Genomic DNA, 55,695 nt, shown 5'->3' on the forward strand with positions numbered 1-55,695 from the left:
CGGCGGTAGAGGGTGCCGACCCCGACTCCGGCGGCGCGCGCGATCTCTTCCATCGGCACGTCCGGTCCCTGTACGGCGAACCATTGCTTGGCGGCAGCCACGATCTGATCGCGGTTGCGGCGTGCGTCGGCTCGCAGCCCGGTGACTTCCGCCGTCATGTGATCACCTCTCGCAGGTCGCCGGGATTGTTGCACAACGTCCGAATTTGATCGGCTCCTGCTCTCGTTAGGTGGACGAAGGACTTCCGCTTGCGTACGGTGAAGACGTAAGTGGAGGGAAGGCCTCCAGATGGTAGCCAGTCCGATATGGGGTACCGCCGTGACACAGGCCGTGGAGCAGAACGTTCCGAGCTTTCCGATGCAGCGCCAGTGCCCGTTCACGCCACCACCGGAGTACCGGAAGCTGCGTGAGGAGTCGCCGATCGCACGCGTCCTGCTGCCGACGGGCCGCCACGCGTGGTTGGTGACCAAGCACGAGGACGTGCGCTCGATCCTGATCGACACACGGTTCAGCTCTGACCGGAACCATCCCGATTTCCCCCGCTTGATCGAGCTGATGCCCAACAGACGGGTGTTCTCGCCGTCGATCATCTCGATGGACCCGCCCGAGCACGGTCCTGCCCGCCGCGCCGTGGTGGGCGACTTCACCGTGAAGCGCACGCGGGGGCTGCAGCCGCGGATCCAGGAGATCGTCGACGACGCCATCGACGCGATGCTCGCCGGACCTCAGCCTGCCGACCTCGTGCAGGCGCTCTCGCTGCCCGTGCCCTCGCTGGTGATCTGCGAGCTGCTCGGTGTGCCCTACGCGGACCACGAGTTCTTCCAGACCCGTTCGAAGCTCCTGATCGCACGTAGCACCAGCGGCGAGGTGCGGCAGCAGGCGGTGGAGGAACTGCAGCGCTACCTCGGCGACCTGGTGACGTCGAAGCAGCAGGAACCCACCGACGACCTGATCGGCCGGCAGGTGCTCAAGCAGCGCGAGAACGGCACGGAGGATCACGAGTCGCTGGTGTCGCTCGCGTTCCTCTTGCTGATCGCGGGGCACGAGACCACCGCCAACATGATCTCGCTCGGCACCATCGCCCTGCTCCAGAACCCGGGCCAGCTCGCGATCATCGCGAACGACCCGAGCAAGACCCCGGAGGCCGTCGAGGAGCTGCTGCGCTACTTCAGCATCGCCGACACCGCGACGGCCCGGGTGGCCACCGAGGACGTCGAGGTGGACGGGGTGCAGATCAAGGCGGGGGAGGGCGTTTTCGCGCTCAGCTACGCCGCCAACCGCGACCCGCAGGTGTTCCGGGACCCGGATGCGCTCGACCTCGAGCGCGGGGCACGGCACCACGTGGCGTTCGGGTTCGGTCCGCACCAGTGCCTCGGGCAGAACCTCGCCCGCGCCGAGCTGCAGATCGTCTTCGACACCCTCCTCCGGCGCGTTCCCGGCTTGAAGCTGGCCGCCCCGGTCGAGGACCTGTCGTACAAGGACGACGCCATCGTCTACGGCGTCCACGCACTGCCGGTGACCTGGTAGCCCTCACTCCGTCGACGAGGGCGCGCGGGTCTCGTCGTGGACCCAGCGCAGGTAGGCAGGGTGACCTGCGGTGATGGGGAGCGCGATCACGCAGGGAACGTCGTCGGCATGGTCGCGGTCGGCCCGGGCGACGATCTCGGGGACGAGCGAGGCGCGCGTGTGCAGGCCCACGCGCGCCTGCGCCTCGTCGTGGACCGTGCCCTCCCAGCGGTAGATCGCTCGGATGGGCGTGATGGTGTGTCCACATGCGACGAGGCGATCCTCGACGAGCGAGCGCGTGAACCCGGCGAGCCAGTCGGCGCTCTCGGCGGTGATCACGACCTCCGCGCAGTCGAGGTCGTGGTCGGTCGGCTCGGTCATCGGGCGCCCTTCTCGTCGTCACGCCTCCCGCGCGGGGGGCGTTCGTCGCGTCTGCCCGACTGCTGCCAGGCTCGCTTCCCGTGATCGATGACTTCGCGAAAGAGTACCTGCACGGCGACCTACGCGATGTGCGAGCGACGATGCTCTGGAAGATCGAGGGGCTCTCCGAGTACGACGCTCGTCGCCCGCTGACCTTCACAGGAACCAACCTCCTCGGCCTGATCAAACACCTGACGAACACCGAGGCCAGGTACTTCGGCGAGGTGTTCGGGCGCCCCTTCCCCGAACGACTGCCCTGGTGGGGCGAAGACGCCGACTACGGCGCCGACAAGTGGGCCACCGAGCACGAGTCGCGCGCCGAGGTCGTCGACCGCTACCGGCGCGCGTGGGAGCACTCGGACGCGACGATCGCCGCACTCGACATCGATTCGCCCGGCCACGTGCCCTGGTGGCCGCGTCCGGACGTGAAGCTGTTCAACGTCATGGTCCATGTGCTCACCGAGACCAACCGCCACGCCGGGCACGCCGACATCCTGCGTGAGCAGCTGGACGCCACCGTGGGAACGGACGCGGGGAACACGGGTCCACAGGAGCGAGGCACTGCCTTCTGGGACAACCACCGCGCAAAGATCGAGCAGGCAGCCAAGGCATTCGATGAGACTCAGGCCTGAGCGAGACGTGTTCGTACGTGTGTCGCCGTGACACGACTCGGCACGTAGCGCGGCTGGTGGTCGGGGCGGGCCGGCGCATCGGCCGGGTGATCGCCCATCCCTGACATCATCGAGCGGCCTGGTTGATCGTCCAGGCCGGCTCCGACGTCGTCGGGGTGGCGGGATGCACGGCCCCTCGCTCCCAAGCCACGGCAGGCAGTTCGAACTCAGTGGTGACGTGCGACCTTGCCTCCTGCGGGGGTGTGGCCGGGGTCGGTCGGGGGTGGGCTCGTTGCTACACGGCTGCTACATGGCGGGCCTGCGCTTGACCCCCAGGCACTCGCCGGGCCGCTTCGCGCTGGCCCTTCTCGGCCCGCGTGCAGGTCATCAGTCCGCGGTCGTCCAGGGTGGCCCACGCCGCGGCGCGCCGATTGTCACTCACCCTGGCCCCGGGTTGATCAACAGCGTCCCGTCTGGCTCGCCTGCCTCTGAACCAGAGACGCCGCACCCTGTTCGCCCACCTCGCCCGCTGCATCCCTCGCCCTGCCCGGCCGTCCCGGAGCCCGGCCCGCCCGGCGAGGACTCTCGCATTGTCACGCGCTATGGGTCAGCCCTTCGTCTCGCGGACGTCCGTTCCCTGCTCGGCGAACGCCTTGAAGTCCAGCATGTGCTGTCGGGACTGCTTGCGGAAGGCACCGCGCATGAATGGCCCCACCAGTCGCAGCGGCAAGCTGCTGAACCGGTACTCGTTCTCGCTCTCCCACAGCGTCTTCTCGGGACCGGCTTCGATCAGGCGTTCACGCGCGGCGTTCCACATGCCGTTGCCGACGATTTCGCGGTCGAAGTGAACGACGCTGGCTCTTGGGATCCCGTGCAGGTTCGTCGGTTCCAGGCGCGTGATGGTCTCGGTGCACTCCATCTTCTGCTGCCCCATCTGCATCACGACGCGCGACTTGGTACCGACCTGCCCATGCGTCCCATTCAGCGGTTCGTGCAGCACCAGGCCTCGCAGCCACTTCGGCATGTGTGCGGGGTCGGCGAGGAGTTGGGCGACCTTCTCCTGCGGCAGGGCGATCTCGATCGAGACGGTGTACTTCATGGCCGAGTGCTCCAGGTTCTCCTTGTGACGGGATGCGCACCAGCGCCAGCTTATATTAGCACGACCTTATATTTTTTCCGCCGCCAGCAGCGCGCATCTCGGCGGGCGACCTCGAACAACGCTGTCACCCGAAAAGGGCTCCTGTGCAGGAGCGGGCGGGACGTGTGGTCCCAGATGGGTCTCAGCGCGTCGACGCTCTGTCGTTCGCGCACGACCACGGACTCGTGTTCCCGACCTCCATCGGGACCACGATGGAGCCGCGCAGTCTGAACCGGCACTTCGACGGCATCCGCACGCGCGCCGGGCTTCCCTCCGTACGACTGAACGACTTCCGGCATACCGTCGGCATGCTGCTGCTGGAGCTGGATACCCCACCGCATGTCGTTCAGGCGATCGCCCGGCATGCGGACCTCGACGTCACGTTGGGCATCTACGCCCATACGAACCTCGACGCGATGCGCGAAGCGCTCGACAGGATCGACTGGGTGATGAAGTGAGCACCCGTTGCTACACGGCTGCTACATCCGCCGGGTACGAACGGCCTGGTAGATCGTTGGTCAAGCTGTTGACCTGGTCGGGGTGGCGGGATTTGAACCCACGGCCCCTCGCTCCCAAAGCGAGTGCGCTACCAAGCTGCGCCACACCCCGTCGAACGAAGTCTATGCGTTCGCCATGAGTCGTGGCGTGCCGCCTCCCCGGGCGAGTTCCGACACCCGTCCTGATCAGAACGGGTACCGGCTGTGACAAGGTCAAAAGCGGACCCGCGGGCGGGTGGTTCGGCCCGCGGTGATGGACTTCCGCGACCCCTGGCGTGTTCGAACCGTTCGATGCCTACGTGTCACGTGGCGCTTCGGCGCGGGGCTGAACCGATGACTCCCTCGCCATCGGCGGTGACAGGGTGAACATGTGAGGTGCGGGGAGGATGCGTGGGGGAGTCCGCTAGGCTGGGCTCGTTCCTCGGACAACGAGGGGCACGCGGGCGTAGCTCAATGGTAGAGCCCCAGTCTTCCAAACTGGCTACGCGGGTTCGATTCCCGTCGCCCGCTCCACCCGATCTACCAGCCATTACGGCGCCCACCCCCCCCGCCCTACGAACGGGCGCCGCATGGCTCTGTGCGATTAGCTGGCTTCGGCGCCGTCCTCGGGGGCCTCGTCCTCGCCCGCCGTTGGCAGGCGTTCACGCTCGACCATCGCGGCCATCTCCTGCGCAATCCGGCGGTCCCGCTCGGTGCTCGCGTGTTGGTAGATCAGCGCCGCGCGCATCGAGCCGTGGCCCATGCGATGCATGAGTTCACGGGTAGTGGCGCCGGGGTTGGCGGCGAGCTGGTTGCCGGTGTGTCGGAGGTCGTGGAAGTGGAAGCCGGCCGGGAGACCGGCCTTCACCACGGTCTCCGGCCACTTCGTCGCCCGGCCGAAGTTTCCGCGGCGGAGCATCGCGCCCCGCTCCCCTCGGAAGACCAGCCCTTCGGGGCCGGCGCCGGCATGGGGCTTGATGTGGGTGCGCAGTTCCTCGACGAGGAATGGGGGTAGAGCGATATTGCGTACGCCAGCCGCCGACTTGGGCGGCCCCGCTTGCATACCCCCTCTGCTGAGCTGAGCGAGCCGACGGCGGACGTGCAGGGTCCCCGACGCCAGGTTCACGTCGCAGCGACGCAGTCCGACGAGCTCCCCCCAGCGCAGCCCGGTGAATGCGGCCGCCAGAACGAGAACGCGGAACCGATCAGGCATTCGGTCCGCGACCGCGAAGACCTGCCGGACAGTCGCGGTCGGACGCTCGAGCAGTCCGGTGCTCCCCGGCTCCCTTGATCCGACATGGGTTTCGCTTGATCCGGCCATCATCTACCGCGGTATTCAGAATGGCTCGGACCAGGCAGTACGCCTTGGCGGTGCGGTCCTCGGATCGCCCCTTGCTGAGCAGGGTGGGCCTCCAGGTCCGAACGACTCCGGTCGACAGTTCGGCCAGTTCGATCGAGCCGAGGAAGGGCTCAACGTGGTGTCGCGACAGCGCCGGACAGCGGGGGAGTCTCCCTTGGCCGCCATTGTCGAGTCGACCATCGAGAACGCGATCCTGCGCCCAGCAGAGCTTACTTGCCGCACTGCGCCGCTCCGTTATCGAACTGTCCAAGATCGACACCCCACCGCTTGACGCAGGACGTCAGCGTATGACGCCGGTCGCCCAGCAGATTGGCCTCTCTGCTGGGGTAACCATCACGACCCGGCACCACGCTCACGGCTGCCGGTCTGCCGCTGAATCCGCCCGCAGCGCGGACTCTTGCCCCACCTCATCTCGGACTCGGGCCTGCGCCAGATTCGGGACCACGCCGTCCTCGACATCGAAACTGTGGATGGGGCGCAGAGTCGAGACGTGTACCTGTTCCCATCCTTGTGGTGCCCCCGGCAGGATTCGAACCTGCGCTCCGCCTCTGGAGGAAGGGCCTACGGGGCGATCGTCCGCGCGATCCCGTTACGTACAGTGTAGGAACAATGATCCCTCATCGTCCCTGATGCCGGCGTACTAACGAGCATTGGTCTGCGCACCCAAGGAGATCTGCCCCCGCGGAGCGGGGTGTCAGCGGTTGTTGGTGAACTGTTTCTGACTGGGCGGTATCAGCCTGCGGTGGAGCGAGTATCGCGGCGGGAAAGGTTTCGGGATGCACCGATGCGAGGCTGTCATGAGGATAAGCTTTACATTCAGCGGCGAGTTGAGGCCCAGGGTCGACACCGACCGTCCTGACCAGCGCGGTGCGTGCCGGAACCGCGGGCAGAGCGAGCCCGCACCTGCTACTGGAAGAAGGTCGGAGATGGTGGAGAATCCCGATTTGCGGGGTCGTGGATGATGTTTTCGGTTCGGCCGTCGGAGGAGGAAATTCAGCGGTACCGCGCATTGGGAGTGTGGCGCGCGGACACTGTGGTGGAGGACGTCTTTCGATGGGCCGAACAGACTCCCGATGCTCCGGCGGTCCTGGCGTTTCGGGACGGGCTGGTAACGCTGACCTACCGGGAGCTGGCCGGCTGGGTCGAGCGGTTCGCGGCCGCGCTGGCGGAGCTGGGCGTCGGTGCGGGTGACGTGGTGTCCACTCAGCTGCCCAACTGGTGGCAGGCGCTGGCGCTGGCACTGGCCTGCTGGCGTCGGAGCGCGGTGTTGGCATCGGTGATGACCACCGTTCGGGGCCGGGAGCTGGAGCGGATGCTAGCCAGGCTGGGGGCCGGCATGTTCATCACCATCGACCGCTGGGAGGGCTACGAGCACGCCGCCACGGTGGCCGAGATGGCGCCTCGGCTGCCAGCGCTGCGCCACCGGGTGGTGCTCGGCGACGTGGTCAACGACGACGAGATCGACTTCGTCCAGTTCTTCCAGGAGCAACCGCACCCTGACCTGGCCACCGGTGCGACGGATCCCGACGCGGTGGCGCTGGTGCTGTTCACCTCCGGCACCACCGGTGAACCCAAGGGGATACTGCACACCCTGAACACCCTGTACGCCGACATGGCGCCCAAGCTGCCCGGTGACCGTGCGAAGTTGCGTCGGTACACACCCCAGTCATTGATGCATGGGCTCGCACTGTGGTCCGCCTCGCTGTCGTTGACCACCGGTGGCGCCACATTGCTGGTCGAGCGCTGGGAGGCCCGCCGCGTCGTCAGGCTGCTGACCGAGACCGGCATCGAGCAGCTGGTACTGGTGCCCTCGTTCCTGAGCGAGCTGCTCGCCGCCGTGCGCGAGGACGGCATCCGGCTGCCTCAGCTGCGCGAGCTCACCGCGACGGGCGCCGCGATCTCGCCCGAGCTGGTGACGGAAACGGCCGAGGTGCTGGGCTTGCCGCTGCTGAATCAGTGGGGGATGACCGAGGGCGGACTCATCCTGACCGGTCCCGAGGACCCGCCGGACTGGGCTGCCCGCAGTATCGGCCGCCCCGGCGTCGGCACAGAGGCCGAGCTACGCCCGATGGTTGCGGACGGGCCGGTCAACGCGGAGAACCCAGGCCGGCTCATGATCCGGGGCGGCTCGGTGTGCCTGGGCACCGTGGGACGCGACAGCGGGACGCTGCGGGTGCTGGCCGAGCACGACGAGGGCTGGTACGACACCGGGGACCTGGCCGTCCCGGACGGCCGGAGCGGCTATCGGCTGGTTGGACGGGCCTCGGATCGGATCGGCGGCGCGTTCATGATCCCAGTTGCCGACGTGGAGGACGCGCTGCGCGCGCATCCCGACATCACCGACGTCGCGGTCGTCGGGCACCGGAACGACCTCGAAGGGTGCGCGGTGCTGGTGAGCACTGCGCCGGTCAGCCTGAGCGACGTGCGCTCCTACCTGTCCGGTCTCGGCATGACGGAGTGGTACTGGCCGACCCGGGTGGAGCGGGTCGAGGCGTTGCCGCGCAACCACATGGGAAAAGTGGAGAAGGCCCGGCTGCGTGCCTGTATCGCCGGCGAGGCCAGGTAGGTACGGCAGCGGGGGAAGTCATAGCCCTTGTCAGCATGCAGCTTCGCGGGCAGGCGCCGGGCTGTCCGCGGCGCCTGCAGGCCCTCACGCACCCGGGCGCATGCAGGGTGGGCGTTCAGCCCGGCCGCTCCCAGTTGAAAGTTTACGCGTGGTGTCTCGAGCCGGACGGCGTGCGATTAGCGTGCGATTAGCCTCGGTACGACACGGTCACTCAGGGGCAGCGCAGCCGGGCTCTGGTCCCGGGCGGACGGCCATACACACGATCGGGCACGGCCTTCCAAACTGGCTACGCGGGTTCGATTCCCGTCGCCCGCTCCACGCTGTCTACCAGCTACTACGGCGCCCACTCCCGATCATGAAAGTGGGCGCCGGATGGCTCTGTGCGATTAGCTGGCTTCGGTGCCTTCCTCGTGGACGTGGTCGTCGCCCTCCATCGTCCAGCGTTCACGCTCGACCATCGTGGCCATCTCCTGCGCGATACGGCGGTCCCGCTTGGTACTTGCGTGTTGGTAGATCAGGGCCGCTCGCATCGAGCCGTGGCCCATGCGGTGCACGAGTTCTCGGGTGGTGGCACCGGAGTTGGCGGCGAGCTGGTTGCCTGTGTGCCGGAGGTCATGGAAGTGGAAGCCGGCCGGGAGACCGGCCTTCACCACGGTCTCCGGCCACTTCGTCGCCCGGCCGAAGTTTCCGCGGCGCGGCATCGCGCCCCGCTCCCCCCGTCCAGACGGCGATCAAGCAGGATCGTCCCAGGGCCGCGCGAGTCTCGTCGGGCCAGCCTTCGCTTAGCTGTTCCTGTACCTCACGTTCGACGCGTAGGGAAGCAACGTCCTGTCGACGACGTACTGCGTGCCACGGTCAAGTTCCTCGGCGGTGGGTACGAACGCACGCAATGCCTTCCCCATGAGTGGGGTCATGGCAGAGATCGCCCTGTAGGCGTTCACGATTCCATCCCCATGTCGGTGCAGGTTGCCCATTACGCGCCGCGCAACCGGTGGCCGACCCGCACGCCGACCCCACTAACGATCATGCGCCGGACGCTCTTGATCCGAAAATGATGTCGGGGACGTGTGAGCGGGATCGTCGGTCGGGAGCAGGACGTCTACTACGCGCAGGTCGCAGCAGACTCGGCCCCGGGGTATCGCGATCTCGGGATTGCAGCTGCAGGAGTTCCAGCTGGCCGTTTCGTCACGCCGTGGCTTCCGATAGCAGAAGATCAGAGTGGGTCGACACTTGTTGTCGATAGGAGGCGTGGTGACCGCAACGGAAATCTGATCGAGATAGACAAGGTCGATTCCGACTACAATGCCCACACTTGGCCAAGTCTGACGTTTCTGCTGGACGCTGTTGCGGTTGCGCTGGAGGCCAACTCTATGGTCGCTGGTAGCAGGTACAAGCCGTCGATTCGAGCAGGCGAGCTGGCCTGGACCAGAGTAAAACGGCAATGAAGTGGGCGTAATTCTCCAGCTGCCCCGTCGTGGTGGGAGCGAACAGGTGATCCGGGCCATCGCACGACGACACGCCCTGACACTGCTCGGCAGTTCAGGGCGTTGCGGGACTCCTTCTACCTCCGGCCCGGTCGCGGCCGGCGTGGCCCGCTATCCGGCCACGCGACTGACCGGGCGACGCATGGACGCGCGTCCGTGAGTGTTCCGGTGCCACCGCAATGCCGACACCTGCCAGGCGAGGTCAGAGAGTGTGACGTTGCAGGTGATCGAGCTGAACGAACCTCGCCGACGGACTGGCCTCGGCGACCGCCGCGCGTAACTTCTCCAGGGCGCCGGTGTCCACAGCCGGTTTCTCCAGCGGCTGGTCGAAGTCGTCCCAGTGGGTAGCCAGCACGGTGGCCGGATGATCGAGCAGTTCGAGCAGGCGGGGCACGTAGTCCGGCACCGAGCCGCCGCCGACCGGGAGCAGCACGGCGTCGGGGCGCCGCCCCGCCAGCTCTCGATCCAGGTAGTTGGACCCACCCAGGGCCAACACCGTGCGACCACCCATGGTGATCTCGTAGGCCAGCGTGCCGCCCTCCACCAGGTCGGCGATCGTGCGCGGCCTCGGTGGCGCCGCACCCAGCCGGCTGCCGGGGAACGGCACCTGCGCCCGAGGGCCGACCATCGAGTGCAGCGAGGGCACCACGTCGATGCGGTATCCGGAGTAGTCGATCCGCTCGCCGCCGCGCACCTCGTTGAGCTGCGCGGCCGGTGCGCCCAGCGCGCGCAGCATGTTGCAGTGTGATTCGTTGCCGAACACCGTTGCACCGGTCCGGGCCGCGATGTGCGGCACGTCGGGCAGGTGATCGAAATGCCCATGCGTGACGACGACGGCGTCGGCCTTGGTGACGTATCTGTCCAGCAGCGCCGTGTCAACGGTGATGGGAGTCGTCGGGTCGGACCCGGCCTGCGTGTAGGTGCCGGTGTGGAACCGGGTGAGCCAAGGGTCGACCAGTACGACGATCTCGCCGGCGGTCAACTCCCACGAATTGTTGCCGAACCACCGCAACGTGAGGCCACTCCCGGGGATCGGCGGGGCTGGTCGAGCTACCGCACCGGGTTGCGCGCAGCCGGCGACTGCCACAGCGGCGGCGGCTCCCGCGGCGCTCGCGATCAGGCCGCGCCGAGAAAGTTGAGAACGTCCTGCCACAACACTCCTAGAGGTAGTGCCGACTCTGGTCTCCGCGGATCGCAAGCGTACCGAACCGTTCGGTTCGCTACGGTATGGGGGTGCAATACTGGTCGCGATGCCACGCGATGCTTCCGACACCCGGCGCCGCATCCTGGCGGCCGCCGTCGAGGAGTTCGCCAACTTCGGCATCGCCGGTGCTCGAGTCGAGCGGATCGCCAGTCGTGCCAGCGCCAACAAGCGCGCACTCTACGAACAGTTCGGCGACAAGACCACGCTTTTCACTATCGTCCTGGCGAGTGAGCTCGAGAAGCTCGCGAATGCGGTGGAACTGCGACCCGATAATGTAGCCGAATACGTCGGAGATCTTTTCGACTATTGTGCCGGCCACCCGTGGCTCGTCCGGTTGGTGCAGTGGGAAGCCCTCTGGTTCGCTCCCCGGCAGGCACCGAACTTCGCGCAGCGCGCCTCGGGTTACGCGAAGAAGGTCGAGGCTGTGGCCGCTGCCCAGCGGGCCGGCCATATCAACGACGAGTTACCCGCTGAACGAGTACTGATGCTGCTCATCGGCCTAGCCGAATGGACGATCTACGTTCCGCAACTCGCCGAGATGATCCTGGGTGACAATCCGGCAGCAGCCGAACAGCGCGCACGGCACCGTGCCTTCCTGGTGGCCGCAGCCCACCAGTTGCTCGCTGTCGAGCGACGGTAGATCCACAGCCTCGAGCCGGTAGGGCAGCAGTCGGGCGCACTACTTCCCGAGGCGTTCGGCGAGCGTCGGTTGACCGGCGCCGTTCAGCTCGGTCGCGATTCCGGGGCGTCCGGCGATAGCCATCAGCAGCGACTCCGCGGGTCCTTCGACAGCCGGGCCGTCACCAGCGGTCCAGTCGAGGTCGGTGGCGACCAGCGTGAGCCCGCGGATTCGCTTCGATGCACCGATGGTCGGTGCGGTACGCGCAAAGTCGAGGACTACACGTAGTCGATCTGGCGGGATCTCGCGTGGAAGACCGAGCGGGCGGCGGATGTCCTGATGGTGGATGGTGGCGTCGGTGAGCGCGATCTTGCCTCCGAAGCCGGCTGTGAGTCCTCGGGGTTGCCGGCATCTCGTGACCAGTGCGAGCAGCTCGTCAACGCTGTGCTCGGTATGGGCGGCGACTCCGACGGCATTGACTCTCGCTATGACGAATCCGCCGCGGACGAAGCGGCCGACGAGCCCCCCGAGGCTGAGTTCGTCGAAGCTGAACATGTGGGCCACGACATCGCGCACGCGCCATCCATCGCAGAGCGAGGGCGCATCCCACTGATCGGGGGTGAGTGTGGCGAGGAAGTCGGCCAGGTCCGCCCGTTCCGCACGGGCAAGGCTCATTGTGTCAGTGGATGCAGCCACGGGCGGGGACGGTAACGGGCATCGGCATCCCGACAACGCCTCGTCCTCGACGCCTCTGGCTCTGCCCGGACCTGTCAGTCGGTCGGCCTTGTCATCGGCGGGCCACTTGTCCATGAACCCCGCGCTGCGATCCCATTGCTCGCGGAGCGACTTCTCGAATGTGCTCTCCATGAGACCGCCGACGCCCAAGATAGTGGCCTCGACCTCGATGTCCGTGACGCGACGGACCTTGTCGATGCCGAGGGCCTCGGCACGCAGCATGCCCTCCTGTCGGAGCTTGTCGCTCGGCTGTCCGCGGGAGTGCACACGGCCTGGTCGCCCGTTTGCATTTCGGTCGATCACGGGAGCTCGAATCGCCGGCTTTGTCTCGGGCCGGTCGGAGGACGAGTACGAGCGGTCACGCGCTGGCGGGCAGGGAGCTCGTCGGACGATCTCCTTTGGCCGACGGTGCGGGCGAGGATGGCGTCTTGCCCCCGAAGGAACTCGGGGCCTCGGCTGTCGCCGGGTGAGCAGGCCCAGACTCAGTCGCTCCGGCTTGTCGGGTTGATCAAGTGGTCGGAACGTAGCGTGTTGCAGTAGCCGCCACGCGGCACAGATCGGACGGCCAAGGGGTAGATGGCCGAGCCGGATCCCTCGTGCGGCGCGCTCGCGCTCGGCCGCTGACCGGGCCGGTCGGTCGACCCGGCAACGCGTCGAAGGGGCCTCGACCGCGGTCGCACTCGTGATCCTTGGCGCAGGTCACGCAGAAGCTGCGGAAAGTAAGAATCGGCATCAGGGGGCCACCAGGACAGATTTCGTTACATCACAGTGCTGTAAACTAGCCCGAGGTAGGCGCGATCTGGGGTCCAGCCTTGTGTATCGAATCGGTTCGATCCCGCGACGTTGCAGCGCGGAGGTTCCGCGGCGCCGGATTGTGAGGCGAATCGGATCCGATATCCGACTTGTGCCGGTGGCGGAACGCGACACCGGAGGCGCCGGTGATCAAGGGGTTCCGTGTCGACGAAGGGTTGGTCCGGATTGGCGCCACTCACTTCGTGGCCGCGCCGACCTTCGTCCACGACATGATCGCGGCCGACGGTGAGATGCCCCCAGTTGCCCGCTTTCCGCGCGATGCGGGTGGGGGAGGTCGGCCTCGCCGCGAGTGAGAAGGCCTCGTTGAGAAAGGTTAGAAGTGGCAAAAATACTTACCTACCAGACACCCGCGATGGGTCACCTGTTCCCCACGAGCGTCCTGCTGGCAGAGCTTCGCGACCGGCGTCACGACATCGCACTGCGCACCCTTGCCGCCGGCGTGGAGATCGGCCGCGAGATGGGTTTCGCCACCGAGGCCGTCGATCCCCGCATCGAGGCCACGCCGTTGGACGACTGGAAGGCCACGAACCCCAAGGCCGCCCTCCGGCGGGCATTGGACGTGTTCGCTACGCGCGCCGAGTACGAAGTGGATGACCTGCGCAACGCGATCGCCAATGTGTCACCCGACGTCGTGATCGTCGACGCGAACTGCTGGGGTGCGGCCGCGGTGGCGGAAGCCAGTGGGCTGCCCTGGGTGACGTTCTATGCCTTTCTCCCGTACCTCCGATCACGAGGGGTGCCGCCGTGGGGGCCCGGGCTGCGGCCGCGGCCCGGCATGGTCGGCCGGATCAGGGACGCGGTTGTTCGAACGAGGGTGAGCGGCGCGTTCAACAAGGCGATGCTGGGTCCGCTCAACCGCATTTGCGCGCAGGCCGGGGTGCCGCGTGCCGGTTCGGTGGATGATTTCATGCTGCGGCCACCACTGAAGCTCGTCGCCACCGCACAGCCGTTCGACTATCCGCATCCGGATTGGGATGACTCGATACAGCTGATCGGCGCGTGCGCCTTCGACCCCGCGCCGAAGGCGGTGCCGGAATGGCTCGCCGCTATCGACCGGCCGATCGTGCTGGTGTCGACGTCCTCGGAGTTCCATGGCGACACGGATATGGCGCTCCTCGCGCTCAGCGCGCTGGCCGACGAGCCCGTCCACGTCGTGGCGACATTCCCGGCCGGGGTGCCGGCCGAGATCGCAGCGCCGGCGAACGCGACCGTCTGTGAGTTCGTGCCGCACAGCGTGGTGCTGGACCGCGCGGCGTGCGCCGTTACCCATGGCGGAATGGGCACGACGCAAAAGGCCTTGGCCCGGGGCGTTCCGGTATGTGTGGTGCCGCAGGGGCGCGATCAGTTCGAGGTCGCCCGGCGCGTGGAGGTGGCGGGATGCGGCACTCGGCTGCCGGCCAAGAACCTCACTGCGACCCGCCTACGTGACAAGGTTCGGCAGGCAATGGCGATGACCGACGGAGCCCGCCGCGTCGCTGCCGGGTTTGCGGCCACCGGCGGAGCGGAGCACGGGGCCAACATGATCGAACACCGGCTGCTCGGTCTGTCGCAGCCGACGTCCTGGGACACGTGGTAGCTCGTGTTCGTAGCTGAGGGTGTCGATGGTCCTGCGATGTAGCACATCGGCCGTGGTGCGGATGTGCTTCACAGAAACACGATCATCATCGACGCAGCGAGGAGCGGCCACCGAGGGCGCGAAGCCAGTCGGCGAGGTCGGTGGCGCCATGGCGGACGGCGGCGTCTAGTGGGGTGAGCTCGTTCCATCCGACCCAGTTGAGGTCTGCGCCGCGGGACAGCAGGTATTCGGCGGTGCCGCGATGGCCGCCATGACAGGCGCCCCAGAAGGCGCCCGTGATCTCCTCCGTGGTCGGCGCCGGGTACGTGCCGAAGCAGGCTTCGACGCGGTCCAGCAGGCCGAGTGCGGCAGATTCCCAGAGCCCGCTGTGCGCCCCGCGTTCGATCAGTCGCCGGGCGGCGCTCCACTGGCCGAAAGCGGTGGCGTCAGTCAGCGGCGTGCCGTCGGCGATGACCGCACCGTCGGCATCGATCTCGGCGCCGGCATCGAGGAGGGCATCAAGGACCTCCACGTCGTCACAGCTCGCGGCCCAATGCAACGGTGTCTCGGCGTCGGGGCCGACGAAGCGGGCGTTGACGTCCGCCCCGGCATCGACGAGAGCGGCAACGGTGGCGGCGCTGCCGGGGAAGTGGCCGGGCCAGTCGGTCAGCACATGCAGCAGAGAGCGCGCCTCGCGGTCGTCGCCCAGGCGTGCGGTGGCCAGGCCGGGGTTCTCGGCGAGAAGCTTGGTCAGCGTGTCGAGGGCTCCGGTGCGGATCGCGTCGACAGCGGCGACGGCGAGCGGGTGATCAGGGCTGAGTGTCGCAGACACGGCTACTCACAATCGCTGGCGGGGATTCGGTCATCGCGATACCGGACAAGATCCAGCATGCTGTAAGGGTTTCGGAGGTGGAATCCCCAGCGCAAGCCCCCGCACTCCGCGGCATCAGACCGTGGTTGCAAGCGTGTCGGGACTGTCCACCATGGTCACCCTTGCTACTTTCCGATTCCCCTGAATCGCCACCGGAGAGATTCGCGCCCGCAGGCGGACGAGAGGAAACGGATCATGGATGGCTTTTCGCGTCGCGGATTGCTCAAGGCGACGGCGGTTGCCGGCGCCGGTGCGGTGGTCGGCGCCGGTGCGGTCGTCGCCTCGGGCATCACGGTCGTCGAGTCGCCGGGCACGAGCGATGTGAGCAGGGAGTCTGAGAGCGTGACGTGCTCACCGGCGGAGCTGACCGGCCGCATCGTCCGTCGCAACGACCCCGACTACGCCGAGGCGAGCCTGGGCTGGGACGAACTGTTCGTTCACTACCCGCTGGTCATCGTCTACGCCCAGAACACCCAGGACGTGGTGAACGCCCTGACCTGGGCGCGGCAGCATGACGTCGCGCTGCGGGTGCGCAGCGGCGGCCACAGCCTTGAAGGCTGGTCGAACGTGGACAACGGCATCGTGATCGATGTCAGCGAGCTGAAGTCGGTGCACATCGACACCCTCGCTCGAACGGTGACGGTCGGCGCCGGGCTCAACCAGCTGGAAGCGGTGACCACTCTCGCCGAGAAGAACCTTGCGGTGACGACCGGCACGGAGGGCAGTGTGGGCCTGGCCGGAGCGACGCTCGGCGGCGGCTTCGGCTTCCTCACGAGGTACCTCGGTATGGCCTGCGATGGTCTGGTCGGGGCCGAGGTCGTCGTGGCGGAAGGCGCCGCCTGCGCCGGGGTGGTCAAGGCGGGCCTGGAGCAGAATTCCGACCTGTTGTGGGCTCTGCGTGGCGCGGGAAACGGCAACTTCGGCATCGTCACATCACTCACCTACGAGGTGGCTCCGCTCCAGAGCGTCGCCTACCTGCAAGCGACGTGGGACGGCATGGGGGACCTGCACCGGGTCTTCGACACCTGGCAGCGCACGGCGCCGGTAGCCGACAACCGCTTGGGTACCCAGCTCGAGATCCACCGGAACCAGACCCTGTTGTTCGCGGTCCTCGCGGAGGGGACGAAGGCGGAGGCGGAGAAGCTGCTGGCCCCGATCCTCTCGATCGGCAACCCCGATGTCTCGGTGAAGGTCGCCAACTGGGGTGAGGTGTATTCGGGATTTCAGATCCCGACCGAGAACGAACCCGCGAACTGGAAATTCTTCTCGCAGTTCACTCAGAAACCGTTCCCGGACGAGGCGATCACCATCATCGGCTCGTTCATGCGGGACGCGCCCACCGACGACAGCAACTTCTTCACCCAGGCCTTCGGCGGAGCGGTCAGGCAGAGCCCTCGTGGCGACACGTCGTTCCCCCACCGCGACGCTCTGTTCTACTCCGAGCCGGGCGCCGGTTGGGGCACCCGCGGCGTACCGGGCAGCGGCGACGCACTGACCCCGCAGGCCCAGGCATGGATCGCCGAATTCAGCCAGGCGCTGCGGCCCTACGTGAACGGCGCCTACGTCAACGTCCCGAACGTCGGAATGCAGGACTGGGCGACCGCATATTGGGGTGCCAACTTCGACCGGCTGCGCGAGATCAAGGCGAAGTACGATCCTCGGAACGTCTTCCAGTACGAGCAGAGCATCCCGCCCGCGTTCTGAGGACCGACCGCAACTGAGACCCTTGGCGCACCGTGGACTGCTGGTTCATTCTCAGCTGCTCCCACTCCAGTCAACACGTCCGGCAGATCCGCGGTGAGTAAGTGGCGCGCGCTCGCCGGCGCGGTGTTGCTCGACCTGGCCGTGAGCCCGCTGTTCGCCTGGGACGTCTTCACCGGGTCACTGCGTCGGGACCTCGGCGTCGGCGATGCCCAGTTGGCCAGTGTCTTCTCGGTCGGCTTGGCGGCCTTCATGGTCGGGGTCCTGGTCGGCGGGCGGGTGGCCGACTTGGTCTCGCCCCGGCGGCTGGCCCTGATCACCGCCCTCGGCACAGTTCTCGGCCTGCTGGGCAGCGCCGCCGCGACATCGCTACCGATACTGATTCTTGCCTTCGGCGTCCTGCTCGGCGCCGCGACCGGGCTCGGGTATGCCACCGCCGTCCGCGTTGCCGGCACCGTGCAATCCGGACGTGGCCTGGCGCTCGGCCTCGTGGTCAGCGCCTACGCGGTCGGCACGGCAGTCCTCGCTCCGGTGGCCGCCGTCCTGCTTGTCGCGGTCGGACACAGCGGGACCTTCGTCGTGCTGGCCGCGGTGCTCGGCGGCGTCCTCATCGCCGCTGCTGCTCTCGTCCCCGGCCGTGCGCCCAGCCCGCGGCAATCGCGGCGCCGGACCCGCATCACCCGCCTGAGCAGGCCTGTCGCTGTCCTCTGGCTGGTGTTCGCACTGAGTAGCGCACCTGCTCTTGCCGCTTTCGCGCAGGCCGGGAACCTGGCCGGGACACCGAGCGCAGTGGCGCTCGCGGTGACGCTGCTCAACGTCGGCAACTTCGTCGGTCGGCTCGTCGCGGGACCCCTGTCGGACCGGGTGGGACGGTCCACAGCGCTGCACGGCAACTCCGCCCTGCTCCTTCTCGCGTGTCTCCCCTTGGCGGTGGGCGTGAGTGGCCCGATCGCGCTCGTCGCCCTGTTCCTCCTGGGGACGCAGTACGGCGCGACCTCCACGCTCATCCCGGCCGCCACCGCGGACGTGGTCCCCAGCGAACAGTTCGGGAGTACCTACGGCGTGGTCTTCACCGGATGGGGCATCGCAGGCCTCCTGGCGCCCGTCGCCGCGGCCACGTTCGCCGCTCAGATCGGCTTCGACGGCGTGTACCGGTCCTTCATCGTCATTGCCGTGCTGGCCTGGGCGTGCGTGGCGACCTACGCCAGGCTCGTCCACGGCGCCGGCGGGCAGCCTGCCGGCCCCGGGGAGGGGACGACATGACGGTCGGGACGTGCCGCTAGACCGTCGGGTCCGGGACGAGCTCGGCCAGCAGGGCGCGGACTCTGGTGTCGATGTCGTCGCGGATGGGACGGATCTCGTCGGGGCTCTTGCCTGCGGGATCTGGGAGTTGCCAGTCGAGGTAGCGCTTGCCGGGGAAGATCGGGCAGGCGTCGCCGCAGCCCATGGAGATGACGACGTCGCAGGCCTGGACGGCGTCGCTGGTGAGGAGCTTGGGCTGCTCGCGGGACAGGTCGATGCCGATCTCGGCCATGACCTGGCGAACGGCCGGGTTGATGGTGTCGGCGGGTGCCGAGCCCGCCGAGCGGACGGTGACGCTGCCGCGAGCGTGATGGTGCAACAGGGCGGCGGCCATCTGGGAGCGGCCGGCGTTGTGCACGCAGACGAACAGCACTTCGGGAGTCACGTGCGCTCCTTCCAGCGGCGGCGGGCGGCGAGGGAGACGTAGACCAGGGCGACCAGGACCGGAACCTCGATCAGCGGGCCGACGACACCGGCGAGGGCTTGTCCAGAGGTGACACCGAAGGTGGCGATCGCAACCGCGATGGCAAGTTCGAAGTTGTTGCCTGCGGCCGTGAAGGCCAGCGTGGTGGTGCGCTCGTAGCCGAGCCCCGCGAGCCTGCCGACGGCGAAGGAGCCTGTCCACATGATCGCGAAGTAGGCCAGCAGGGGGAGGGCGATCCGGGCCACGTCCAGGGGCCGGGAGGTGATCGCGTCGCCTTGCAGGGCGAAGAGGATCACGATGGTGAACAGCAGCCCATAGAGGGCAAGGGGCCCGACGCGGGGCAGGAAGCGGGACTCGTACCAGTTCCGGCCGTGAGTGCGTTCGCCGAGGCGGCGTGACAGGTAGCCGGCGACCAGTGGAACGCCGAGGAAGACCAGTACGGATCCGGCGATATGCCAAGGCGACACCGTCAGGTCTGTCTGGGGCAGCCCGAGCCAGCCGGGTAGGCCGTCGAGGTAGAACCAGCCCAGGCCGGCGAACGCGACCACTTGGAACACCGAGTTCAGCGCGACCAGTACGGCGGCGGCTTCCCGGTCGCCGCAGGCGAGGTCGTTCCAGATGATGACCATGGCGATGCAGCGGGCGAGCCCGACGATGATCAGCCCGGTGCGGTACGCGGGCAGGTCCGGCAGCAGCACCCAGGCCAGCGTGAACATGAGCGCGGGGCCGAGGATCCAGTTGAGGAGGAGCGAGATGATCAGCAGTCGGCGGTCGCCGGTGACGGTGTCGAGGCGGTCGTAGCGCACCTTCGCCAGCACCGGGTACATCATCACGAGCAGCCCGAGTGCGATCGGCAGGGACACCCCGGCGACCGAAACGGAGTCGAGTGCCGGCCCGAGTACGGGGATCTCTCGCCCGGCGAGCAGGCCGACGGCCATCGCAACCAGGATCCAGACGGGCAGGAACCGGTCCAGTATCGAGAGCTGCGCGACGACCGGCGCCGAGCTCGTCCGAACACTCACGAACCGACCGCCGACTCGCTCGGGACGAGAACGGCGGAGAGCCGGCCCAGCGCTTCAGGATGCACGCGGTAGTAGACCCACGTCCCTCGCCGCTCGCCGGAGATCAGCCCGGCCTCGCGCAGGACCTTGAGGTGGTGGCTGATCGTCGGGCCGGAGAGGTCGAACACGTCGGTCAGCTCGCACACGCACGCTTCCCCGCCGTCGTGTGAGGCGATCAGTGAGAGCAGGCGGAGCCGGACCGGGTCGCCCATCGCCTTGAACAGACGCGCCAGTTCCGTCGATTGCGCGGCCGACAAGGGCTCGCGCACCAGCGGGGAGCAGCACCCCTCCACCTCAGCCGGCTCGCCGAGCGACAGCCCCTGTTTCGACATTCTTCTACCTTGACAGTCGTCGAGATAGCGCGCAACCTCTGTCTCGACAGACGTCGAAACAAGAAGGGCCGTGGTCATGTCTCGAGTTCAGCTCGCCCTGCGGGTGTCGGACCTCGAAGGATCCATCGCGTTCTACCGGTCGCTGTTCGGTGTCGAGCCCGCCAAGCGCCGTCCCGGCTACGCCAACTTCGCGATTGCCGAGCCGCCGCTGAAGCTCGTGCTCATCGAGGGTGAGCCCGGCCAGCCGACCGTCATGGACCACCTCGGCGTGGAGGTCGAGACCACCGACGAGGTCCGCGACGCCACCGGCCGGCTGTCCGACCTGGGGCTGTTCACCCAGGTCGAGGACGACACCACCTGTTGCTACGCGTTGCAGGACAAGGTGTGGGTGCACGGCCCCGGCAAGGAGCCGTGGGAGGTCTACACCGTCAAGGCCGACGCACCCGACGCCACGTCGATCCACCCCGTGGGCGTGTCAGCGGCGGCAGCCTGCGAGTGCGGGACCCCGAGCCGGAATGATGCCCAGGGGGATCAGACCGCCGACAGCAGCGCCTGCTGCTCTCCCGCGAACACCTGACCGATCGCCGCGGTACCCGGCGTCTGATGCCTGGAACTGCTCATCAAGCCGGCCGGCCGGGCATTCGTGCGGACCACGGAATGATGGTGGTCTCGCCATATTGCGATCTCGAGAGCAGGCGGCCAGGTTTCGCCGTTCCTCGCGCGAATTGGTGATCTCCCCCTCGCAGACGACGTGAAAGGTGCCGCCGACCGTAGCTGTGGGGAAGGCTTGACGGGCATGCGCGCGGTGGTGATCGGTGGCGGTATCGGCGGGGCGACCGCAGCGCTCGCCCTTGCCGAGGTCGGTGTCGAGGTCGAAGTCCATGAAGCGGGTGCACGGCCCGTCGAGGACCGGGGATGGGTCACGCTCGGGCCCGCTGCGATGACCGGACTCGATCAGGTGGGTGTCGCCGACAGCGTGCGGGCCGTCGGCTTCCCGGTCACGAAGGTGCGCAATGTCGACATCGCTACCGGCGCGGTGTCGGGGTTTGCTCGTTCAGAACCCACGCATCGGTACACGAGTACCCACGTGTGGCGGCAGGACTTGGTATCCATCCTGCGCAACCAGTTGGAAGAGCTGGGCGTCCCCTGTCATTACGACAGCGCCGCAACCGCAGCCGATCTCGATGGGGACGTGATCGTAGGTGCGGACGGAGCCCGTTCGGCGACCCGCCGTTCACTCGGCAACCTGGTCGACCCCGCCTACACCGGCGAGATCATCCGTTATGGCCACCACCCCAGCCCGGTAGCCGGACTACCGACCGGCGTGCTGCACTTCTGGCGACACCGCACGGGTGTTGCCGGCTACGTCGGAGACGCCCGCGACGGCTCGTTCTGGTTCTCGCGCCACCAGAGTGACAGCCCGACCTCGACGATCGACCTGCCGACGATGATCGCCCCGCTCCGAGACACGCCCGTGGCCACCGCGCTCGACAGCTCTTGGGTGAGCCGCCCGATCGCGCTCTACGACCTCGACCCCACCGACGTCTGGCACCGCGGCCACACGGTTGTCATCGGCGACGCCGCCCATGCGCTGTCTCCTGCGGCCGGTCGGGGTGCAACCTCATCCATCGAGGACGCCATCATCCTGGCCAAACACCTGCGGCAGCACCAGTTCGCGGTGTATCAGGCCCTCGAGTCCTTCACCAGCAACCGCCGCCCCATCGCGCTCGCCGCCTACCGCCCCACGCCTGGACAGCGCCCAGTCGCGGCCACCGCCGAGGAACTCGACTTGAGAGCGCAGCCTTCCGGTGAACGGTCCGCAGCCGGACCGGGAGTGCCACGAACGTGAGACGCGGGTCGACGTCGGCTCGGGCCGTGTTCAGGCGTAGAGCGACACTCACACAGTCGGGTGGGCGGAGGCGGTCGGACTGTGGAACGAGTGGCTTTTCGCCAGTTCAGAGCCCGCGTCGACGCCTATCGTTCCGGGTGTGACTCGTTACAGGGCCATCGCCGCCGAGATCGCCGCGCGCGTCCGTGACGGTCATCTGGAGCCTGGCACCGAGCTTCCGACGGTCCGAGAGGCTGCCAGGATTGCGGCCACGAATCCGGCGATGATCGCACGCGCGTATCAGTATCTCGCCCAGCACGGCGTGGTCGTGCAGGACGATCGGCGCCGGTCCCGCATCGCTTCCGATGCAGTGTCGGCCGCCCACCAGCTCCTCGACGACGGACGGGCGTTCCGGCTGGCCGGGAGCGACGACCCGGCGTTGCAGATCGTGGTCGCTCACCTCGACCCACAGATCCACATCGTCGGCACTCGGGGTAGCTTCCCGGCTCTGCGTGCCTTGGCCCGCGGTGAGGCCGATGGGGCAGCGATCCATCTCCGCCATCGAAGCGGCGCTTACAACACCCCGTTCGCTCGCTCGCTGCTGCGCGGCCGGTGCCCGCACGTGCTGCACCTGTGGCGCCGCGAGCAGGGCCTGATCGTGCCGCCGGGAAACCCGCTGGCCATCACCACCCCCGCGGACCTGCACGGGCGACGGGTCGCCCGCCGCGAACTCGGTGCGGGTACCCGGGTGCTGCTCGACCAGCTCCTGCACGATGCCGGTGCCGTACCCGACCCGACGCCCGCCGAGTTCCGCTCCCACCTGGAGATCGCTCTGGCCGTCGCGACCGGGGTGGCCGATGTCGGCCTGGGCGTGCGCGCGGTGGCGACCGCCCTCGACCTCGACTTCGTCTCCCTCACCTGGGAGAACTATGACGTGATCCTGGCTGAGGCGGCACTCGGCGCGGCCCATCCCCTTGTTGCCGCGCTGGGTGAGCACACCATCCGCAGCGCGATCACGGATCTGGGCGGATACGATCTCACCACTGCGGGGACGATCGAGCAGCTCGATGCGCCCGTCACCGTCCACGCTTCGCCCGGATCGACGTCGGCGGTGCTCTAGCGGATCCGCCGGCCGGTCTCGGCGCACGAGTACCCGCCGAGTTTCTCCACCTCGTTGTGGAAGTCGGTCTGCCTCAGCAGGGCCCACAGTGGCGCGAGCACCTCGTCGTCCAGCCCGGTGGCGCGCAGGACGAGGTCGTAGGGCTCGCGGGCAACCGGGATGAAATCCAGTCCGAACGCCCGAGCGGCGGCCTGGATGCCCAGGCCGGTGTCGGCGCGGCCTGCGGCAACAGCGGCGGCCACGCCGAGGTGGGTGTGTTCCTCGCGTGTGTAGCCGCTGATGGTGGACGGGTCGGCGCCCAGCTTGCCCAGTTCGTGGTCGAGCAGCACTCGGGTGCCTGCGCCGCGCTGACGGTTGACGTAGCGCAGGTCGGGACGGGTGAGGTCGGCGACGCCCGTGAGGCCCAGCGGGTTGCCGGGGGCGACCAGGAGGCCCTGGTCGCGGTGCACGAGGCGGACCACGGCCAGCTCGGCGTCCGGGCCGAAGATCCGGTCCAGGTAGGGCAGCGTGTATTCGCCGGTGGCCGGGTCGAGCAGGTGCGATCCGGCCAGGTGGCACAGCCCGTCGCGGAGCGCGACCAGCCCGCCGAGCGACCCGACGTTCGACGATGCCAGGGTGATCAGCGGGTCGGCCGCGCGCAGTGCCGACGCGGCGACGTCGAGGACCAGGTCGTGAGAGCCGATCGCGACGATTGTGCGCTCGACGTCGGCGAGCCCGCGCAACAGCTCGACCCGGACCTGCTCGCCGGCGTGGTGACCCTCCAGCCCTGCCGGCACAACCAGCAGACCGTCCGCGCGGACCAGCGAGGTCAGCACACCGGCCGCACGCGGCAGAGGTGTCGCGACGACATCGCCGCCGACACGGCCGAGCCGAACCCGCACCCAGTCGTCGGAGCCGATGGCAGAGGCCAGCTTGCGGGCCAGCCGGGCGGTGGTCGCCGGGCGCTCGCGCGGGGAGGCACCCTCGATCGCGGCCAGCATCGGCGCGGCGAAGATCTCGAACGTCAGTGCGGCCGAGACCGGATAGCCGGGGGCGCCGAGGATCGGGGTGGCCGGGTTGCCGGCGACCGTGCCCAGCACGACCGGGTGGCCGGGCCGCACCGCGACGCCGTGAACGGCGAGGGAACCGGCGGCCGCTACCACCCGTGCGGTGTAGTCGTCGCGTCCGGCGCTCGACCCGGCGATCAGGATCACCAGGTCCGCGTCTGCGGCGGCCTCCCGGACCGCAGCCGTGATCAGGTCGGGGTCGTCGACGACGATGTCGGTGGTTCGGGCATCGCAGCCGACCTCGGCGGCCTGCGCGGCCAGCATCATCGAGTTGGTGTCGGCTATCTCGCCGGGGGCCAACTCAGTGCCGACGGGGCGGATCTCGTCGCCGGTCGGGATGATCACTACTCGGGGCTTTCGGCGCACCATCAGCTCGACAACGCCGGCCGCGGCGCAAGCCGCGATGTCGACCGGGCGCAGCCGGTGGCCCTCTGGCAGTAGCAGCTCGGTGGCGCTGATGTCCTCGCCGATCGTGCGGACGTGCTGGTAGGGCGGCACGGCGGCCCGCAGCTCGGCGCGCCCGTCCGGAGTGTGGTGCACGTGCTCGCGCATCACGACGGCGTCGTATCCGGGCGGCAGCGGGTCGCCGGTGTCAACCATCGCGAAGTCGTCCAGCAGCAGCGGCGTGCTCTCGGTGGCGCCGACCGTCTCAGCGGCCCGCACGGCGATGCCGTCCATGGCCGCGGAGTCGAACGCCGGCGACGACCGCCTGGCCCACACCGACTCCGCGGTGACTCGCCCGACCGCCTCCCTGACCGGCAGTACCACCGCGTCGACCCGGGGCGGGCAGCCTGCGGCGGCGGACTCCTCGCTCCACACCCACCGGGCCTGGTCGGCGGGGATGTCGGACACGAATGGGCTCGTCATCGGTACAGGATGACCTCCACCTCAGTGCCACCGTCGAGGCCGGTTGCCGGCTCCGGGACGACCAGGTAGCCGTCCGCCCGGGCCAGTACGGACAGCAGAGCGGAGGGCCCGAACAGCGGCTCCGCGACGCCGTCTCGCAAGGCGATCTGCACGACGTCCAACCGGCCGGTCGCCGAAGCGAGGTCGCGACTCAGCCGGGCACGCACGGACGGCTGCGGCGGCGGTCGCTCGGCGCCCGCCAGCCGCCACACCAGCGGCACCCCGACCAGCTGGAACACCACGAGCGCGGACAGGGGGTTGCCGGGCAGCCCGATCAGTGGCACACCCGCACACTCGGCCAGCAACGTCGGCTTGCCCGGCTTGATGGCGAGCCCGTGGCACCAGATCTCGCCCAGCGCGGCCACCGCCCCCGCCGTCTCGTCGCGAGCGCCGACCGACGACCCGGCCGAGACGACCACCATGTCGGCGTCGCGGAGCGCAGACCGCAGCGTCGACTCCAGGGCGTCCCGATCGTCCAGCACGATTCCGGCCACCACCGGCTCCCCGCCGGCCTCGCGCACCAGCCCGGCGAGCGCTGACGCGGTGGCATCGCGGACCTGACCGGCCGCGAGCACGGCCGTCTCCGGCGGCACCACCTCGTCGCCGGTCGACACGATCGCGACCCGCGGGCGGGCGTGCACCGCCACAGTTGTCACGCCGGCCGCGGCCAGGAACCCGAGTTGCGGGGCGCGCAGCGGCTGGCCCGCGCTCACCAGCACGTCGCCTGCTGCGGCGTCCTCGTCGGCCCGGACCAACCCGGATCCCGGAGCGACCGGACGGGTCACCTCGATGGTCCCGGGCATGGTCTCCGCCGTGTACTCGACCATGACCACCGCGTCCGCCCCGTCCGGCAACACCGCGCCGGTCGGGATCGCCACGCACTTGCCGTGCGACACGACGACAGTGGGCGCGGCGCCCATCCGCACCGCTCCAGCCAGGTCGAGGTAGGAGGGCAGGCCCTCGGACGCACCGTAGGAGTCGGCGGCACGGATCGCGTAGCCGTCCACGGTGGAGCGAGCGAATCCCGGCATCGCCGAGGGCGCGCGTATGTCTGCGGCCGGCACCCGATGCAGCGCCTCGGCGAGCCCGACATCCTCGACGGCGGTGCGCCGGGCCGGGCGGAACCCGGCCAGCGCCTCGCCGACCGTCCGGGCAGTGAAGAACTCGCGGCTCACCGGTCCGGCTGATCCTCCGCGCCTTCGGGCCGGGGCTGCGGTCGGGCCGCGGCCCCGCCCTTGTTCAGTCCCAGGACACTCACCACGGGTCCGAGCGCGACCTGACCGAGCCCGCAGATGGAGGTCTTGCGCATGGCCTCCTCCAGCCGAAGGATGTGCGCCCGCTGGTCGTCGTCCAGTTCCGAGCCCGCCTCGACGACGTCGCGCAGGATCGCGTGCGCCTTGGTGGAGCCCACCCGGCACGGCACGCACTTCCCGCACGACTCGTTACGGAAGAACCGCAGCACGTTCGTCGACGCGGCGAGCATGTCGGAGCCCTCGGCGAGTACGACCATGGCGCCCGAGCCGAGCATCGTGCCGTGCTCCACCGCGGTGCCGAAGTCCAGCGGCATGTCCAGCTTGTCCGGGCCGATGAAGTTCGATGAGGCACCGCCCGGCTGCACCGCCCCGACCTGCCGGCCGCCGGTGACGCCGCCGGCCAGCTCGATCAGGTTGCGCACGGTGGTGCCCATCGGCACGCAGTAGACGTCGGGCTTCTCGACGTGGCCGGACACGGCGAAGAACTTCCAGCCCACCGAGTCGCCGGCGCCCTGGTCCTTCCACCACTGCGCCCCGCGCTGCACGATCACCGGCACGTCGGCGAACGTCTCCACCGAGTTGATGAGCGTGGGCCGGCCGTGGAGGCCGTAGTTGCCGGGGAACGGTGGCTTGTTCCGCGGCTCCCCGCGGTGGCCCTCCATGCACTCCAGCAGCGCTGTCTCCTCGCCGAGGATGTAGCCACCCGGCGAGACGAAGACGTCGACGTTCAGCCGTCGCCCGCTGCCGCACGCGTCGGGCCCGATCACGCCCGCGGCCCGTAGCGCGTCGATCTCCTCGCGGAGCACGTGCTCCTCGGGTCCGTACTCGTGCCGGATGAAGACCCAGCCCTCCTCGGCGCCGACCACGACCATGCCGAGCAGCAGGCCCTCCAGCACGAGGTGCGGCTGCTGGGCGAGGATCTGACGGTCCTTGAAAGTGCCGGGCTCGGACTCGTCGGCGTTCACGATGGCGTACTTCGTGGTGCCCGGCTCGGCGTCCCGGACCAAACTCCACTTCTGGCCGGTGGGGAAGCCCGCTCCACCCATCCCGCGCAGGCCGGAGTCCTTCAGCGTGGCGACGATGTCGTCGGCGTCCAGCTCGCCTGCGAGCAGTGCGCGCAGCGTGGTGTACCGCTCGGGGACCCCGGAGCCCGCAGGGTAGGGATCGTTCGGCCAGGGCTCGAGGCGGGTGGCCGCGGGCGCATCGCCCACACCCCCGTCGCGGGCCGCCCCGACGAGGTCGTCCGTGTCGGCCACCGGGGCGGGGCGCTCGTTCACCGCCACCGCCGGCGCGATGTCGCAGCGGCCGAGGCAGGACACCTCGACGATCTCGACATCGTCGTCCTCGCCGTAGCGCTCGCGCAGCTCTGCGATCCGCGCCTCGCCGTCGCGCAGCCAGCACGGCAGGTCGTGGCAGACGTGCAGCGCAACCTTCGTCGGCGGCTCCGTGCGGAAGTGCGGATAGAACGAGATCAGACCCTCGATCTCGTACCGCGGCCGGCGGGCTTCGCGGGCGAGCTCCTCCAGCTCCTCGCGCGGGAGCCAGCCGAGCCGGGCCTGGATCGCGTTGAGCGCCGGGATGAGCGACGGGCCGGGGAACTTCCCGGCACGCGCCTCCACCCCGGGCACACGGCGCGCCCGCACGTCGGCCATGCGGTCGGACAGCTCGGTCATGCACGAACTCCTGCAATCGATGTGGTCTCCGCATGCGCTGCACCGAGGGCCTCGACCTGCACCGCGCAGAACTTGAACTCAGGGATCTTGCCGACCGGGTCGACCTCGTCGATCGTCAGGAGGTTGGCCGCCGCCTCGCGGAAGTGGAACGGGATGAAGCAGTTGCCGAGCTGCTCCCGGTGCGAGATGCGGACCAGCAGCTCGATCGTGCCGCGCCGCGATCGCACGCGGACCATCTCCCCATGGGCGACCCCGCGATCGGCGGCGTCCTTCGGGTGCATGTAGACCTCGGCGACCGGCGAGATCGCGTCGAGGGCGTACGAGCGCCGGGTCATCGAGCCGGTGTGCCAGTGCTCGAGCAACCGGCCGGTGTTGAGCACCAGTGGGTAATCGGCGTCGGGCAGCTCCCGGGGCGGCAGCCACTGCGCGGGCACGAGGTGGGCGAGCCCGTCGTCGGTGTTGAACTTCTCGTCGAACATGACGATGGTGCCGTCGCTGTGCTCCGGGTCGTCGTTCGGGTAGAGCTTCCCGGACAGCCCCAGGTTGCCGTACGAGAGGTTCTTGTACGAGGGCATGAGCTCGACCATCTCGTCGAAGACCTCGCTCGGGCTCTCGTAGGTCCAGTTCAGCCCGATCCGGCGCGCGATGTCCTGCACGATCTCCCAGTCGGGCCGTGCCTGGCCGGGAGGGTCCATCACCTTGCGGCCGAGCTGCACCCGGCGGTCGGTGTTGGTGTACGTGCCGTTCTTCTCCAGGTAGGAGCTCGCGGGCAGGATCACGTCGGCGAACTCGGCGGTCTCGGTGAGGAAGATGTCCTGGACCACGAGGAAGTCCAGGGCCGACAACGCCTTGCGGACCTTGTTGATGTTGGGGTCGGACAGGAACGGGTTCTCCCCGAGCATGTACATCCCGCGCACGCCACCCGGCTGCAGCACCGACTTGATGATCTCGGTGACCGTCAGGCCGCGGTTGGGATCGAGGGTGGTGCCCCACGCCTCCTCGAAGTGCCGACGCGTGGCGTCGATGTCGACGCCCTGGTAGTCGGGGTAGAACATCGGGATCAGCCCCGCGTCGGACGCGCCCTGCACGTTGTTCTGCCCGCGCAGCGGGTGCAGCCCCGTGCCCGGACGCCCGACGTTGCCGGTGATCGAGCACAGCGCGATCAGGCAGCGGGCGTTGTCGGTGCCGGTGGTGTGCTGGGAGATCCCCATCCCCCAGTAGACGACGCCTGCCCCGGCCTCGCCCCAGAGCCTCGCGACCTCGCGGATCGTGTCGGCGTCCACACCGGTGATCTGCGCGGCGCGCTCCGGTGGGTAGTCGGCGACGGTGCGCGCGAGCTCGTCGTAGTTGGACGTGCGGCTCGCGATGAACTCGCGGTCGATCATCCCGAGGCGGATCACCTCGTGCATGATCGAGTTGTAGAACGCGACATCGGTGCCGGGCTTGAGCTGCACGAAGATGTCGGCGTGCTCCGCCACGGTGGACGCGCGCGGGTCGATGTAGATGATCTTCGTGCCGCGCCGGCGGGCCTGCTTGAAGAACGAGCTGGCCACCGGGTGGTTCGCCGTGGGGTTGGAGCCGGTGATGATCACGACGTCGGCGTTGGCGACATCGCCGTAGGTGGTGGACACCGCACCTGAGCCGACGCCCTCGAACAGCGCGGCCACCGAGGAGGCGTGGCAGAGCCGGGTGCAGTGGTCGATGTTGTTGGTGCCGAAGCCGGTGCGGATGAGCTTCTGGAAGAGGTAGGCCTCCTCGTTGGAGCACTTCGCCGAACCGAACCCGGCGATCGCGCCCGGGCCGCCTTCGGCGTGGATCTCCCTGAGGCGCCGGGCGATCAGGTCGAGCGCCTCCTCCCAGGTTGCCTCCCGGAAGTACGGCATGACCTCGTCGTAGTCGACCAGTCCGCCGGGCTTGTGCTTGCCGCCGCGCTTGTCGCCCGGCTTGCGCCCGCCGCCGCTGCGGTTGCCTCCGCTGCCCCCGCGGCCCCGGTCGTTGTCGCTGTCGCCTCGGACGTCGGCCGAGAGCGGGCCCTTCGGGTAGGCCGTGTCGATGCGGATCAACGGAGTGGTCAGCCGCTGCGGGGAGGCCGAGTAGTCCCAGCCGTAGCGGCCCTTGACGCAGAGCCGGCTCTGCGAGCCGGGCTGGTCGCGGCCCTCGGCGAAGGAGATCGCCCCACGCTCGCGGTCGACGTAGTAGGTCAGCGCGCAGCCGACACCGCAGTACGGGCAGACGCTGTCGACAGCGTCCAGCTCCTCGCGCGGGCGGATCGGGATCCCGCGGATGGGCTTGTTGGTCAGGGCTCCCGTGGGGCAGGCCTGCACGCACTCGCCGCAGGTGACACACGAACTGGCGCCCATCGGGTCGTTCAGGTCGAACGCGATCCGGGTCGAGTAGCCCTTGCCGGAGCGGCCGATGACGTCGTTGCCCTGGATGTCGTCGCAGGCCCGCACGCAGCGGTCGCACAGGATGCAGGCGTCGTGGTTGACGTCGATGACCGGGTTGGACGAGTCGGTGCCCCGGCCCGAGCCACAGGGCAGTTCGGTGGTCTCCCGGGCCACCCCGAAGCCGTCAGCCAGGTCGAGCAGCAGATTGTCGCGGGTCGTGGTGTCCTTCGGGTCCTCGGCGCGCGGCGGCTGGTCGGCCATCAGCAGCTCGGTCAGGGTGGCGCGGCTGCGCTCCAGCTCCGGGGTGGAGGTCTTGACCTCCATGTTGTCCTCGCACGGGCGCACACACGCGGCGGCGAACACCCGCCCGCCGGTGTCGACCACGCACATCCGGCACACCCCGACCGGGTCGTAGCGCTCGTCGTGGCACAGCACCGGGATGTCCACACCGACCTGTTTGGCGGCGTCGTAGATGGAGGTGCCCTCGGGAACGGTGACCGAGTGCCCATCGATCTCGGCGGTGACCGTCCGCACGGCGGTCGGCGGATCCTGCACGGATGTCATCTCGACTCCCAACCGGTAGTGCATACCGCATACAACATAGTCACCCTGTGCCCGGTTTGGCGATTCTCGTCCTTCATCCACCTAGCAGCAACGCGGCCTCCGCCTCCGGCGCAGGGCGGCCCTCCTCGTCCAGGCCGCGCTCGGAGTAGTACCCGGCGACCATGGCCTGCAGGCGCTCGGCGGTCAGCGCGGCCACCCGTCCGGAGCCCAGCTCCAGCGGCGTCTCCAGCATCCGAGGCGGCAGCGTGTCGTCCGCGGCCGTGGCTCCCTCACGCTGGTTGAACACCCGCTTGGCCAGCACGATCCGCCGCGCGGTGGCGCGCAGCTCGGCCGCGTCGACATCCCAGCCGGTGACCGAGCGCAGCAGTGCCGCCCACTCGGTGAAGGGGTCCTCGAAGACCCCGCGCAGGAACTTGCAGAGGATCATCGAATCCATCACCGCGGCCCGGTCCTCCGTGCCTACCGCCGCGGCGACATGGGCCGGACCGCCGTCCAGCCGGTCGAGCTCGCCGGACAGGTCGGCCTCGTACGCGCCGGAGCGGTTGTGGTCGGCGCCGCGGGCGTTGACCGCGAGGCCCAGGGCCATCGCCTGCAGCGTGCGGGGCTCGTACCCAGGCAGTTCCAGGCCCTTGACCTGCGGTGCGAACGCGATCGATCCGTTGCCGACGACCTCAGCCGCCCGTCGTGAGCCCTGCGCCAGCAGCTCGCCGAGGCCCTCCCGGGCGCCGATCAGGTCGAGCGCGCGCAACAGCGCCGCACCGTCGCCGAACTTGAGCCACGGCGCATCGATGAGGCCGCGCTCGACGCACTCCATCGCCCACGCGATCGTGCCTCCGGCGGAGATCGTGTCCAGGCCCAGCTCGTCGCAGCGGGCGCTGGCGGCGAACACGTCGTCCGGGTCGGAGACGCCACACAGCGGCCCGAGCGCGAACACGTTCTCGTATTCCATCCGCTGCTGGCCGCCGCCCTTGCGGGAGTAGATGTGCTCACAGCCGATCGCGCAGGACGCGCACGAGTTGCGTGCCACTCCGCGCAGCTCGTGCAGCTCCTCGGCAGCCAGCCGGGGCGCGTCGGCGAAGGTGGCCGCAGTGAAGTTGCGGGTCGGGAGCGTGGAAACGGCGTTGAAAGCGAGCAGGTTGGCCAGCGTGCCCAGCTCGCGGTACTTCGCCGTGGCCGGCCCGAAGCTGCGCGTCCGCAGGTCCTTCGCCGCGGCCAGCACCGCCGTCTGGTCGGCGATCTCCACCCGGGTTGCCGACCTGACCAGGATGGCCTTGACGTTCTTGGCCCCCAGGACCGCGCCCAGCCCGCCCCGGCCGGCATGGCGGCCGTCGTGGCTGATCGTGGCGTAGTGGACCAGCTGCTCCCCGGCCGGCCCGATGGCCGCGGTCTGCCAACCGCGCCCGAACCGCTCCCGCACGGCCGCTTCGGCCTGCGCCGCCGCCAGCCCGGCCAGCTCCGGCGCCGGCTCGAGGCGGGCGCCGTCGCCGTCGACGAGCAGCACCGACAGCTCCGCCGCCCTTCCGCGGACGACGATCGCGTCGTTCCCGGTCAGCTTGCCGGCGATGGCGAACCGGCTGGACGCCAGCGCGTCGGTGAGCAGCCCTGTCAGCGGCGACTTGGCCACCACCGCGAACTTCGCGCTGGTCGTCAGCGGGGTGCCGACCAGAGGGGAGAACACGAATGCGAGCGGCGCCTCCGGGGCGAGCGGGTCGACACCGGCCGGAGCCAGCCGGTGCATCAGCCAGGTGCCCAGGCCGACCCCACCCAGGTAGGCGCGCAGGACGGCGTCCTCGAGGGGGAGCGGCGCGCTCGTCACCTCGTGGTCCCCGACGTCCACGACCAGGGCCCGGCCGAAATACCCACCTGCTGACACAAGACCCAAGCGTAGGCCTGCTCAGCCCCCCGCGTCGGCCGACAGGAAGGCAACGTTGTCGCCGTGGACGAGCGGCAAGTGAGGGTCGCGGGTCATCTGGTCGCCGTTGATGGCGGCCACGACATGCCGATCGAGAGCGATCCCCACTTCAGCAGCGGCCGCACCGAGCGAAGCCGCACGGACCGTGCGCGGCCCGCGCTGCCCGCCGCTCGCGAGCGCCCCGAACCGTTCGACCACCACCTCCGGCTGCGGTCGAGCGAGGGCGGCAGCGTAATCATCGGGCTCGTTGACGTTGACCAGCGAGTCCAACCCCGGGTCGGCGCGTGCCAGCGCAGGATCGGCAAGCAGGGTGTCGTCGTCGAGCTGGGTGACCCGGCAGTGCTGGAACAGCATCCCCGGCCGCAGGTCCCCCTCGCCCAGCAGCTTTTCCACCAGCCCGGCCAGCGCCGTCCGGTAGCCGGCCGCCAGTGGCTGCCGGTAGCCGCGCGCCACCGGCAGTACGACATCGGCCTCCGGGTCGGCGAACCCGCGCAGCACCCGCTGGACCAGCGCAGGATGCAGGAAAGGCAGGTCGGTCGAGCACACGAAGGCCACCGGTGCACGCCCGTCGAGCGCGGCCAACCCCGTGGCCAGACCCCGCATGGGCCCCAGCCCATCGATCGGGTCGGCCACCACCTCGATCCCGGGCGGCAGCTCGGGCAGGTCCTGGCCAGGTGCGGCGACGACCAGTACCGGCCCGTCGACGACGCGAGCAAGCAGGGCGGTGGTCCTGTGCAGGAGCGTCGAGCCGTGCCACTCCAAGGCCGCCTTGGAGCGGCCCATCCGGGAGGACCGGCCGCCGGCGAGGACGACACCGGCGGCTTCTGCGGGCCCGATCACGGCTCGATACTAGTGGCGTCGGGGAGGGTTGGCCGGTATCCGGCAGTCTGCCGCGTTCGACGCACATGCCGGCCGGCCGACGCGAGTTCCCAGGTAGAGCGTCGGATTCATGTGCCGCCGTCCGGGGTCGGCACACCTGTACTCATCCCAGCGGCAGTTCAGCCACACTGCGCCAGGCCCCGGGCGCGGCCGAGCCCTGGAACAGGTGAGCCACGTGCACCGACGCTGTCACCGGCAGTCGCCTGGAGACTGCGTCGCCCGCGGCGGACAACGTGTCGAGGGCGGCATCGTCTCCGATGGTCAGGTGAGGCACCGGCGTGCCGAAGGCACCGCGGTATGGAGGGCACTCGGGGAACGCCGACCACACGGCGTCGATCAATGCGCGGAAGCCCTCGGCCGGATGTGGAGCAAGCCATACGACGGTGTCGGCGAACCAGCGCACCTCCGTGAAGGAGACCTCGAAGCGCGGCACAGATCGAACCGCATCGCGAAGCCGCCGCAGCTCGTCGGGGCCGAGACGGTCGGGAGCGAGGAACGGGTAGATGACGGTCACGTGCGCCGGCACGCCCCACCCCGCGGAGCGATCCAGCGAGGCGCGAAACGCGCCCACCACCGGCTCGGCCTCAGGCACCGGCACGATGACTGCACTCTCGCTCATGTCCACTCGACGATCATCCGATGGGCCCGGCAGGGCGGCCACCGCATTGCACCGCACTTCGGCGGGCGCCGCGTCGCCGCTTCCGCGGACCGCAAGGCGCGGCCTGGCTCAGATGTTGGCCCATGTCAGATGATCGAGACGTTTCCGCCCCACGGATCCTCGGTTGACACCTGCCCCGGGGCATCTCATGATCATGGTTGTCCGCAGTGGAACATCGGCCGTGACACAGCAAGATCGCCGAACGGTTTCGCCCTGATTTCTCGGGCACCCCGATTCCGGCCCCGAAGGACTGCCTCGCCGGATATCGGTCCGGGCACAAGGATGTGGAGGTGTTCGTATGGCGCTGATTCGTTCACGGGCGCTGCTGGCGGCAACCTGCTCCGCGGTTCTCTTCGCCCTTTCTGCATGCGCGGGCTGGTCGTCGCAAGCCCAGGAGCCGGAACCGCAGGCTGCCGCATCGTCCACCGCCGCGGGCAAGCTGGAGCGCGTCAAGGTGCACGGCAAGTCGCTCGAGGGCAACCTGATGGGCGAATCGGCCGACCCCGATGTGTCGATCTACCTGCCGGCGAGCTACTCCACCGATTCCGATCGCCGGTATCCGGTGGTCTACCTGCTGCACGGATACACCGGGACGGACCTGTCCTACTTCGGTCCCGGCGGCCGCCAGCTCGACCAGATCGCCGAACGCGTCTTCGCCAACGGCAGCGCGCAGGAGATGATCCTCGTGATGCCCAACTGCATGAACGCCTACGGCGGCTGCATGTACTCGAACTCGGTGACGGCGGGCGACTGGGAAACGTATGTCGCCGACGATCTCGTCAGCTATGTCGACCAGAACTACCGCACGATCGCGACGCGTGCGAGCCGTGGGCTCGCGGGCCATTCGATGGGCGGCTACGGGACGATCCGTATCGGCATGAAGCGCCCCGACGTGTTCAACGCGCTCTACGCGCTCAGTTCCTGCTGCCTGAACGAAGGGACGATCCGTCCGCCGGCCGGCGGTGTCACCCCGTTGGCCGAGTCGATCAAGAGCCCGGAAGAAGCACAGGGCAACCGCGATGTGATGGGCACACTGGCTCGGGCCGCTGCATGGGCACCGAACCCGAAGAACCCTCCGTTCTTCTTCGACCTGCCGACGAAGAACGGTGAGGTACAACCGGACATTGCCGAGAAGTGGGCGGCGAACTCGCCGGTCGCCATGCTCGACCAGTACGCCGGGAACCTCAAGAAATACAAGGCGATCGCGCTCGACATCGGGCTCCAGGACAGCCTGCTCGCCAGCGACGAGGTCTTCGTCGACCGCCTCAACCGGTTCGACGTGCCGCACACCTTCGAGACCTACGAGGGCGACCACACCAGCGGGGTCCCTCAGCGCCTCGAGGAGAAGGTCCTGCCGTTCTTCTCCCAGCAGCTGTCCTTCGGCTCGTAGCAGCCTCCCGGCGCACCTGCTGGATAGTGGCGCGGCGGATCCTGGATGCTGGACGGGTCCGGTCGGAGGTGCGGGGGATGAGTTTCCGGTTGGCGGCCTACGCCGTGTGCGTCGAGGACGGGCGTGTGCTCCTCGCCCGTCACGTACCACCGACGGGCGAGAGCAGCTGGACTCTTCCGGGCGGTCGGGTCGAGCACGGGGAGGATCCGTTCGATGCGGTGATCCGGGAGGTCGCCGAGGAGACCGGCTGCGACGCGGTGGTCGAACGCCTGCTGGGCGTGGACTCCAGAGTGATCCCCGCGGCCACCGCACGTGCGGGAGTCGAGCACCAGAACGTCGGCATCTTCTATCGGGTCCGCATCGCCGGCGGCCGGATGCGGCCCGAGCCGAACGGCGAGGTCGCGGAGTCCGTCTGGACCCCGATCCCCGAGGTCGCCTGCCTGCGCCGCTCATCGCTGGTCGACGTGGGCCTCGACCTGGCGCAGACCGTGCCGGCGACCGGTCACGTCGCTCCCGTTCCGGTCGGCGGCTTGATCCAGCACTGAGCTCTCGATGGCGCCCGCGCGGTCGTACCGCGAGATCGCGAATGATCAGCAGTGTCCGCCGCTCGGCCGCTGGTTCCAGGGCGCGGGTGAGGTCCCTGTTCCGGTCGAAGTCCCGCCGCTTCGCTTTTCGCCCATAGCAACCTTTCGGGCGCGATGTGAAGCGCATGGGAAATTGCTAACTTGCGATGGCGAAGTTACCTGGTTACGGTTGTCGTCATGACCGGACAGGCGAGGGTGATCGTCCCGGCACACACCGAGCCGCGCGGTCGGCCTCCTGGGCGCTGACCGCCCATTCTCCTTCCCCATGCGGGTCGGCACGGCAGCCGGTGAAGCATCGGAATGTCGTGTTCCTATCCGCCGGAAGCGACAGCCATCCGGTCGGCCACCATGTTGCGAGAGTGAGGAATGATGAAATTCGGCGTCACGTTGTTTGCGACCGACGAGGGAATCTGGCCCAGTGCTCTTGGGAAGGCGGTCGAAGAGCGTGGGTTCGACTCGATTTGGCTAGCCGAGCACTCGCACATTCCGGCGAGTCGAGAGACTCCTTTCCCGCTCGGCGGTGAGCTTCCTCGCGAGTACTACCGTGCCTATGACCCGTTCGTCGCCTTGGCGAGCATATCCTCCGTCACGGAAAGAATCCTGCTCGGCACGGCAATAACGCTGATCATTCAACGCGACCCGATCCACACCGCAAAGGCTGTCGCGACGCTCGACCAGGTATCGGGCGGTCGGGCGGTGCTCGGCGTCGGCGTCGGCTGGAACCTCGAGGAAATGCGCAACCACGGCACGGATCCAAGCGTCCGAGGACGGCTGGCCGACGAGCGGCTGGCGGCCATCCGGGAGATCTGGACCAAGGAGCAAGCTGAGTTCCATGGAACACTGGTCGACTTCGACCAGATTTATAGTTGGCCCAAACCGGTACGGCAACCTCATCCTCCGATATACGTCGGAGGCAACAGCGCCGCGGCTGTTGCGAGGGCCATCCGCCATGACGCAGGCTGGCTTCCCTTCGCGGTCCCCGAACCGCGGCTCGTCGATCAGCAATTGGCGATGGCCGAGCGTGCCGGAGGCGGTGACAGCACGCCGATCACCATCACAAGCTTCGATCCGAGTAAGCGGGCGGTGCTGTCCGCATATATGGAGAGCCGGGTCGAGCGGATCTTGTTCTTGCTTCCGGAAGGGCGGGAGAGTGAAACACTTCATCGCCCGGACGGACTGGCCGGCCTGATCGAGTCCATGCAGTGAGCGGCTGCTGGTTCCGGGCCCCGGGGACCGGAGGTCAGGCTCGGCAGTACCAGTCCTCCTGGCCGCCGAGCGACTCCTGGGCGGCGTCCGGAGCGGGGAACGGCGTGCCGAAGGTGAACGCCCACGCCGACGGTCCGTGCTCCCGCAGATGCGCAAGCCTCTCTTCCGCTTCCAGGACCGTCGGCCGATGGCCTACCGGTACCCACCACAGGACCTGATGAGCCTGCCCGAGCCGGCTGAACCCCTCACGCTTGCGCCGCAGCACCGCGAGATGCGCGGGGTTTCGGTAGACGAAGTCGCCCAAGGCTTCGAGCGAGTCCCACACCGTCATATTGACGATTATTCGATCGTCGCCGAACCCGCGAACGGCAGTGGCATCGCCATCCTCGGTCTTCATCCGCCAGCGGAAGCCCGGAGCCGCATCGGCAACGGCGTTGACCGGAACCAGCGCGTCCACGAACCACTTGAGCTCCGGCTCGGTGAGAGGTACCACCGGCAGCGCGATGTTGACCTGAGCGATCTCCCAGTTCGTCATGATCTCGGAAGCTAGACGTCGAGCTGACCGATCGCCAGCTTCCGGACGAACCGCGCCGGGCCCCGACCCGGGCTTGCCGCGTGTCAGGCGACAGTGGCGTGCAGCGAGATGTCGATGTTGCCCCGGGTGGACTTGGAGTACGGGCACACCTGGTGCGCGCCGGCCACCAGGTCGTCGGCGGTCTGCTGGTCGATCCCGCCGGCCTCGAGGCGCAACACCGCACTCAGACCGAACTCGTCAGCCTTGATGTCGTGGTGCAAGGTGACCTCCGCGATCACCGCGAGGTCCTTCAGCGCGATCTTCTTCCGGCTCGCGACCCGCCGGACCGCACCGACGAAGCACGACGCCCAGCCCGCTGCGAACAGCTGTTCCGGGTTGGTGCCTCCGCCCGCTCCGCCCAGCGCCTTCGGAACGGCGAGATGGACGTCGAGCGCACCGTCGTCGGAGGTGGCGCGGCCGCCGTTGCGTCCTTCCGCGGTGGAGGTGGCAACGGCCGTGTACGTGGTTTCAGCCACGAGAGATCCCTTCTCCTGTCTTGGCACGCGTGAAATCAGTGGTGATCGCCGGGCAGGGCAACCGTGCGCGGCTCACCAGCCGTCCCGCACGTCCGTGGGGACGGCGTTCGGTCTCGACGGATCGGCCGGGGACGCGCTCGGCACCGCACATCCCAGGGCGAAGACGGCGCTCGCCGCGGCGAGCACGACGTGCTGGGGCGACCAGCGCCGCTGCGCACGCGTGGAACGTGGCTTCGATGGAATATCGCGTAGCACGTAGTCACGCTAGGTGCGCATTGTCGGCCTCCGCGCCTGACATGTGACGCCGTCTCTGTACGTCACAGCCGCTGTACGTCACAGCGGAAACGACGGCTCTCATCCGTGTCGATCTGTGCGGTGATCCCCGATCTCGTCGGCGTGTGGCAGTTGTCGCGCTAGTTCGTCTTCGGCGTGAGGCGGTAGATGGCGCCGGACTTGTCGTCGCTGACGTAGAGCGCGCCGTCGGGTCCGATCACGTCGTCGACCGGGCGGCCCCAGCGCTCGCCGTTGGCGTCCTGGAAGCCACCGAGGATGGTCTGCGGCGCCCCGAGCGTCTTGTCGGCTGCGACCCACGGCATCCACACCACCGCGGGCGCGCGCGGCGGCTGCGCGTTCCAGGAGCCGTGCAGCGCGAGCACCGCGCCCTCGCCACGGCCGGCGCCCAGCGTGCCGGCGGGCAGGAAATGCAGCCCGAGCGGTGCGCTGTGGGCCGGGATCCCGCGCTCGATCGGCTTCAGATCCGTGCAGTTGCGGACCTTGCCGTCGGGGTTGTTCTGCGCGTCGGGCGTGAACGGCGGATCGGCCTCGTCCAGCGCGGTGCCCGCGACACCGGGATCGACGTCGGGATCCGGGTTGCAGGTCGGCCAGCCGAGATCGCGGCCCGGCGTCAGGCGCGCCACCTCCTCCGACGGGTGGTCGGTGACGTAGCCCGGGATGACCTTGCCGAACGCGTCGGGCTCGCCGCCGTAGGCACGGTGGAACGGGTAGGCGATGGTGTCGCGGTTGTTGACCGCGACCCAGAGCGTCCCGTCGGGAGCGAACGCCAGGCCTTCGCCGTTGCGGATCCCGCGCGCGAAGATGCGCAGCGTGCCGGTGTCGGGGTCGACGGTGGCCACGGTTCCGCGTGGCGGGTCCATCCGCTCGTCGGCGAGGCCGGCGTTCGTCGAGCTCGGCAGCGGGAAGTAGAGCGTGTGGTCGGGCCCGACGACGACCGACTTGAGACGGTGCACGTCGTCGCCGCCGGGCTGGAGGTCGGGCAGGTGGTCGACGACCGTGGTGCGGGGTCCCGGGCCTGTGGCCGACCACGGATAGCGGTCGAGGCGATCGGACTCGATCACGTACAGCACGCGCCGGCCGTGCCAGGTGTCGAAGGCCAGGCCCTGCGGCTGGGTCAGGCCTGCCAGCAGGACCCGTTGCTGCGGCACAGCGCTGGGATCGCTGCCCGGGCTCAAGAGAGACACGGTGCCGTTGCCGGGTTGGCTGACCAGCAGGTCGCCCTCCGGCGTCCACGCCTCGTAGCGCGCGTTGGCGACGCGTGCCCACACCGAAGCGTTCCACCCCGCAGGGACTCCGACGACGTGTGGCGTGTCGAACGGCGGCGTCGCGTTGGCCTGGGGCACCGAGAGCTCGACCGACGTCGTCGCCGGGTCGGCAGCCGGCGCCGGGTCGGCGGCGGCCACCGTGCCGGTCGTCTCCGAGCCGCCGACTCCGCAGCCGCTGACCACAGCGCCCAGCACCGCTGCAGTGGCCAGCGCCGATCGCAGCGCTCTCATCGTCGGCAGGGTAGTCCGCGAACCGGGCGTGAGCGGCGGTGAGCGCGCCGAGCGGTGTCGCCGCGGCGGACATCAGCCGGGACGCGGCCACCGGTCACCGAGCGCACCCCTTGCACGGCCTCGGCATCTCACCGAGGCTCGCTGTGTGGCGCCCGGGCCGAACGAGACCCGCGACCGGAGGACACGGGAGGAGACGCAATGGCCGATGAGGACTACGACGCGATCGTGATAGGGACCAGCCAGGGCGGCCGGTTTCTCCCCGCCGAGCTGGCGAAGGCGGGTCGGAAGGTGGCGCTCGTCGAGCGAGGCAGACTCGGCGGCGTCTGCGTCAACACGGGGTGCACCCCGACCAAGACGATGGTCGCCAGCGCGCGCCTCGCCCACCAGGCGCGCCGCGGCGCGGAGTACGGCGTGCGTATCGGTCCGGTATCGGTGGACCTGGCCGCGGTGCGCGAGCGCAAACGGGCCATGGTCGCCGGCGCGCGGCAGAACTATGCGAGTCGCCTGGCGCAGGACGGGCTCGACCTGATCGAGGGCGAGGCCCATTTCACGGGGCCGAAGACGGTCGAGATCGCCTTGACGGAAGGCGGGACACGGCAGATCAGCGCGCCGGTGGTGGTGATCGATGCGGGCACCCGGCCCAGGCCGCTGGCGATCACCGGCGCGGACGAGGTTCCCTTGCTCGATTCAACGTCGATCATGGAGCTGGACGAGGTCCCGGAGCACCTGATCGTCGTCGGCGGCGGCTACATCGGGCTGGAGTTCGGGCAGATGTTCCGCCGGTTCGGCAGCGAGGTCACCATCGTCCAAAGTGCCGCGCGCCTGATGACGATCGAGGACGAGGACGTCTCGGACGAGGTCGCCGCCATCATGCGCGATGACGGGATCGCGGTCCTGACCTCGTCGAGGCCGGTCAGGGTCGAACGGGGCGACGGCGGCCACCTGCGGCTGACGGTTCGCACGGAGGACGGTGAGCGACAACTCGAAGGCACGCACCTGCTGTCCGCCATCGGTCGCGTCCCGAATACGGAGGCGCTCACCCCCGAGGCGGCCGGCATACGTCTCGACGACCGCGGTTTCATCGAGGTCGACGAGTACCTGGAAACCAGTGTCCCCGGCGTCTACGCGATGGGGGACATCAAGGGTGGTCCGGCCTTCACCCACCTTTCCTACGACGATTACCGCATCCTGCACGCCAACCTCATCGAGCATGGGAAGGCGAGCACACGGGACCGGATCGTCCCGTACACGATGTTCATCGACCCGCCGCTCGGCCGCGCCGGCATGACCGAGCGCGAGGCCAGGGCCCAGGGACGCGCGATCCGGGTGGCGAAGCTCCCGATGAGCGCCGTGATCCGGGCCATCGAGACCGGGGAGACGCGCGGCTTCATGAAGGCCGTCGTCGACGCGGACAGCGGGCAGATCCTGGGCTGCGCGGTCCTCGGCAGTGAGGGCGGCGAGATCATGAGCATGATCCAGGTCGCCATGCTGGGAAAGCTCGCCCACACCGCCATGGCGGACGCGATCTTCGCGCACCCGCTGCTGGCGGAAGGCCTCAACTCTCTCTTCGCGATGTTCGACGACCATGAGGTTGTCTCAGAATGACGTATTCGCCTCCAGGCGAGTAGTGGCCCGGGCCGTCAGTGTCGAGAGGAATGTGTAAGAACGCTCGCCCGGGGACATCATCGAGGGGCTGCGCCCTTTCCATGGGGTCGTCCGCGCACCGCGCGCGGTGACCTCGCCGCCGACGTCCGCCTCGCTCGGCGGCGCCGCACTGCTGCGGTATATGCGCTTGGCGGTCGGCCCCTTCACACGTTGACCAAGACGATGCCGGCCGCGACCACCGCAGCGGCGGCGGCACGACCGACCCCGAAGCGCTCGCCGAGAAAGACCGTGCCGATGATGGCTCCGACAACGATGCTGGTCTCGCGCAGCGCCGCGATGGCCGCGGTCGCCCCGCTGGTCTGGGCTACGAGCACCAACCCGTAGGCCGCGAGCGACATCACCCCGCCGCCGAGGCCCGCGATCACTACCGGTCGGGCCTGGGTGAACAGGCCCTTCTTCCGGCGGACCAGCGCGATCGCCGGCATCACCGGGCCCTGGAGCAGGAACATCCATGCCGCGTAGACCAGCACCGGTGTTGTGCTGACCGCCGCGGCGTCGACGACGGTGTAGCCGGCGATGCAGACCCCCGTGGCCACCGCGGCGCCCAGCGCGGGCAACGACGAGCGTGAGAGACGGCCTCCGTCGAGCGCCAGGCTGATCAGCCCGATGGAGATCACCGCGATCCCGGCCAACTGGACCACAGGCGGGACGTGACCCAGCGCCATCTCGATCATCGCGACCACCCACGGCGCGGTCCCGCGCGCCACCGGGTAGACGTGGCTGAATTCGCCGAGCTGGTAACTCGCCCACAGCAGCAGGTTGTAGACCACGTGAATGACGGCCGAGGCCAGGATGAAGGGCCATGCCGCGGCGGGCGGCAGGCCCAGAATCAGCACGGCGACCCCGCAGATCACAACGTAGGCCGCTCCGATCAGCGCGAACCCCACGAGACGGTCGGGCGCGCCGTGGGCGACGGCATTCCACACCGCGTGCAGGACCGCGGCCAATAACGTGAGCGCGACGACTCCGGCGGACAGCCCGGGGCCACCGCCGAGGGCCAGCACAGCAGTCGAGAGGGGCAGGACAGGAACAACAGTGGCCACCGAAGAGGCTCCTTGGCGTCGGTGCCATCCGAAGATGGGCACGTCGAACACGGAGCCCTCGGGGTTTTTATCCCGTCAGGTGTCGACCGGCCCCGACCCGACAGTCGGGCGGCCGTGGCGCCGCTCGGTCCAGACCCTGACCACCCTGATTGTGGGCTGGTAGGCAGGCAGCAGGCGGAACCCTAGGCGCAACCACATGCTGCCCGTGACCTTACTCGGCGAATACGCCGCCCGCCGCCCGTTGGTCAGAAACGCCTCGGTTCCTGCGTGAGCGACCCTCAGCGGGGGTCGCGGCCGATGAAGGCGAGCATCTTGGTCTGCACGTCGGCGTCGTCGGGGACGTCGACCTTGGGCCCGTACTGCCCGCTCGAACGCAGCAGGTCGTCGAGGGGCTGCATCCCTTCCAACAGCATTGCGCAGCGCTCGGGGTCGAGGGTCTCGTCCTGACCGGTGGCCCGGGCGAGGTCCCAGCTGTGCATGAACACGTCGCTGGTGAAGAAGCGCGCGATCGCCGTGGGCAGCTCGACCTCGCCGATGTGGCGGTTGACCAGCTTCTTGTCCGCCGAGGCGGGGTCGTCGAGCACGACCTGGACGCCATCGCTCATGGTGCGCCATGCGGCCACCGGGTCCTCGTCGACGCTGGGCCCCTGCGGCAGGGTGACGTCCGCGCCGTCGGCCAGGAATCCGGGGAACCACTCGACGAGGTGCCTCACGACGTCGCGGGCGGTCCATTCGGGGACAGGGGACCGGCGGTTCCACGTCGCATCGTCGGGCACACCCTCGACGAGCTTGGTGAAGCGGTCGGAGATCTCGCGGTACTCGTCGGCGGGGGTCTGGTTCGCGATCACGACGTCGTCTCCCTTGAAGTGGGCCGATGGGTGCGACGGGCGACGCCCGTTCGCGTGCTGTCACAGAAACGACCACGGCGCCGTGCTCAACTCATCGGTCGGAGACGACGACGCCGGGTGACCCCCGATCCGGGCCCTTGTGAGGCCCCGTCGCCGCGAGCACGCTGGTCCGGCCACGCATCTCGTAGAGCCTGACGAGACGTGCGCAGCCGAACACTTCCGTTTCGCTCGGTCGGAGGGGGGACGAACAGAGAAGGGACACCGACATGTTCGCTCGATACACCACGCTGCGAGGCGATCGCGACAAGATCGAGGCCGCGATCGAGTACGTGGACGGCGAGGTCAGGGCCGCCGTCGAAGCGACACCGGGCAACGTTGGTTTCGGGGTAGCTGCCGATCCCGCCAGCGGCTTCCTGATCGGCGCGTCCTACTGGGACAGCCGCGAATCGATGACAACCGCGGAGTCCGCACTTGCCGAATCGCGGGAGCGTGCCGCCGACATGGCCGGCGCCGAGATGAGCATCGAGCGCTACGAGGTGGTGGCAGGCTTCCGGCATTCCATCCCGGCCAGGGGCGCCCTGTTACGGCTTTCACGATTCCTGGTGGAACCCGCCAGGGTCGACGAGGCGATCACGAACATGCGCGAGGGATCAGTGCCCCGGGTCAAGGGCGCCGATGGTCTGTGCAGCTTCCAGTTGCTGTTCAACCGCGACACCGGCCACGGAATGGTCGTCTCGAGCTGGGAGAACCTGACGGCTGCTGACGCTTTCTGGCCCGTCGCGGAACAGCTGCGGGCCCGAGCGACCGAACACGCCGGCGTCCAATTCCTCGACGTCGAGAACTGCACCGTGATCCGTACGTCGGTGCGGCTCGACTGAGACGAGCCCGAGACCCCTGCCGGCGGTCATGGGGCCGGTGGTTCGACGAGCCGGTGCCGGTATGCCAGGACCACCAATTGAGCGCGGTCGCGGGCGCTGAGCTTGGTCATGGCGCGGCTGACGTGGGTCTTGGCGGTGGCGTGGCTGATGGTGAGCGTCGTAGCGATCTCGGTGTTGCTCAGTCCCTGGGCGACCAGCCCGACGATCTGCCTTTCGCGGGTGGTGAGCTCGGCCATCGCGCGGGCATCGATTCGTGGGGTCCTGCTTCGGGCGGTGAGCTGGGCGATCAGCCTCCGGGTCAGCCCCGGGGAGAGGAGGGCTTCGCCGCCGGCGACCACACGGATGCCGCGCAGCAACTGGACCGGTTCGGTGTTCTTGATCAGGAAGCCTGCGGCGCCGGCGCTGAGCGCGTCGATGACGTACTCGTCGTGGTCGAAAGTGGTGAGGATGAGCACGTGGACGCCGGCGAGATCGGGGTCGGCAGCGATCTGATGGGTGGCGCTCAGCCCGTCGACGCCGGGCATCCTGATGTCCATCAGAACGACGTCGGGACGGGTCTGCCGGGTCAGCTCCACCGCGGTGGCTCCGTCGCCGGCTTCGCCGACCACGATCATGCCGGGCTCGGTCTCGATGAGTACCCGGAAGCCACCCCGCACGAGGGCCTCGTCGTCGGCGATGAGCACGCGAATGGGATCGGTCATCGGGTGGCTCGGGCGCACGACGACATCATCGCGGGTGCGGGATGGGTAACTCGGCGTGTACTTCGAAGCCGCCGTCGGGGTGGGGAGCGGCGGTGAGCCGGCCGGACAGCGCGCGGGCACGCTCGCGCATGCCGTCGATGCCGTGCCCGCCCGCGGTGTCCGTGCTGGTCGTGGGCCCGTCGTTGCGGATCCGGATGAGGAGCCGCGACGGTTCGTGCGTCAGCGCCAGCTCGACGGTGCGGGCCTCGGCGTGGCGGAGCACGTTGGTCAGCGCTTCCTGGATGATCCGGTAGGCGGCCAGATCGACGGGGGCGGGCAGCGGCCGCGGGTCGCCTTCGACGTTCAGCTCCACCCGAAGGTTCGCGGCCTCGGCGGTGTGGAGCAGGTCGGCGAGGCGGTCGAGCCCGCCCCGGGGCGCGCGCGGTTCCCCCTCCACCGCCGGGGTGTCGGTGCGCAGGATGCCGAGGATGGTCGTGACGTCGGTGAGGCCGTCGTCGCAGATCTTCTTGATCGCGGCGAGTGCCTCGCGGGCCTGCCCGGGGCGCTGTTCGATGACGTGCAGACCTACCCCGGCCTGCACACTGATCGTGGCCATGGCATGCCCGAAGACGTCGTGCAGCTCGCGTGCGATGCGCAGTCGTTCCTCGGCTGCGAGTCGGCGCGCCCGCTCCTCGTGTGTCTGGATCTCCCGGGCGAGCTGGGCGCGGGTGGCCGCGAGAACCGCCCGGTAGTACCCCGCGGCCGCGCCTGCGCTGCCCGCAGTGGCCGCCAGCAGCACCGCGAAGGGGACCACGCCGGCGGTCTCGGCGTCGCCGAGCACCACCCGGATCGCGACGATCTGGATCAAGGCGGTGAACGCGGCGCCCGCGAGGCCCCACCGCCACCCGCGATGAACCGCGAGGGTGTAGCAGCCGATCAGCGGGGCCAGGGTGATCAGACGCCCGGGATAGGCGCCGAGGAACCAGACGAGGGGGACCGCATTGAGCACGACCACCGACGCGATCGGGTAGCGGCGGCGCACCGCGACCGCCGCTGCGACCGTTGCGCCCAGTGCCACCGCTCCGGCGTCGAGCGGGCGGGTGTTCGCCACTAGCGGGTCGACCCCGGCGAACGCGGCGGCGAGGAATCCCACCGCCACACAAGCGCCGAGACTCGCGTCGGCCACCACCGGCAACCGCGTGTCGAGACGCACGGCCTCACGCATGGTGTTGACCATTCCCGCCCTCGATCCGCGCACCCGTCGCCCGGCCCCATGTTCTCGGGTGCCGCCGGGGTGCGCATCCACCGGGCGCGGTGTCTCGGTACTACCGCACCGGTTGAGAGCGTCTACTACCGGCGGCTGACCGTACCCCGCGGGCATCAGCCGGGAAAGACGACCGTCGCCCGATGCGCAGATGCCGTCCCCGCAATCACCATCGCTCTCACTCATGCATCATCGCGCCGACCGCGCGACCGATCAGGTGTAACCGCAAGAACGATTCCCGGTACCTACGCTGCCGCTCCTCGTTATTCGACCGAAGGGATTCTCGATGTCCGTCCGTCTATTGCTCGCCACACCGGCGGCCGTGCAGGTCTCCGTCGCCGCTGGTGGTTACGACATCGGCTCCGGGCGAACCGTGCCCACCGTGGCCGCCGTGCTGGGGCTGATCAGCGTGGTCGTCGGCGGACTGGCGCTGGCCCGCTCCGCCGGTCGCACCGGCGTCGGCAACGGGCGAAACGGTGCCATCGTGGCCCTGGTGCTGGGCCTGATCGGCGCGGTCGTCGGAGGGCTGCACATGGCCAACTCTGCCGGTGGTCTCGGCACCGGCAACGGGCTGGCCGGGGCCATCGTGGCCCTGGCGCTGGGGCTGATCGGCATGGTCATCGGCGGGCTGGCGCTGGCCCGCTCCCGCCGCACCGCCTGACCCGGCCATACGCGGCCGCTACGGGTAGCGCCGTGTCGACGTCGATGCTGCGAAAATGGCGCGAGTACAAATCCGCCGGATTGCCGGCGAGATATTCGGATTCAGGTAGGTACATTCCTGGGCCCGCCCGCCTAAGGCCACGGCGGCCGTCCGACCGGGTGGTCCCCGATCGATTCCGGCCGCCGCGGCCTGTCGCCTCAGGAGGCGAGGAACTCGTCGATCTGGTTGATCGCCCCGCTGGCACCCTCGATGACCCCCATCTCCAGCACCTTCTGCAGGTCTTCCGCGGTGGCGTACGTACCCGCGTAGGTCGCGCGCGTGCGGCCGTCGTGCTCGGTGAAGGTGTAGACGTTCGAGGCGACCGGTAGGTCGGGGTTCGGGTTGAACTCGAGGTCGGCGAACCCGTCCTCGAACGAGAAGCTCCGCGGCTCGTCGACGGCCGTGACCTTCCAGTACCCGGCGAACTTCTCACCCTCCGGGCTGGTCATGAAGTAGGTGACCCGGCCGCCGGGGGTGAGGTCGTGATCGACGAAGGTCGCCGGGTAGGTCGGCGGGCCCCACACCTTCTCCAGCTGGCGCGGGTCCGCGTAGATCTGCCAGACCCGCTCCACGGGGGCGTCGAACTCGGCGGTGATGGTCAGGGTGCGGCTGTCCAGGTCGTGCTTGACGTCGGTGACGGGCATTGTTCAGTCCTCCCGGTCGGTGGGGGTTGTGGTGTCGGATGCGATCAGCTCGTCGATGCGTGCGATGCGGCCACGCCAGACCTGCTCCAGCTCGGTGAGCATGGACGCCACGGACCGCACTGCCGACACGTCGCCGCTGGCCAGCTGCTCGCGACCGTTGCGCCGCTTGGTGAGCAGGCCGGCCTTCTCCAGGACGGCGACGTGCTTCTGCACCGCGGCGAAGCTCATCTCGTACTTCGCCGCGAGGGCTGAGACCGAGTGCTCACCGGCCAGCACCCTGCGCATGATGTCGCGCCTGGTCCGGTCGGCGAGTGCGTGGAACAGGGCGTCGGCCCGCTCCTCGTCGGTCTCGGTCACGAGGAAAATATACAACTAATCGGTTGTACGTTGTCAAGGGTCAAGGTCCCAGCGGTCGATCTGGTTGCGGCGGTTCGTCGCCCGCGGGAACGCTGTCGGCATGATCGATCGGCCGGCGGAACACGACGCAGCACGACACTGGGAACACGTCGCGAACGAGTGGACGGACTGGGCCCGCGCACCCGAGCACGACGCCTACTGGTACTACCGCGAGGCCTTCCGGGAGTTCCTGCCCGGACCGGGCGTCGCCACGCTGGAGATCGGCTGCGGTGAGGGCCGGATCGCCCGCGATCTCACCGCGCTGGGCCATCACGTCACCGCGACCGACATCTCGCCCAGCCTCGTCGCCGCGGCGGAAGCGGCAGGCTCCGAGCAGCGCTACATGGTCGCCGACGCGACCTCGCTCCCGTTCGAGGACCGCGCGTTCGACCGAGTCGTGGCCTACAACATGCTGATGGACGTGCCGGACATGCCGGCGGCGGTGGCCGAAGCCGCGCGCGTGCTCGCCGATGACGGCGTCCTGACGATCTCGATCGTCCACCCCTTCGTCGACCGCGGATCCTTCGCCGACGCCGAGCCCGACGCCCCTTTCGTGGTCCCCGGTACCTACTTCGGGCGTAGCCATTTCATCGGCACGGAATCACGAGCGGGGCGCACCATGCACTTCGCCGGGTGGTCGTACCCCCTGGAGGACTACGTCGCCGCCCTCCAGGCCGCGGGACTTGCCATCACATCACTGCGAGAGCCCCGCCCGGCTCATCTCAACGGGCGCGACCCGGCTCGGGCGCGATGGGAACGCATGCCGCTCTTTCTGTGGATCAACGCCGTCCCGCGAAGATAGGTCGAAGGCCGCGCCGGTGTGCACCTGGTGGCGTTGTCAGGCGAGTCCCTCGACCACGATCAAGCGGCCGACGGAGGCTCGCTCCCGGATCTTGAGCGCCTCCGCGTATTCGGCCGACCGGTACCAGCGACGTGCTGTGGCCGCGTCGGGGAACTCGAGGATGACGATCCTCCCTGGCGACGCGTCGCCCTCCAGCAGTTCGGTCTCGCCGCCCCGAGCGAGATACCGTCCGCCGTACAGCTCGATCGAGTTCGCCGCGATGGGTTTGTACTGCTCGTACAGCTCCGGGTCGTGCACCTGGATCTCCACCACGACATAAGCGGTCACGTCGCTCCTCGGCTCTCGATCGACTGCCTGCATCCCCAGTGTGGTCGCTGGTCGCGACTTCGTGCGAGGAGGAAGGCCTGGGGCGCGCCGTCGGCGCCTCGATCTCAGACGGCTTGCCTGCCCGTATCCACTTCAGGCACCTGGCCGCTCGGTGTCGATGCTGCCTGAGCGGTGGCGAGGCAGAACGGATGCCCTGCGGGGTCGATCAGCACTCGGAAGCGATCGCCGCCGGGCTGCGAATCTGCGCGGCGAGCGCCCATCGAGCACAGGTGCGCCTCGGCCTCATCAAGGTCGTCAACGACGAAGTCCAGGTGTAGCCGCCGAGTCGCGGCCGGGTCCGGCCACGGGATGGGCTCGGAGTTCTGCACCCGTTGGAAGTCCAGCCGCAATGCGCTGTCGGTTCCGCTGAGCACGACGAAGTCATCGTTGGACGATCGGAGGTCGCCGCCCACTATTTCTCGGTAGAAGCGGGCCAGCGCATGGGGATCAGGGCAATCGAGAGTCACGGCAAACAACCGGCTGCCAAGAATCACGCGGGACGGCCTCCTGGACCAGGGGCGGCCGCGCACGCCGCCACCACCTCGGCGAGGAGAAGGGCCGGGTCGTACAGCGGTTGCAGGCCATCGGTCACGACGGCGCGAGTGCCGGAGTCCACCGGGGTGAGTGCGGCCCATGTCGGGTGGGCGAAGCCGAACTCGACCTCCAGACCTGAGCCGAGTCGGACGCGCCGCTCGGTGAGGACACCCCACCGCTGCGTGCGTACGACATGAGGGCTCCCGAAGTCGTGCAGCCACTCCTCGTCGTCCACGTAGAGCTCGGGGGATTCGGTGAGAACGACGAGATCGACGTCCGACGACATTCGCTGGGTGTTCCGAGCCCACGAACCGCACAGCCCGACCGCTCTGACATCGGGTCGGTGCATCGCCCAGCGGGGTACCCCGGAGAGCACGCGGTGGACTTCGGCCCTCCGTTCGTCCGTGACGTGCATGTCGTGACCGTAGAGCGCGTGCGCGGCAGGGGCTCGACTCTCTCGTGGAGCCGTGATCACCACCAGTTGGAGTGAGGAGAAGTGATGTCGCATTCGATGCGCAGGCGCATCACCTCCGCGGCCGGGGCCGCGTTGTGCGTGCTGCTCGCTGCCTGCGTGAACACGGCCCCGCCCGCGACGGCGCCGCCGGTGATCGCCGACGACGTGTACACGCCGCTGGTTCCGTCGGTCCCGTCGCCGCCCCGCTGGTTCACCGGTGGAGATGGCACCTCCTTGCTCGTCTACGAACTCGAGCTGCTCAACGGGTTCCCGGTGCCCGTCACCGTGACGGGCGTGGACGTTCTGGCCACCGGTGCGGAGAGGCCGATCGCCGGCCTGTCCGGATCGGCCCTCACCGAGGCGACGTCGTTGCTGGCACCGACGACGCCTCCCACGACGACGATTCCGGCGTCGGCGATGGGTGTGGTCTGGATGGCGATTCCGGTGCCCGGGCCCGGTGCGATTCCGGCATCGATCCAGCACCGGATCACGGTCACCGTTCCGCCCGGTCTGCCGGTACCGGGCTCCATCACCTACACGAGCAGGCCGACGGAGGTCGACCGGCGGCCACCACTCGTCGTCGGGCCACCGCTGGTCGGACCGGGCTGGATCGCTGCAGGCAGCTGCTGCGACGGGCCGCACCGGCGCGCGTTGCAGCCGGTGGACGGTGAGCTCTCGCTGGCTCAGCGCTTCGCGATCGATTGGAACGGCTCCGACGTCCAGGGGCGACTCGTCGTGGGCGACCCCGACGTCAACACGAGCTGGGTGTTCTACGGCGCGCCGGTGATCGCCGTCGCCCCCGGCGCCGTCGTGCAGGCGGTGGACCGATTCCCCGACCAGGTTCCGAATCAGCCGAAGCCGGTCGGACTCGACGAGGCCGAGGGCAACCACGTGATCGTCGATCTCGGCGGCGGCCATTACGCCAGCTTCGACCATCTCAAAGCCGGCTCCGTCGCGGTGAGAGCCGGTGACCGGGTGTGCCGGGGGCAGAAACTGGGCGAGCTCGGCAACTCCGGCTCGTCCAGCGGGCCACACCTGCATTTCCACATCGCGGACGCGCCGACGCTGGCAGGCGACGGCCTGCCCTACGTCATCGATGAGTTCACGCTGTCGGGCAAGTTCCCGCCGCTCGACCAGGCCGAGAAGTTCATCGACGCCAGTCAGCCTGTACCGATCGACACCGCGGTGACCGGACCGCGCCACGACGAGCTGCCACTCGGTCTCGACGTCGTGTCCTTCCCGGGCACGGTGGGATGCCGCTGACCATCCTCGCGACGTCGCTGCGTCTTTCCCCCCGCCCGCCCGGGATCACTGCGAGGTGCGGAGCAGTAGGGGGCTCATGGCGGCGTCGAGGGAGTCCTCCAGCGGCGCCGGGTCACGTCTCAGGTGAGAGAGCATGATGCCGCCTTGCAACGCCGTGAGCAGGGAGAGAGCGGCCATGGAAGGGTCGGTGTCCGGATCGAGCCTGCCGGTGCGCTGCGCGCGTGCCACGAGCCGGGAGATCGCGTCCTGCCATCGTGCGAACAGGCCGGCAAGCGTGTCCTGGAGCATCTGGTCGCCGTCGGTCTGGCCGACGAAGGTGCCGAGAGGGCAGGGGCCGAGGCCGTTCGATCGGTGGGCGGCCAGCACCTCGTCGCGCCAGCGGCGGATGTCGTCGCATGTCTGGTCGCGCAGCGCCGGTTGCCCAGCCATCACGAGATCGAACTGATGGTGCAGCACGGCCACACGGAGGTCCTGCCGGCCGCCGAAGTAGTGATACAGCTGTGACTTCCCCGCGCCGCTCGCCGCCAGGACGTCGTCCATCGACGGCGCGGCAAGCCCTCGCTCGTACATGAGCTTCGCCGCCGCCGAGACGATCGCCATGCGGGTGCGACGTCCGCGTTCTGTTGTCGGCAGCGGCTTCATGTTTTTCCTCCTCAGGCAAAACTATCGCGGTAGCGGGGTCACGGCATGCCGTTGAACTCCTCGCCAAAGGGCGGGGAGAAACGACGCGAGATCATTTATCTCGGCGGCGCAGTGATGCGGCAGAGCGACGCGCAGCGCTTCCATGCCGGGTTCGGCCATAGGCGCGCGGTTTCCGGGAGGGGCAGCCACGGACAAAGGCCGCAGATCGAGGTGATCCGGGTGGCCGAGCAAGCCGTTGTCGGTGGGACGGACCTGGTGGACGACCCGGCCGAAGGTGACGGGCGCAATGCTGAGACGGTCTCAGACAAGGACCAGCACGTGCGATCTATGCGGGCTCGGCGCCGAAGGCGTGCAGGAAGGTGTTCACCGCCGCGCGCGTGACGGCCCACAGTTCGTCGTCAGGCACTCGCCGGGTGCCGCCGGACGACTCTGAGGTGTCGATCGGGCGACGCGCAGGTCAGGGTCACGGCGGCGGTGTGACGAAGGAGCGCCTGGTCAGCTCTGCGGCGCCGGTTCGGTGTCGGCATGCTCGTCGAGGTGTCTCGGCAGGTCGCGCATGCGCACGAGCGGGCTGAGCAACACCGGAAGGGCGCCGAGCGCCTGGCCTGCCACTCCGACCCAGAACGCGGTGAGCACTCCGTACTCGCTGCCGATGATCCCGCCGAGGAACGCCCCGACCGGCATCGTTCCCCAGACGACGAAGCGGACGGAGGCGTTCATCCGGCCCAGCAACCTCCGCGGGCACAGGCGCTGCCGGAACGACACCTGGGCGACGTTGTAGACCACGATGCCGACGCCGACCACGGCGGTCGACGCCGCGAGCATCGCGATCGCGACCGGACGGGAGTGGCCGGCGGCCAGCGGGACGAGTGCGAGCGCGGGCAGGCCGGGCAGGAGGGCGAGGGCGATCGTGCGGCCCTCGCCGACGAGCCTGATCAGAGGCCCGGCGAGGAGGGCGCCTGCGAGCCCGCCGATCGCGCCGACGCTCAGTGCGAGACCGAGGCCGGCTTCGCCCACGCCGAGGTCGCGGATCGCGTAGAGCACGAGCAGCGCGTTGCTGATGCCGCCGAAGAGGTTCGACGCGCCCGTGGTCGCGACGATGCGGCGCAGCAAGGGCTGCCGGAAGACGAACCCGAGCCCTTCGCCGATCTCCACGTGCAGGGCGCGGCGATCGTTTCCGGGCGCGCGCTCGTCCCGGTGCCGGATGCGCAGGACGAACACCGCCGAGGCGAGGAAGGAGACCGCGTCCACCAGGATCACCAGAGGTGCTCCGAGCGCACGGACGAGCACGCCGCCGAGCCCCGGCCCCGCCACCTGCGCCACGGAGTGCGAGACCTGCAGCTTCGCGTTGCCCTCGCTGATGCGCGACGACGGCACGAGCGAGGGCAGGTAGCTCTGGTAGGCGACGTCGAAGAACACCGTGGCGACGCCGATGACGGTCGCGACCGCGAGCACGAGCGGGAACGTGAGCACCCCGGCCAGCCATGCGAGTGGCAGCGACAGCAGTGCGACACCGCGCACGAGGTCGCCGGCGATCAGCACGTTGCGCTTGCGCATCCGGTCCACCCATGCGCCTGCGGGCAGACCGACGACCAGAAAGGCGAGGTGCTGGAACGTCGCGAGCAGACCCATCTCGAACTCGTCCGCACCGAGGACGGACACCGCCAGGAGTGGCAGCGCGATCGTGCCGATCTGCGTGCCGACCTGGCTGATCGTGTCGCCGATCCAGAGTTGCCGGAAGTCCCGGCCCGCGGGGTGGCCGACGAGGCTGGTGCGGTACCAGCGGGCGAGCCGCGACGGGGCGGCGGGTTCGGCCGGGATCACCCAAGTGATGTTCAGTAACCGATTGGGAAAAGTCAATCAGTTACCTTCGCAACGCTACCGTGGTCTTGTGGACCCTTCCGATCTCGGCCGCCGGCCCGCTACGGACGCCGAGGCCAAGGCGCTGGCCTCGTCATTGCGGTTGCGGATCCTTCGGATGTGTCTGGACGAACCGATGACCAACGCCCAGCTGGCCGAGCGGTTGGGTCGTCCTCCGGCGAGCGTCCTGCACCACGTCCGCACTCTCACGGCCACGGGCTTCCTCGAAGCGCTCCCGGTCCAGGAGGGTCCCCGCGGGTCGCGGCCGGTGCCGTACCGCGCCACGCGCAAGTCGTGGATGCTGGAGGACCACCGGTCGAGCCGGCCGATGATCGAGGCGTTCCTGGAGACCACGTCCGGTGTCGGCGAGGACGATCTATCCGTGTCGCGGCTCGGGCTCCGGCTCGACGCCGCGGGCCACGCCGACCTCCTGCGGCGCCTGGACGAGGTGCTGAACGAGTTCGCCGCGCGTTCCCCCGACCCGCACGGACGGCCGTGGTCGGTGTTCGTGGCCATCCATCCCGATCCCGACCGCGACTGACGCAATCGCGATTGATCACGCTCCGGGCGCGGCGCTACGTTGGCCCGCTGCCTATCGAGAGGTTGCACCGATGTCCCGCGAAGCACTCACCGATGACGTCCTCGGCTCCATGCTCGTGCATGGCCTGCGCCCGACCCGGGTCGTGATCGTCGACTACGACCCGCAGTGGCCCGTTCGATTCGCCGCCCGCGCGGCGGAGCTGCGTCACATCCTCGGTGACCGGGCCCGGCTCATCGAGCACGTCGGCTCCACCTCGGTGCCCGGTCTCGCGGCCAAGCCGATCATCGACATCGTCGTGGGCATCGACGATCCGGACGACGAGCAGGCCTTCATCCCCGATCTCGAGGCCGCGGGTTATGAACTGCGGGTCCGCGAGCACGGTCATCGGTGCCTGCGCATCGGTGATCCGGACGATCAGGTGAATCTGCACTGCTATCCCCCGGAGGACGACGAGGTCCGCAAGTACCTGATCTTTCGCGATCGGCTCCGTGCGAGTGATGCCGACCGCGATCTCTACGAGAGGACGAAGCGGAAGCTCGCCGAACGGGAGTGGCCCGACGTCAACTACTACGCCGAGGCGAAATGGCCCGTCATCCGCGAGATCCTCGTGCGTGGCGGATGGCAGGAGTAGGCACCGTCAGTACTTCCGAACGAACTCGATGACGGCCCTGGCAAGCACCGGCCCGGCGTC

General features: G+C 69.0%; 55 protein-coding genes, 2 tRNA genes and 1 pseudogene (2 of these 58 running past the window's edge). 23 read left to right on the forward strand and 35 right to left on the reverse strand.

The annotated features are described in order from the left end of the window. Positions 1 to 158, reverse strand: the beginning of a protein-coding gene (locus tag MMF94_RS33390) for a TetR/AcrR family transcriptional regulator (RefSeq protein ID WP_241041432.1). Its footprint begins 475 nt before the window's first position; the window shows 158 of its 633 coding nt (coding positions 1-158); the start codon lies at positions 156 to 158; the stop codon falls past the left edge of the window. Between the two features lie 199 nt (positions 159 to 357). Between MMF94_RS33390 and MMF94_RS33395 the strand changes: the two genes are divergently transcribed. Further along, on the forward strand, positions 358 to 1,527 hold the full coding sequence (locus tag MMF94_RS33395; RefSeq protein ID WP_241041502.1) for a cytochrome P450: 1,170 nt from the start codon (positions 358 to 360) through the stop codon (positions 1,525 to 1,527). Between the two features lie 3 nt (positions 1,528 to 1,530). On the opposite strand, the gene cutA is transcribed toward MMF94_RS33395, so the two are convergent. Beyond that, entirely contained in the window at positions 1,531 to 1,887 is a 357-nt protein-coding gene (gene cutA / locus MMF94_RS33400; protein WP_241041433.1) for a divalent-cation tolerance protein CutA, read from the reverse strand. An 80-nt stretch (positions 1,888 to 1,967) separates the two neighbouring features. Between cutA and MMF94_RS33405 the strand changes: the two genes are divergently transcribed. Next, a complete protein-coding gene (locus MMF94_RS33405; protein ID WP_241041434.1) occupies positions 1,968 to 2,558 on the forward strand; it encodes a DinB family protein in 591 nt (196 codons plus the stop codon). A 586-nt stretch (positions 2,559 to 3,144) separates the two neighbouring features. On the opposite strand, the gene MMF94_RS33410 is transcribed toward MMF94_RS33405, so the two are convergent. After that, entirely contained in the window at positions 3,145 to 3,636 is a 492-nt protein-coding gene (locus MMF94_RS33410) for an SRPBCC family protein (RefSeq protein ID WP_241041435.1), read from the reverse strand. 164 nt (positions 3,637 to 3,800) lie between these two features. On the opposite strand from MMF94_RS33410, the gene MMF94_RS33415 reads away from it, so the two are divergent. After that, a complete protein-coding gene (locus tag MMF94_RS33415; protein ID WP_277398877.1) occupies positions 3,801 to 4,133 on the forward strand; it encodes a tyrosine-type recombinase/integrase in 333 nt (110 codons plus the stop codon). Between the two features lie 74 nt (positions 4,134 to 4,207). Here the strand turns inward: MMF94_RS33415 and MMF94_RS33420 are convergent. Continuing rightward, positions 4,208 to 4,284: transfer RNA gene (locus MMF94_RS33420), tRNA-Pro, on the reverse strand. Positions 4,285 to 4,611: 327 nt separating this feature from the next. Between MMF94_RS33420 and MMF94_RS33425 the strand changes: the two genes are divergently transcribed. After that, positions 4,612 to 4,685, forward strand: a tRNA-Gly gene (locus MMF94_RS33425). A gap of 70 nt (positions 4,686 to 4,755) precedes the next feature. Here the strand turns inward: MMF94_RS33425 and MMF94_RS33430 are convergent. Next, the gene (locus MMF94_RS33430) at positions 4,756 to 5,364 is read right to left on the reverse strand and encodes a tyrosine-type recombinase/integrase (protein ID WP_241041437.1); all 609 of its coding nucleotides are present in this window, start codon (positions 5,362 to 5,364) and stop codon (positions 4,756 to 4,758) included. A 1,108-nt stretch (positions 5,365 to 6,472) separates the two neighbouring features. Here MMF94_RS33430 and MMF94_RS33435 point away from each other — a divergent pair. Further along, positions 6,473 to 8,077: an AMP-binding protein gene (locus MMF94_RS33435; RefSeq protein ID WP_379660611.1), complete on the forward strand. Its 1,605-nt coding sequence runs from the start codon at positions 6,473 to 6,475 to the stop codon at positions 8,075 to 8,077. On the opposite strand, the pseudogene MMF94_RS43855 reads toward MMF94_RS33435, so the two are convergent. Together MMF94_RS43855 and MMF94_RS33440 are read right to left on the reverse strand one after the other, a co-directional pair. Then, a pseudogene (locus MMF94_RS43855) lies at positions 8,047 to 8,136 on the reverse strand (IS5/IS1182 family transposase); the annotation flags it as partial. The gene MMF94_RS33435 and the pseudogene MMF94_RS43855 overlap by 31 nt on opposite strands. A 327-nt stretch (positions 8,137 to 8,463) precedes the next feature. After that, on the reverse strand, positions 8,464 to 8,778 hold the full coding sequence (locus tag MMF94_RS33440) for a tyrosine-type recombinase/integrase (protein ID WP_241041439.1): 315 nt from the start codon (positions 8,776 to 8,778) through the stop codon (positions 8,464 to 8,466). Positions 8,779 to 9,144: 366 nt separating this feature from the next. Between MMF94_RS33440 and MMF94_RS33445 the strand changes: the two genes are divergently transcribed. Then, positions 9,145 to 9,522 (forward strand): SMI1/KNR4 family protein, encoded by a 378-nt coding sequence (locus MMF94_RS33445; protein WP_241041440.1) that lies wholly within the window; start codon positions 9,145 to 9,147, stop codon positions 9,520 to 9,522. A 241-nt stretch (positions 9,523 to 9,763) separates the two neighbouring features. On the opposite strand, the gene MMF94_RS33450 is transcribed toward MMF94_RS33445, so the two are convergent. Further along, positions 9,764 to 10,714, reverse strand: a complete 951-nt coding sequence (locus MMF94_RS33450; protein ID WP_277398875.1) for an MBL fold metallo-hydrolase — start codon at positions 10,712 to 10,714, stop codon at positions 9,764 to 9,766. Positions 10,715 to 10,811: 97 nt separating this feature from the next. Between MMF94_RS33450 and MMF94_RS33455 the strand changes: the two genes are divergently transcribed. Continuing rightward, positions 10,812 to 11,405 (forward strand): TetR/AcrR family transcriptional regulator, encoded by a 594-nt coding sequence (locus tag MMF94_RS33455; RefSeq protein WP_241041442.1) that lies wholly within the window; start codon positions 10,812 to 10,814, stop codon positions 11,403 to 11,405. Between the two features lie 39 nt (positions 11,406 to 11,444). Here the strand turns inward: MMF94_RS33455 and MMF94_RS33460 are convergent, their stop codons facing one another. Further along, on the reverse strand, positions 11,445 to 12,341 hold the full coding sequence (locus tag MMF94_RS33460; protein WP_338104389.1) for a maleylpyruvate isomerase family mycothiol-dependent enzyme: 897 nt from the start codon (positions 12,339 to 12,341) through the stop codon (positions 11,445 to 11,447). A 943-nt stretch (positions 12,342 to 13,284) separates the two neighbouring features. Here MMF94_RS33460 and MMF94_RS33465 point away from each other — a divergent pair. After that, a complete protein-coding gene (locus tag MMF94_RS33465; protein ID WP_241041443.1) occupies positions 13,285 to 14,508 on the forward strand; it encodes a glycosyltransferase in 1,224 nt (407 codons plus the stop codon). A gap of 85 nt (positions 14,509 to 14,593) precedes the next feature. Here MMF94_RS33465 and MMF94_RS33470 read toward each other — a convergent pair whose 3' ends face one another. Then, complete coding sequence (locus tag MMF94_RS33470; RefSeq protein WP_241041444.1) at positions 14,594 to 15,319, reverse strand: ankyrin repeat domain-containing protein; 726 nt, start codon at positions 15,317 to 15,319, stop codon at positions 14,594 to 14,596. 234 nt (positions 15,320 to 15,553) lie between these two features. On the opposite strand from MMF94_RS33470, the gene MMF94_RS33475 reads away from it, so the two are divergent. Further along, entirely contained in the window at positions 15,554 to 17,062 is a 1,509-nt protein-coding gene (locus tag MMF94_RS33475; protein ID WP_241041445.1) for an FAD-binding oxidoreductase, read from the forward strand. 93 nt (positions 17,063 to 17,155) lie between these two features. Then, positions 17,156 to 18,322: an MFS transporter gene (locus MMF94_RS33480; RefSeq protein WP_241041446.1), complete on the forward strand. Its 1,167-nt coding sequence runs from the start codon at positions 17,156 to 17,158 to the stop codon at positions 18,320 to 18,322. A 16-nt stretch (positions 18,323 to 18,338) separates the two neighbouring features. Here MMF94_RS33480 and MMF94_RS33485 read toward each other — a convergent pair whose 3' ends face one another. The 3 genes from MMF94_RS33485 to MMF94_RS33495 are packed head-to-tail and all read right to left on the reverse strand — an operon-like array spanning position 18,339 to position 20,178. Next, the gene (locus MMF94_RS33485) at positions 18,339 to 18,695 is read right to left on the reverse strand and encodes an arsenate reductase ArsC (RefSeq protein ID WP_241041504.1); all 357 of its coding nucleotides are present in this window, start codon (positions 18,693 to 18,695) and stop codon (positions 18,339 to 18,341) included. A 47-nt stretch (positions 18,696 to 18,742) separates the two neighbouring features. Continuing rightward, positions 18,743 to 19,807: an ACR3 family arsenite efflux transporter gene (gene arsB, locus MMF94_RS33490; protein ID WP_241041447.1), complete on the reverse strand. Its 1,065-nt coding sequence runs from the start codon at positions 19,805 to 19,807 to the stop codon at positions 18,743 to 18,745. After that, positions 19,804 to 20,178 carry an ArsR/SmtB family transcription factor gene (locus MMF94_RS33495; protein ID WP_241041505.1) on the reverse strand — a complete coding sequence of 125 codons (375 nt, stop codon included), beginning with the start codon at positions 20,176 to 20,178 and terminating at the stop codon, positions 19,804 to 19,806. The genes arsB and MMF94_RS33495 overlap by 4 nt, the downstream gene beginning before the upstream one ends. Positions 20,179 to 20,254: 76 nt before the next feature. Between MMF94_RS33495 and MMF94_RS33500 the strand changes: the two genes are divergently transcribed. From MMF94_RS33500 to MMF94_RS33510, 3 genes are all read left to right on the forward strand, one after another. Continuing rightward, positions 20,255 to 20,755, forward strand: a complete 501-nt coding sequence (locus MMF94_RS33500) for an ArsI/CadI family heavy metal resistance metalloenzyme (RefSeq protein WP_241041448.1) — start codon at positions 20,255 to 20,257, stop codon at positions 20,753 to 20,755. 219 nt (positions 20,756 to 20,974) lie between these two features. Continuing rightward, the gene (locus MMF94_RS33505; RefSeq protein WP_241041449.1) at positions 20,975 to 22,027 is read left to right on the forward strand and encodes an FAD-dependent oxidoreductase; all 1,053 of its coding nucleotides are present in this window, start codon (positions 20,975 to 20,977) and stop codon (positions 22,025 to 22,027) included. A gap of 139 nt (positions 22,028 to 22,166) precedes the next feature. Then, positions 22,167 to 23,126: a substrate-binding domain-containing protein gene (locus MMF94_RS33510; protein ID WP_241041450.1), complete on the forward strand. Its 960-nt coding sequence runs from the start codon at positions 22,167 to 22,169 to the stop codon at positions 23,124 to 23,126. On the opposite strand, the gene MMF94_RS33515 is transcribed toward MMF94_RS33510, so the two are convergent. The 7 genes from MMF94_RS33515 to MMF94_RS33545 form a co-directional block, all read right to left on the reverse strand. Then, positions 23,123 to 25,039, reverse strand: a complete 1,917-nt coding sequence (locus tag MMF94_RS33515) for a molybdopterin biosynthesis protein (protein WP_241041451.1) — start codon at positions 25,037 to 25,039, stop codon at positions 23,123 to 23,125. The two genes, MMF94_RS33510 and MMF94_RS33515, sit on opposite strands and share 4 nt — an antisense overlap. Then, entirely contained in the window at positions 25,036 to 26,253 is a 1,218-nt protein-coding gene (locus tag MMF94_RS33520) for a molybdopterin molybdotransferase MoeA (RefSeq protein WP_241041452.1), read from the reverse strand. Before MMF94_RS33520 ends, MMF94_RS33515 begins: the two co-directional genes overlap by 4 nt. Beyond that, on the reverse strand, positions 26,250 to 28,004 hold the full coding sequence (locus MMF94_RS33525) for an NAD(P)H-dependent oxidoreductase subunit E (protein ID WP_241041453.1): 1,755 nt from the start codon (positions 28,002 to 28,004) through the stop codon (positions 26,250 to 26,252). The genes MMF94_RS33520 and MMF94_RS33525 overlap by 4 nt, the downstream gene beginning before the upstream one ends. Continuing rightward, the gene (gene fdhF, locus MMF94_RS33530; protein ID WP_241041454.1) at positions 28,001 to 30,955 is read right to left on the reverse strand and encodes a formate dehydrogenase subunit alpha; all 2,955 of its coding nucleotides are present in this window, start codon (positions 30,953 to 30,955) and stop codon (positions 28,001 to 28,003) included. The genes MMF94_RS33525 and fdhF overlap by 4 nt, the downstream gene beginning before the upstream one ends. Positions 30,956 to 31,028: 73 nt before the next feature. Then, on the reverse strand, positions 31,029 to 32,828 hold the full coding sequence (locus MMF94_RS33535) for an aldehyde ferredoxin oxidoreductase family protein (RefSeq protein ID WP_241041455.1): 1,800 nt from the start codon (positions 32,826 to 32,828) through the stop codon (positions 31,029 to 31,031). Between the two features lie 21 nt (positions 32,829 to 32,849). After that, a complete protein-coding gene (gene mobA / locus MMF94_RS33540) occupies positions 32,850 to 33,707 on the reverse strand; it encodes a molybdenum cofactor guanylyltransferase (RefSeq protein ID WP_241041456.1) in 858 nt (285 codons plus the stop codon). A gap of 142 nt (positions 33,708 to 33,849) precedes the next feature. Next, positions 33,850 to 34,365: a 2'-5' RNA ligase family protein gene (locus tag MMF94_RS33545; protein ID WP_241041457.1), complete on the reverse strand. Its 516-nt coding sequence runs from the start codon at positions 34,363 to 34,365 to the stop codon at positions 33,850 to 33,852. Between the two features lie 337 nt (positions 34,366 to 34,702). Here MMF94_RS33545 and MMF94_RS33550 point away from each other — a divergent pair, with 337 nt between their 5' ends. The 3 genes from MMF94_RS33550 (at position 34,703) to MMF94_RS33560 (ending at position 37,584) form a co-directional block, all read left to right on the forward strand. After that, the gene (locus MMF94_RS33550) at positions 34,703 to 35,794 is read left to right on the forward strand and encodes an alpha/beta hydrolase (protein ID WP_241041458.1); all 1,092 of its coding nucleotides are present in this window, start codon (positions 34,703 to 34,705) and stop codon (positions 35,792 to 35,794) included. A 77-nt stretch (positions 35,795 to 35,871) separates the two neighbouring features. Continuing rightward, positions 35,872 to 36,339: an NUDIX hydrolase gene (locus MMF94_RS33555; protein ID WP_241041459.1), complete on the forward strand. Its 468-nt coding sequence runs from the start codon at positions 35,872 to 35,874 to the stop codon at positions 36,337 to 36,339. A gap of 408 nt (positions 36,340 to 36,747) precedes the next feature. Next, on the forward strand, positions 36,748 to 37,584 hold the full coding sequence (locus MMF94_RS33560) for an LLM class F420-dependent oxidoreductase (protein WP_241041460.1): 837 nt from the start codon (positions 36,748 to 36,750) through the stop codon (positions 37,582 to 37,584). Between the two features lie 34 nt (positions 37,585 to 37,618). On the opposite strand, the gene MMF94_RS33565 is transcribed toward MMF94_RS33560, so the two are convergent. The 3 genes from MMF94_RS33565 to MMF94_RS33575 all read right to left on the reverse strand — a co-directional run bounded on the left by MMF94_RS33565 (position 37,619) and on the right by MMF94_RS33575 (position 40,424). After that, entirely contained in the window at positions 37,619 to 38,119 is a 501-nt protein-coding gene (locus MMF94_RS33565) for a DUF3291 domain-containing protein (protein WP_241041461.1), read from the reverse strand. Between the two features lie 83 nt (positions 38,120 to 38,202). Then, positions 38,203 to 38,634, reverse strand: a complete 432-nt coding sequence (locus MMF94_RS33570; RefSeq protein WP_241041462.1) for an Ohr family peroxiredoxin — start codon at positions 38,632 to 38,634, stop codon at positions 38,203 to 38,205. 413 nt (positions 38,635 to 39,047) lie between these two features. Beyond that, positions 39,048 to 40,424, reverse strand: a complete 1,377-nt coding sequence (locus MMF94_RS33575; RefSeq protein WP_241041463.1) for a PQQ-dependent sugar dehydrogenase — start codon at positions 40,422 to 40,424, stop codon at positions 39,048 to 39,050. Positions 40,425 to 40,622: 198 nt separating this feature from the next. Between MMF94_RS33575 and MMF94_RS33580 the strand changes: the two genes are divergently transcribed. Then, positions 40,623 to 42,029, forward strand: a complete 1,407-nt coding sequence (locus tag MMF94_RS33580; RefSeq protein ID WP_241041464.1) for a mercuric reductase — start codon at positions 40,623 to 40,625, stop codon at positions 42,027 to 42,029. Between the two features lie 203 nt (positions 42,030 to 42,232). Here MMF94_RS33580 and MMF94_RS33585 read toward each other — a convergent pair whose 3' ends face one another. Next, a complete protein-coding gene (locus MMF94_RS33585; protein WP_241041465.1) occupies positions 42,233 to 43,132 on the reverse strand; it encodes an EamA family transporter in 900 nt (299 codons plus the stop codon). 278 nt (positions 43,133 to 43,410) lie between these two features. Further along, complete coding sequence (locus MMF94_RS33590; protein ID WP_241041466.1) at positions 43,411 to 43,980, reverse strand: TIGR03086 family metal-binding protein; 570 nt, start codon at positions 43,978 to 43,980, stop codon at positions 43,411 to 43,413. 266 nt (positions 43,981 to 44,246) lie between these two features. On the opposite strand from MMF94_RS33590, the gene MMF94_RS33595 reads away from it, so the two are divergent. Further along, entirely contained in the window at positions 44,247 to 44,858 is a 612-nt protein-coding gene (locus tag MMF94_RS33595; protein WP_241041467.1) for an antibiotic biosynthesis monooxygenase family protein, read from the forward strand. Between the two features lie 26 nt (positions 44,859 to 44,884). Here MMF94_RS33595 and MMF94_RS33600 read toward each other — a convergent pair whose 3' ends face one another. Further along, entirely contained in the window at positions 44,885 to 45,559 is a 675-nt protein-coding gene (locus MMF94_RS33600; protein WP_241041468.1) for a response regulator, read from the reverse strand. A gap of 25 nt (positions 45,560 to 45,584) precedes the next feature. After that, the gene (locus MMF94_RS33605) at positions 45,585 to 46,763 is read right to left on the reverse strand and encodes a sensor histidine kinase (protein ID WP_241041469.1); all 1,179 of its coding nucleotides are present in this window, start codon (positions 46,761 to 46,763) and stop codon (positions 45,585 to 45,587) included. Between the two features lie 325 nt (positions 46,764 to 47,088). On the opposite strand from MMF94_RS33605, the gene MMF94_RS33610 reads away from it, so the two are divergent. Beyond that, positions 47,089 to 47,463, forward strand: coding sequence for a DUF6223 family protein (locus MMF94_RS33610; protein WP_241041470.1), 375 nt, complete (start codon positions 47,089 to 47,091; stop codon positions 47,461 to 47,463). Positions 47,464 to 47,660: 197 nt separating this feature from the next. Here the strand turns inward: MMF94_RS33610 and MMF94_RS33615 are convergent, their stop codons facing one another. Continuing rightward, the gene (locus MMF94_RS33615; protein WP_241041471.1) at positions 47,661 to 48,146 is read right to left on the reverse strand and encodes an SRPBCC family protein; all 486 of its coding nucleotides are present in this window, start codon (positions 48,144 to 48,146) and stop codon (positions 47,661 to 47,663) included. Between the two features lie 3 nt (positions 48,147 to 48,149). Continuing rightward, positions 48,150 to 48,503, reverse strand: a complete 354-nt coding sequence (locus MMF94_RS33620) for an ArsR/SmtB family transcription factor (RefSeq protein WP_241041472.1) — start codon at positions 48,501 to 48,503, stop codon at positions 48,150 to 48,152. Between the two features lie 100 nt (positions 48,504 to 48,603). Here MMF94_RS33620 and MMF94_RS33625 point away from each other — a divergent pair, with 100 nt between their 5' ends. Continuing rightward, positions 48,604 to 49,344 (forward strand): class I SAM-dependent methyltransferase, encoded by a 741-nt coding sequence (locus MMF94_RS33625; RefSeq protein ID WP_241041473.1) that lies wholly within the window; start codon positions 48,604 to 48,606, stop codon positions 49,342 to 49,344. A 36-nt stretch (positions 49,345 to 49,380) separates the two neighbouring features. Here the strand turns inward: MMF94_RS33625 and MMF94_RS33630 are convergent, their stop codons facing one another. The 3 genes from MMF94_RS33630 to MMF94_RS33640 all read right to left on the reverse strand — a co-directional run bounded on the left by MMF94_RS33630 (position 49,381) and on the right by MMF94_RS33640 (position 50,659). Beyond that, positions 49,381 to 49,671 carry a DUF1330 domain-containing protein gene (locus MMF94_RS33630; protein ID WP_241041474.1) on the reverse strand — a complete coding sequence of 97 codons (291 nt, stop codon included), beginning with the start codon at positions 49,669 to 49,671 and terminating at the stop codon, positions 49,381 to 49,383. Between the two features lie 104 nt (positions 49,672 to 49,775). Continuing rightward, positions 49,776 to 50,204 carry a VOC family protein gene (locus MMF94_RS33635; RefSeq protein ID WP_241041475.1) on the reverse strand — a complete coding sequence of 143 codons (429 nt, stop codon included), beginning with the start codon at positions 50,202 to 50,204 and terminating at the stop codon, positions 49,776 to 49,778. After that, a complete protein-coding gene (locus MMF94_RS33640; protein WP_241041476.1) occupies positions 50,201 to 50,659 on the reverse strand; it encodes a nucleotidyltransferase domain-containing protein in 459 nt (152 codons plus the stop codon). Before MMF94_RS33640 ends, MMF94_RS33635 begins: the two co-directional genes overlap by 4 nt. A gap of 84 nt (positions 50,660 to 50,743) precedes the next feature. Between MMF94_RS33640 and MMF94_RS33645 the strand changes: the two genes are divergently transcribed. Then, positions 50,744 to 51,961, forward strand: a complete 1,218-nt coding sequence (locus MMF94_RS33645; RefSeq protein ID WP_241041477.1) for a M23 family metallopeptidase — start codon at positions 50,744 to 50,746, stop codon at positions 51,959 to 51,961. Between the two features lie 45 nt (positions 51,962 to 52,006). Here MMF94_RS33645 and MMF94_RS33650 read toward each other — a convergent pair whose 3' ends face one another. Further along, a complete protein-coding gene (locus MMF94_RS33650) occupies positions 52,007 to 52,603 on the reverse strand; it encodes a TetR/AcrR family transcriptional regulator (RefSeq protein ID WP_241041478.1) in 597 nt (198 codons plus the stop codon). 495 nt (positions 52,604 to 53,098) lie between these two features. Next, the gene (locus tag MMF94_RS33655) at positions 53,099 to 54,427 is read right to left on the reverse strand and encodes an MFS transporter (RefSeq protein ID WP_241041479.1); all 1,329 of its coding nucleotides are present in this window, start codon (positions 54,425 to 54,427) and stop codon (positions 53,099 to 53,101) included. A gap of 67 nt (positions 54,428 to 54,494) precedes the next feature. Between MMF94_RS33655 and MMF94_RS33660 the strand changes: the two genes are divergently transcribed. Beyond that, positions 54,495 to 55,004 carry a helix-turn-helix domain-containing protein gene (locus tag MMF94_RS33660; RefSeq protein WP_241041480.1) on the forward strand — a complete coding sequence of 170 codons (510 nt, stop codon included), beginning with the start codon at positions 54,495 to 54,497 and terminating at the stop codon, positions 55,002 to 55,004. Between the two features lie 70 nt (positions 55,005 to 55,074). Further along, a complete protein-coding gene (locus MMF94_RS33665) occupies positions 55,075 to 55,635 on the forward strand; it encodes a GrpB family protein (protein WP_241041481.1) in 561 nt (186 codons plus the stop codon). A 6-nt stretch (positions 55,636 to 55,641) separates the two neighbouring features. On the opposite strand, the gene MMF94_RS33670 is transcribed toward MMF94_RS33665, so the two are convergent. Next, a protein-coding gene (locus MMF94_RS33670; protein WP_241041482.1) for a haloalkane dehalogenase crosses the window boundary here: on the reverse strand, positions 55,642 to 55,695 show its end. It continues 855 nt past the right edge of the window; 54 of the gene's 909 nt are visible here — the last part of the coding sequence; the start codon falls outside the window, past its right edge; its stop codon occupies positions 55,642 to 55,644.

It is taken from the genome of Pseudonocardia alaniniphila, assembly GCF_022524485.1.
GTDB classification, from domain to species: Bacteria; Actinomycetota; Actinomycetes; order Mycobacteriales; family Pseudonocardiaceae; genus Pseudonocardia; species Pseudonocardia alaniniphila.

Excerpts from the sequence above, each read along its gene's own strand:
- MMF94_RS33465 (WP_241041443.1), top strand. The coding sequence starts at position 13,285 with ATGGGTCACCTGTTCCCCACGAGCGTCCTGCTGGCAGAGCTTCGCGAC.
- MMF94_RS33575 (WP_241041463.1), bottom strand. The coding sequence starts at position 40,424 with ATGAGAGCGCTGCGATCGGCGCTGGCCACTGCAGCGGTGCTGGGCGCT.
- MMF94_RS33475 (WP_241041445.1), top strand. The coding sequence starts at position 15,554 with ATGGATGGCTTTTCGCGTCGCGGATTGCTCAAGGCGACGGCGGTTGCC.
- MMF94_RS33460 (WP_338104389.1), bottom strand. The coding sequence starts at position 12,341 with ATGCTGCGTGCCGAGGCCCTCGGCATCGACAAGGTCCGTCGCGTCACG.
- MMF94_RS33440 (WP_241041439.1), bottom strand. The coding sequence starts at position 8,778 with ATGCCGCGCCGCGGAAACTTCGGCCGGGCGACGAAGTGGCCGGAGACC.
- MMF94_RS33650 (WP_241041478.1), bottom strand. The coding sequence starts at position 52,603 with ATGAAGCCGCTGCCGACAACAGAACGCGGACGTCGCACCCGCATGGCG.
- MMF94_RS33640 (WP_241041476.1), bottom strand. The coding sequence starts at position 50,659 with ATGCACGTCACGGACGAACGGAGGGCCGAAGTCCACCGCGTGCTCTCC.
- fdhF (WP_241041454.1), bottom strand. The coding sequence starts at position 30,955 with ATGACATCCGTGCAGGATCCGCCGACCGCCGTGCGGACGGTCACCGCC.
- MMF94_RS33515 (WP_241041451.1), bottom strand. The coding sequence starts at position 25,039 with ATGACGAGCCCATTCGTGTCCGACATCCCCGCCGACCAGGCCCGGTGG.
- MMF94_RS33625 (WP_241041473.1), top strand. The coding sequence starts at position 48,604 with ATGATCGATCGGCCGGCGGAACACGACGCAGCACGACACTGGGAACAC.
- cutA (WP_241041433.1), bottom strand. The coding sequence starts at position 1,887 with ATGACCGAGCCGACCGACCACGACCTCGACTGCGCGGAGGTCGTGATC.
- MMF94_RS33545 (WP_241041457.1), bottom strand. The coding sequence starts at position 34,365 with ATGAGCGAGAGTGCAGTCATCGTGCCGGTGCCTGAGGCCGAGCCGGTG.
- MMF94_RS33550 (WP_241041458.1), top strand. The coding sequence starts at position 34,703 with ATGGCGCTGATTCGTTCACGGGCGCTGCTGGCGGCAACCTGCTCCGCG.
- MMF94_RS33665 (WP_241041481.1), top strand. The coding sequence starts at position 55,075 with ATGTCCCGCGAAGCACTCACCGATGACGTCCTCGGCTCCATGCTCGTG.
- MMF94_RS33495 (WP_241041505.1), bottom strand. The coding sequence starts at position 20,178 with ATGTCGAAACAGGGGCTGTCGCTCGGCGAGCCGGCTGAGGTGGAGGGG.
- MMF94_RS33525 (WP_241041453.1), bottom strand. The coding sequence starts at position 28,004 with ATGACCGAGCTGTCCGACCGCATGGCCGACGTGCGGGCGCGCCGTGTG.
- MMF94_RS33500 (WP_241041448.1), top strand. The coding sequence starts at position 20,255 with ATGTCTCGAGTTCAGCTCGCCCTGCGGGTGTCGGACCTCGAAGGATCC.
- MMF94_RS33615 (WP_241041471.1), bottom strand. The coding sequence starts at position 48,146 with ATGCCCGTCACCGACGTCAAGCACGACCTGGACAGCCGCACCCTGACC.
- MMF94_RS33485 (WP_241041504.1), bottom strand. The coding sequence starts at position 18,695 with ATGGCCGCCGCCCTGTTGCACCATCACGCTCGCGGCAGCGTCACCGTC.
- MMF94_RS33435 (WP_379660611.1), top strand. The coding sequence starts at position 6,473 with ATGTTTTCGGTTCGGCCGTCGGAGGAGGAAATTCAGCGGTACCGCGCA.
- MMF94_RS33395 (WP_241041502.1), top strand. The coding sequence starts at position 358 with ATGCAGCGCCAGTGCCCGTTCACGCCACCACCGGAGTACCGGAAGCTG.
- MMF94_RS33600 (WP_241041468.1), bottom strand. The coding sequence starts at position 45,559 with ATGACCGATCCCATTCGCGTGCTCATCGCCGACGACGAGGCCCTCGTG.
- MMF94_RS33560 (WP_241041460.1), top strand. The coding sequence starts at position 36,748 with ATGAAATTCGGCGTCACGTTGTTTGCGACCGACGAGGGAATCTGGCCC.
- MMF94_RS33565 (WP_241041461.1), bottom strand. The coding sequence starts at position 38,119 with ATGACGAACTGGGAGATCGCTCAGGTCAACATCGCGCTGCCGGTGGTA.
- MMF94_RS33580 (WP_241041464.1), top strand. The coding sequence starts at position 40,623 with ATGGCCGATGAGGACTACGACGCGATCGTGATAGGGACCAGCCAGGGC.
- MMF94_RS33410 (WP_241041435.1), bottom strand. The coding sequence starts at position 3,636 with ATGAAGTACACCGTCTCGATCGAGATCGCCCTGCCGCAGGAGAAGGTC.
- MMF94_RS33645 (WP_241041477.1), top strand. The coding sequence starts at position 50,744 with ATGTCGCATTCGATGCGCAGGCGCATCACCTCCGCGGCCGGGGCCGCG.
- MMF94_RS33430 (WP_241041437.1), bottom strand. The coding sequence starts at position 5,364 with ATGCCTGATCGGTTCCGCGTTCTCGTTCTGGCGGCCGCATTCACCGGG.
- MMF94_RS33605 (WP_241041469.1), bottom strand. The coding sequence starts at position 46,763 with ATGCGTGAGGCCGTGCGTCTCGACACGCGGTTGCCGGTGGTGGCCGAC.
- MMF94_RS33595 (WP_241041467.1), top strand. The coding sequence starts at position 44,247 with ATGTTCGCTCGATACACCACGCTGCGAGGCGATCGCGACAAGATCGAG.
- MMF94_RS33455 (WP_241041442.1), top strand. The coding sequence starts at position 10,812 with ATGCCACGCGATGCTTCCGACACCCGGCGCCGCATCCTGGCGGCCGCC.
- MMF94_RS33555 (WP_241041459.1), top strand. The coding sequence starts at position 35,872 with ATGAGTTTCCGGTTGGCGGCCTACGCCGTGTGCGTCGAGGACGGGCGT.
- MMF94_RS33610 (WP_241041470.1), top strand. The coding sequence starts at position 47,089 with ATGTCCGTCCGTCTATTGCTCGCCACACCGGCGGCCGTGCAGGTCTCC.
- MMF94_RS33505 (WP_241041449.1), top strand. The coding sequence starts at position 20,975 with ATGCGCGCGGTGGTGATCGGTGGCGGTATCGGCGGGGCGACCGCAGCG.